This is a genomic window from Bradyrhizobium sp. 63_E2_N1_3 (assembly GCF_052076005.1).
GTDB classification, from domain to species: Bacteria; Pseudomonadota; Alphaproteobacteria; order Rhizobiales; family Xanthobacteraceae; genus Bradyrhizobium; species Bradyrhizobium barranii.
This window is the reverse complement of the sequence record NZ_CP197235.1, coordinates 4,188,310-4,244,366: the sequence shown is the minus strand read 5'-3', so window position 1 is coordinate 4,244,366 and position 56,057 is coordinate 4,188,310. Positions and strand designations below refer to the sequence as shown.

55 protein-coding genes and 3 tRNA genes (2 of these 58 only partly in view) are annotated in these 56,057 nt (G+C 64.6%); 21 read left to right on the top strand and 37 right to left on the bottom strand.

Going from position 1 to position 56,057, the window contains the following annotated elements:
- The 13 genes from nuoG to AB7531_RS20125 form a co-directional block, all read right to left on the bottom strand.
- Positions 1-1,466, bottom strand: partial view of an NADH-quinone oxidoreductase subunit NuoG gene (gene nuoG, locus AB7531_RS20185; RefSeq protein ID WP_063982980.1) — the 5' portion only. Its footprint begins 610 nt before the window's first position; the window shows 1,466 of its 2,076 coding nt (coding positions 1-1,466); its start codon is at positions 1,464-1,466; its stop codon lies beyond the left edge, outside the window.
- 5 nt (positions 1,467-1,471) lie between these two features.
- Positions 1,472-2,797 carry an NADH-quinone oxidoreductase subunit NuoF gene (gene nuoF / locus AB7531_RS20180; RefSeq protein WP_014494861.1) on the bottom strand — a complete coding sequence of 442 codons (1,326 nt, stop codon included), beginning with the start codon at positions 2,795-2,797 and terminating at the stop codon, positions 1,472-1,474.
- Positions 2,798-2,812: 15 nt separating this feature from the next.
- Positions 2,813-3,013, bottom strand: coding sequence for a hypothetical protein (locus tag AB7531_RS20175; RefSeq protein WP_028149053.1), 201 nt, complete (start codon positions 3,011-3,013; stop codon positions 2,813-2,815).
- Complete coding sequence (gene nuoE, locus AB7531_RS20170) at positions 3,013-3,624, bottom strand: NADH-quinone oxidoreductase subunit NuoE (RefSeq protein ID WP_028149052.1); 612 nt, start codon at positions 3,622-3,624, stop codon at positions 3,013-3,015. Before nuoE ends, AB7531_RS20175 begins: the two co-directional genes overlap by 1 nt.
- A gap of 10 nt (positions 3,625-3,634) precedes the next feature.
- Positions 3,635-4,597 (bottom strand): FkbM family methyltransferase, encoded by a 963-nt coding sequence (locus AB7531_RS20165; RefSeq protein WP_063982979.1) that lies wholly within the window; start codon positions 4,595-4,597, stop codon positions 3,635-3,637.
- Positions 4,597-5,793, bottom strand: coding sequence for an NADH-quinone oxidoreductase subunit D (locus AB7531_RS20160; protein WP_063982978.1), 1,197 nt, complete (start codon positions 5,791-5,793; stop codon positions 4,597-4,599). The genes AB7531_RS20165 and AB7531_RS20160 overlap by 1 nt, the downstream gene beginning before the upstream one ends.
- A 2-nt stretch (positions 5,794-5,795) precedes the next feature.
- Positions 5,796-6,407, bottom strand: a complete 612-nt coding sequence (locus AB7531_RS20155; RefSeq protein ID WP_166342015.1) for an NADH-quinone oxidoreductase subunit C — start codon at positions 6,405-6,407, stop codon at positions 5,796-5,798.
- 11 nt (positions 6,408-6,418) lie between these two features.
- Positions 6,419-7,006, bottom strand: a complete 588-nt coding sequence (locus tag AB7531_RS20150; RefSeq protein ID WP_063982976.1) for a NuoB/complex I 20 kDa subunit family protein — start codon at positions 7,004-7,006, stop codon at positions 6,419-6,421.
- On the bottom strand, positions 6,997-7,362 hold the full coding sequence (locus AB7531_RS20145) for an NADH-quinone oxidoreductase subunit A (protein WP_063982975.1): 366 nt from the start codon (positions 7,360-7,362) through the stop codon (positions 6,997-6,999). Before AB7531_RS20145 ends, AB7531_RS20150 begins: the two co-directional genes overlap by 10 nt.
- Positions 7,363-7,610: 248 nt before the next feature.
- The gene (locus tag AB7531_RS20140) at positions 7,611-7,841 is read right to left on the bottom strand and encodes a hypothetical protein (RefSeq protein WP_063982974.1); all 231 of its coding nucleotides are present in this window, start codon (positions 7,839-7,841) and stop codon (positions 7,611-7,613) included.
- Positions 7,841-8,977 (bottom strand): PepSY-associated TM helix domain-containing protein, encoded by a 1,137-nt coding sequence (locus AB7531_RS20135; RefSeq protein ID WP_063982973.1) that lies wholly within the window; start codon positions 8,975-8,977, stop codon positions 7,841-7,843. Before AB7531_RS20135 ends, AB7531_RS20140 begins: the two co-directional genes overlap by 1 nt.
- Before the next feature lie 22 nt (positions 8,978-8,999).
- Positions 9,000-11,249 (bottom strand): TonB-dependent siderophore receptor, encoded by a 2,250-nt coding sequence (locus AB7531_RS20130; protein ID WP_063982972.1) that lies wholly within the window; start codon positions 11,247-11,249, stop codon positions 9,000-9,002.
- 174 nt (positions 11,250-11,423) lie between these two features.
- Positions 11,424-11,939, bottom strand: a complete 516-nt coding sequence (locus tag AB7531_RS20125; protein ID WP_038943030.1) for a MarR family winged helix-turn-helix transcriptional regulator — start codon at positions 11,937-11,939, stop codon at positions 11,424-11,426.
- Positions 11,940-12,122: 183 nt separating this feature from the next.
- On the opposite strand from AB7531_RS20125, the gene AB7531_RS20120 reads away from it, so the two are divergent.
- The 6 genes from AB7531_RS20120 (at position 12,123) to pepT (ending at position 17,194) form a co-directional block, all read left to right on the top strand.
- Positions 12,123-13,313 carry an aromatic ring-hydroxylating dioxygenase subunit alpha gene (locus AB7531_RS20120; protein ID WP_063982971.1) on the top strand — a complete coding sequence of 397 codons (1,191 nt, stop codon included), beginning with the start codon at positions 12,123-12,125 and terminating at the stop codon, positions 13,311-13,313.
- A gap of 118 nt (positions 13,314-13,431) precedes the next feature.
- A complete protein-coding gene (locus tag AB7531_RS20115) occupies positions 13,432-14,727 on the top strand; it encodes a spinster family MFS transporter (RefSeq protein ID WP_063982970.1) in 1,296 nt (431 codons plus the stop codon).
- A gap of 142 nt (positions 14,728-14,869) precedes the next feature.
- Complete coding sequence (locus tag AB7531_RS20110; protein WP_063982969.1) at positions 14,870-15,073, top strand: hypothetical protein; 204 nt, start codon at positions 14,870-14,872, stop codon at positions 15,071-15,073.
- Between the two features lie 159 nt (positions 15,074-15,232).
- Positions 15,233-15,309, top strand: a tRNA-Asp gene (locus tag AB7531_RS20105).
- Positions 15,310-15,494: 185 nt separating this feature from the next.
- A complete protein-coding gene (locus AB7531_RS20100; protein ID WP_063982968.1) occupies positions 15,495-15,824 on the top strand; it encodes an HU family DNA-binding protein in 330 nt (109 codons plus the stop codon).
- Positions 15,825-15,943: 119 nt separating this feature from the next.
- Positions 15,944-17,194: a peptidase T gene (pepT, locus tag AB7531_RS20095; protein ID WP_063982967.1), complete on the top strand. Its 1,251-nt coding sequence runs from the start codon at positions 15,944-15,946 to the stop codon at positions 17,192-17,194.
- A gap of 175 nt (positions 17,195-17,369) precedes the next feature.
- Here the strand turns inward: pepT and AB7531_RS20090 are convergent, their stop codons facing one another.
- Positions 17,370-18,086 (bottom strand): cation transporter, encoded by a 717-nt coding sequence (locus tag AB7531_RS20090; RefSeq protein ID WP_071913348.1) that lies wholly within the window; start codon positions 18,084-18,086, stop codon positions 17,370-17,372.
- 187 nt (positions 18,087-18,273) lie between these two features.
- On the opposite strand from AB7531_RS20090, the gene AB7531_RS20085 reads away from it, so the two are divergent.
- From AB7531_RS20085 to AB7531_RS20065, 5 genes are read left to right on the top strand one after another with little or no spacing between them, the layout of a single operon-like run.
- Entirely contained in the window at positions 18,274-18,639 is a 366-nt protein-coding gene (locus AB7531_RS20085; RefSeq protein ID WP_063982966.1) for a hypothetical protein, read from the top strand.
- 55 nt (positions 18,640-18,694) lie between these two features.
- Complete coding sequence (gene ihpA, locus AB7531_RS20080; RefSeq protein WP_063982965.1) at positions 18,695-19,969, top strand: divalent metal ion exporter subunit IhpA; 1,275 nt, start codon at positions 18,695-18,697, stop codon at positions 19,967-19,969.
- The gene (gene ihpB / locus AB7531_RS20075) at positions 19,966-20,943 is read left to right on the top strand and encodes a divalent metal ion exporter adaptor subunit IhpB (RefSeq protein WP_063982964.1); all 978 of its coding nucleotides are present in this window, start codon (positions 19,966-19,968) and stop codon (positions 20,941-20,943) included. Before ihpA ends, ihpB begins: the two co-directional genes overlap by 4 nt.
- Positions 20,936-24,154, top strand: coding sequence for an efflux RND transporter permease subunit (locus tag AB7531_RS20070; RefSeq protein ID WP_063982963.1), 3,219 nt, complete (start codon positions 20,936-20,938; stop codon positions 24,152-24,154). Before ihpB ends, AB7531_RS20070 begins: the two co-directional genes overlap by 8 nt.
- Positions 24,155-24,156: 2 nt before the next feature.
- A complete protein-coding gene (locus tag AB7531_RS20065) occupies positions 24,157-25,131 on the top strand; it encodes a cation diffusion facilitator family transporter (RefSeq protein ID WP_166342025.1) in 975 nt (324 codons plus the stop codon).
- Between the two features lie 127 nt (positions 25,132-25,258).
- Here the strand turns inward: AB7531_RS20065 and AB7531_RS20060 are convergent, their stop codons facing one another.
- Positions 25,259-26,119 carry a class I SAM-dependent methyltransferase gene (locus AB7531_RS20060; protein ID WP_063982961.1) on the bottom strand — a complete coding sequence of 287 codons (861 nt, stop codon included), beginning with the start codon at positions 26,117-26,119 and terminating at the stop codon, positions 25,259-25,261.
- 180 nt (positions 26,120-26,299) lie between these two features.
- Positions 26,300-26,491, bottom strand: a complete 192-nt coding sequence (locus tag AB7531_RS20055; RefSeq protein WP_014494837.1) for a hypothetical protein — start codon at positions 26,489-26,491, stop codon at positions 26,300-26,302.
- 433 nt (positions 26,492-26,924) lie between these two features.
- Between AB7531_RS20055 and AB7531_RS20050 the strand changes: the two genes are divergently transcribed.
- A tRNA-Val gene (locus AB7531_RS20050) sits at positions 26,925-27,001 on the top strand.
- A gap of 92 nt (positions 27,002-27,093) precedes the next feature.
- Here AB7531_RS20050 and AB7531_RS20045 read toward each other — a convergent pair.
- The 6 genes from AB7531_RS20045 to AB7531_RS20020 form a co-directional block, all read right to left on the bottom strand.
- A complete protein-coding gene (locus tag AB7531_RS20045; RefSeq protein WP_063982960.1) occupies positions 27,094-27,492 on the bottom strand; it encodes a GFA family protein in 399 nt (132 codons plus the stop codon).
- A gap of 70 nt (positions 27,493-27,562) precedes the next feature.
- Positions 27,563-29,986, bottom strand: a complete 2,424-nt coding sequence (lon, locus tag AB7531_RS20040; protein WP_063982959.1) for an endopeptidase La — start codon at positions 29,984-29,986, stop codon at positions 27,563-27,565.
- Between the two features lie 324 nt (positions 29,987-30,310).
- Positions 30,311-31,582, bottom strand: coding sequence for an ATP-dependent Clp protease ATP-binding subunit ClpX (clpX, locus tag AB7531_RS20035; RefSeq protein ID WP_014494834.1), 1,272 nt, complete (start codon positions 31,580-31,582; stop codon positions 30,311-30,313).
- 461 nt (positions 31,583-32,043) lie between these two features.
- The gene (locus tag AB7531_RS20030; RefSeq protein WP_063982958.1) at positions 32,044-32,676 is read right to left on the bottom strand and encodes an ATP-dependent Clp protease proteolytic subunit; all 633 of its coding nucleotides are present in this window, start codon (positions 32,674-32,676) and stop codon (positions 32,044-32,046) included.
- Positions 32,677-33,076: 400 nt separating this feature from the next.
- Positions 33,077-34,438 carry a trigger factor gene (tig, locus tag AB7531_RS20025; RefSeq protein ID WP_063982957.1) on the bottom strand — a complete coding sequence of 454 codons (1,362 nt, stop codon included), beginning with the start codon at positions 34,436-34,438 and terminating at the stop codon, positions 33,077-33,079.
- 174 nt (positions 34,439-34,612) lie between these two features.
- Positions 34,613-34,697: transfer RNA gene (locus tag AB7531_RS20020), tRNA-Leu, on the bottom strand.
- Between the two features lie 154 nt (positions 34,698-34,851).
- Here AB7531_RS20020 and AB7531_RS20015 point away from each other — a divergent pair.
- Positions 34,852-36,180 carry a multicopper oxidase family protein gene (locus AB7531_RS20015; RefSeq protein ID WP_063982956.1) on the top strand — a complete coding sequence of 443 codons (1,329 nt, stop codon included), beginning with the start codon at positions 34,852-34,854 and terminating at the stop codon, positions 36,178-36,180.
- Positions 36,181-36,184: 4 nt separating this feature from the next.
- Here the strand turns inward: AB7531_RS20015 and AB7531_RS20010 are convergent, their stop codons facing one another.
- Together AB7531_RS20010 and AB7531_RS20005 are read right to left on the bottom strand one after the other, a co-directional pair.
- Entirely contained in the window at positions 36,185-36,622 is a 438-nt protein-coding gene (locus AB7531_RS20010) for a GNAT family N-acetyltransferase (protein ID WP_063982955.1), read from the bottom strand.
- A complete protein-coding gene (locus tag AB7531_RS20005; protein ID WP_063982954.1) occupies positions 36,622-38,121 on the bottom strand; it encodes a bifunctional ADP-dependent NAD(P)H-hydrate dehydratase/NAD(P)H-hydrate epimerase in 1,500 nt (499 codons plus the stop codon). Before AB7531_RS20005 ends, AB7531_RS20010 begins: the two co-directional genes overlap by 1 nt.
- Positions 38,122-38,504: 383 nt before the next feature.
- Between AB7531_RS20005 and AB7531_RS20000 the strand changes: the two genes are divergently transcribed.
- Complete coding sequence (locus tag AB7531_RS20000) at positions 38,505-38,843, top strand: P-II family nitrogen regulator (protein WP_007603495.1); 339 nt, start codon at positions 38,505-38,507, stop codon at positions 38,841-38,843.
- A gap of 152 nt (positions 38,844-38,995) precedes the next feature.
- Positions 38,996-40,405 (top strand): type I glutamate--ammonia ligase, encoded by a 1,410-nt coding sequence (glnA, locus tag AB7531_RS19995; protein ID WP_063982953.1) that lies wholly within the window; start codon positions 38,996-38,998, stop codon positions 40,403-40,405.
- A gap of 114 nt (positions 40,406-40,519) precedes the next feature.
- On the opposite strand, the gene AB7531_RS19990 is transcribed toward glnA, so the two are convergent.
- The 4 genes from AB7531_RS19990 to AB7531_RS19975 all read right to left on the bottom strand — a co-directional run bounded on the left by AB7531_RS19990 (position 40,520) and on the right by AB7531_RS19975 (position 44,334).
- Complete coding sequence (locus AB7531_RS19990; protein WP_063982952.1) at positions 40,520-41,656, bottom strand: asparaginase; 1,137 nt, start codon at positions 41,654-41,656, stop codon at positions 40,520-40,522.
- Positions 41,657-41,737: 81 nt separating this feature from the next.
- Positions 41,738-42,499: a slipin family protein gene (locus AB7531_RS19985; RefSeq protein ID WP_063982951.1), complete on the bottom strand. Its 762-nt coding sequence runs from the start codon at positions 42,497-42,499 to the stop codon at positions 41,738-41,740.
- A complete protein-coding gene (locus AB7531_RS19980; RefSeq protein WP_063982950.1) occupies positions 42,496-43,899 on the bottom strand; it encodes an NfeD family protein in 1,404 nt (467 codons plus the stop codon). The genes AB7531_RS19985 and AB7531_RS19980 overlap by 4 nt, the downstream gene beginning before the upstream one ends.
- 177 nt (positions 43,900-44,076) lie before the next feature.
- Entirely contained in the window at positions 44,077-44,334 is a 258-nt protein-coding gene (locus tag AB7531_RS19975; protein WP_014494824.1) for a tautomerase family protein, read from the bottom strand.
- A 151-nt stretch (positions 44,335-44,485) separates the two neighbouring features.
- On the opposite strand from AB7531_RS19975, the gene AB7531_RS19970 reads away from it, so the two are divergent.
- Entirely contained in the window at positions 44,486-45,463 is a 978-nt protein-coding gene (locus AB7531_RS19970) for a GlxA family transcriptional regulator (protein ID WP_063982949.1), read from the top strand.
- Between the two features lie 50 nt (positions 45,464-45,513).
- On the opposite strand, the gene AB7531_RS19965 is transcribed toward AB7531_RS19970, so the two are convergent.
- Together AB7531_RS19965 and AB7531_RS19960 are read right to left on the bottom strand one after the other, a co-directional pair.
- A complete protein-coding gene (locus AB7531_RS19965) occupies positions 45,514-46,287 on the bottom strand; it encodes a gamma-glutamyl-gamma-aminobutyrate hydrolase family protein (RefSeq protein ID WP_063982948.1) in 774 nt (257 codons plus the stop codon).
- 90 nt (positions 46,288-46,377) lie between these two features.
- Positions 46,378-47,094 carry a hypothetical protein gene (locus AB7531_RS19960; protein WP_063982947.1) on the bottom strand — a complete coding sequence of 239 codons (717 nt, stop codon included), beginning with the start codon at positions 47,092-47,094 and terminating at the stop codon, positions 46,378-46,380.
- A 137-nt stretch (positions 47,095-47,231) separates the two neighbouring features.
- Here AB7531_RS19960 and AB7531_RS19955 point away from each other — a divergent pair, with 137 nt between their 5' ends.
- Complete coding sequence (locus AB7531_RS19955; RefSeq protein ID WP_135215989.1) at positions 47,232-48,365, top strand: AI-2E family transporter; 1,134 nt, start codon at positions 47,232-47,234, stop codon at positions 48,363-48,365.
- Between the two features lie 76 nt (positions 48,366-48,441).
- Here the strand turns inward: AB7531_RS19955 and AB7531_RS19950 are convergent, their stop codons facing one another.
- The 6 genes from AB7531_RS19950 to AB7531_RS19925 form a co-directional block, all read right to left on the bottom strand.
- Positions 48,442-48,738 carry an antibiotic biosynthesis monooxygenase family protein gene (locus AB7531_RS19950; RefSeq protein WP_028155908.1) on the bottom strand — a complete coding sequence of 99 codons (297 nt, stop codon included), beginning with the start codon at positions 48,736-48,738 and terminating at the stop codon, positions 48,442-48,444.
- 99 nt (positions 48,739-48,837) lie between these two features.
- Positions 48,838-49,074: a hypothetical protein gene (locus tag AB7531_RS19945; protein ID WP_063982945.1), complete on the bottom strand. Its 237-nt coding sequence runs from the start codon at positions 49,072-49,074 to the stop codon at positions 48,838-48,840.
- Between the two features lie 70 nt (positions 49,075-49,144).
- On the bottom strand, positions 49,145-50,365 hold the full coding sequence (locus tag AB7531_RS19940; protein WP_231142094.1) for a GGDEF domain-containing protein: 1,221 nt from the start codon (positions 50,363-50,365) through the stop codon (positions 49,145-49,147).
- 230 nt (positions 50,366-50,595) lie between these two features.
- The gene (gene rpsI / locus AB7531_RS19935) at positions 50,596-51,075 is read right to left on the bottom strand and encodes a 30S ribosomal protein S9 (protein ID WP_007611021.1); all 480 of its coding nucleotides are present in this window, start codon (positions 51,073-51,075) and stop codon (positions 50,596-50,598) included.
- Position 51,076: 1 nt separating this feature from the next.
- A complete protein-coding gene (gene rplM / locus AB7531_RS19930) occupies positions 51,077-51,541 on the bottom strand; it encodes a 50S ribosomal protein L13 (RefSeq protein ID WP_008137961.1) in 465 nt (154 codons plus the stop codon).
- Between the two features lie 158 nt (positions 51,542-51,699).
- Entirely contained in the window at positions 51,700-52,128 is a 429-nt protein-coding gene (locus AB7531_RS19925) for a PaaI family thioesterase (protein WP_039147848.1), read from the bottom strand.
- An 86-nt stretch (positions 52,129-52,214) separates the two neighbouring features.
- Between AB7531_RS19925 and AB7531_RS19920 the strand changes: the two genes are divergently transcribed.
- From AB7531_RS19920 to AB7531_RS19905, 4 genes are all read left to right on the top strand, one after another.
- Positions 52,215-53,039, top strand: coding sequence for an enoyl-CoA hydratase (locus tag AB7531_RS19920; RefSeq protein WP_063982943.1), 825 nt, complete (start codon positions 52,215-52,217; stop codon positions 53,037-53,039).
- Positions 53,040-53,162: 123 nt separating this feature from the next.
- A complete protein-coding gene (locus AB7531_RS19915) occupies positions 53,163-53,747 on the top strand; it encodes a CoA-binding protein (RefSeq protein ID WP_063982942.1) in 585 nt (194 codons plus the stop codon).
- 127 nt (positions 53,748-53,874) lie between these two features.
- Positions 53,875-55,155: an O-acetylhomoserine aminocarboxypropyltransferase gene (locus tag AB7531_RS19910; protein WP_028149015.1), complete on the top strand. Its 1,281-nt coding sequence runs from the start codon at positions 53,875-53,877 to the stop codon at positions 55,153-55,155.
- 202 nt (positions 55,156-55,357) lie between these two features.
- Positions 55,358-55,702 carry a hypothetical protein gene (locus tag AB7531_RS19905; protein WP_063982941.1) on the top strand — a complete coding sequence of 115 codons (345 nt, stop codon included), beginning with the start codon at positions 55,358-55,360 and terminating at the stop codon, positions 55,700-55,702.
- 5 nt (positions 55,703-55,707) lie between these two features.
- On the opposite strand, the gene AB7531_RS19900 is transcribed toward AB7531_RS19905, so the two are convergent.
- Positions 55,708-56,057, bottom strand: the 3' portion of a protein-coding gene (locus AB7531_RS19900; protein WP_063982940.1) for a COX15/CtaA family protein. Its footprint extends 727 nt past the window's final position; 350 of the gene's 1,077 nt are visible here — the last part of the coding sequence; its start codon lies beyond the right edge, outside the window; it ends in the stop codon at positions 55,708-55,710.

Here is a 56,057-nt window from a genome sequence, read left to right as displayed (position 1 = left end):
TGCAGCACGCCAAAGCCGTTCCAGCCGTCCTTCACCGCGCCGACATCGAGCGCGAGTTTGCCGGCGGCGGCAAGAATGGCGGCGCCGTCGTGACGGGAGGTCGCGCCCGCGCCGACCAGGATGATCGGGTTCTTGGCGTTCTTCAGCACGTCCATGAAGGAGTGCTTGCCGGCCGCGAGCTCGCCAAGCGTGTCGGTGCCTGCACCCAGATGATCATAGTCGTAGGTCAGGTCGAGCTTGGCGCCGATCACGCCGACCTTGAAGCCGCCGGCGCGCCAGCGCTTGCGGATGCGGGCGTTGAACACGGCCGCTTCCTTGCGCGGATTGGCGCCGATGATGAGCAGCGCATCGGCCTGCTCGACGCCGACCAGCGTCGGATTGAAGATGTAGGAGCCGCGGCCGAGCGCGGGATCGAAGGCGTCGCCGCCCTGCACCGCCAGATTGCCCGAGCCGTACTTGGCCAGCAGGTCCTTCAGCGCGAACATCTCTTCGACGCCGGCGAGGTCACCGGCGATCGCGCCGATGCGCTTGCCGTCGGTGCGCGCCGCCTTCGCGGCGATCGCGGCAAAGGCTTCCGGCCAGCTCGCCGCCCGCAGCTTGCCGGCTTCGCGGATATAGGGCCGGTCGAGACGCTGCGTGCGCAGGCCGTCGACGACGTGGCGGGTTTTGTCGGAGATCCACTCCTCGTTCACGGCCTCGTTGATGCGCGGCAGCACGCGCATCACCTCACGGCCACGGGTGTCGACGCGGATCGCCGAGCCGATGCCGTCCATCACGTCGATCGACTGGGTCTTGCCGAGCTCCCACGGGCGCGCCGCAAAAGCATAGGGCTTCGAGGTCAGCGCGCCGACCGGGCAGATATCGACGAGATTGCCCTGCAATTCGGACGTCAGCGCGTGCTCGAGATAGGTCGTGATCTCCATGTCCTCGCCGCGGCCGGTGGCGCCCATCTCGGGCGCGCCGGCGACTTCCGCCGAGAAGCGGACGCAGCGCGTGCACTGGATGCAGCGGTTCATCGAGGTCTTGACCAGCGCGCCGAGGTACTTGTCCTCGACGGCGCGCTTGTTCTCGGCGAAGCGGCTGGTGTCGACACCATAGCCCATCGCCTGGTCCTGAAGGTCGCACTCGCCACCCTGGTCGCAGATCGGGCAATCCAGCGGATGGTTGATGAGAAGGAATTCCATCACGCCTTCGCGCGCCTTCTTCACCATCGGTGAACGCGTGGAGATTTCCGGCGGCTCGCCCTTGGGGCCCGGACGGCAATCGCGCACGCCCCAGGCGCAGCTTGCGACCGGCTTCGGGCCGCCCTTCACTTCGACGAGGCACATCCGGCAATTGCCGGCGATCGACAGCCGCTCGTGATAGCAGAAGCGCGGAATCTCGGCGCCCGCAGCTTCGCACGCCTGGAGCAGCGTGTACTCGGCGGGGACATCGATCTCTTTGCCGTCGATGATGAGCTTGGTCATGTCTCTTACTCCGCCGCGACCATGTTCACGGGATCGCGGACGCCGATATCGTCGATGTCAGCCTTGTGCGAATACTGGTCGATGCGCGCTTCGATCTCGTGACGGAAATGCGCGATCAGGCCCTGGATCGGCCAGGCGGCTGCGTCGCCGAGCGCGCAGATGGTGTGGCCTTCGACCTGCTTGGTGACTTCGAGCAGCATGTCGATTTCGCGCTTGTGGGCGCGACCGTCGGCCATGCGGGTCAAGACGCGCCACATCCAGCCGGTGCCTTCGCGGCATGGCGTGCACTGGCCACAGCTCTCATGCTTGTAGAAATAGGAGATGCGGGCGATGGAGCGGATCAAATCGGTCGACTTGTCCATCACGATCACGGCCGCGGTGCCGAGACCCGAGCGCAGCTTGCTCAGGGAGTCGAAATCCATCGGCGTGTCGATGATCTGCTCGGCCGGCACCATGCGCACCGACGAGCCGCCGGGGATCACGGCCTTGAGGTTGTCCCAGCCGCCGCGGATGCCGCCGCAATGCTTCTCGATCAGCTCACGGAACGGAATGCCCATGGCCTCTTCGACGTTGCAGGGCCGCTCGACATGGCCGGAGATGCAGAACAGCTTGGTGCCGACATTGTTCGGACGGCCGATGCCGGCGAACCAGGCCGCACCGCGGCGCAGGATGTCGGGCGCAACCGCGATCGACTCGACGTTGTTGACGGTGGTCGGGCAGCCGAACAGGCCGACATTGGCCGGGAACGGCGGCTTCAAGCGCGGCTGGCCCTTCTTGCCTTCGAGGCTTTCGAGCAGCGCGGTCTCCTCGCCGCAGATGTAGGCGCCGGCGCCGTGCGCGACGTAGATGTCGAACGGCCAGCCGTTGACATTGTCCTTGCCGACGAGCTTCGCCTCATAGGCCTGGTCGATCGCGGCCTGGAGATGCTCGCGCTCGCGGATGAACTCGCCGCGGACATAGATGTAGCAGGCATGCGCGTTCATCGCGCAGCTCGCGATCAGGCAGCCTTCGATCAGAAGATGCGGATCGTGCCGCATGATCTCGCGATCCTTGCAGGTGCCGGGCTCGGATTCGTCGGCGTTGACGACGAGATAGCTCGGCCGGCCGTCGGTCGATTCCTTCGGCATGAACGACCATTTCAGGCCGGTCGGGAAGCCGGCGCCACCGCGCCCGCGCAGGCCCGACGCCTTCATCTCGTTGATGATCCAGTCACGGCCCTTGTCGATGATATTCTTCGTACCATCCCAGGCGCCGCGGCGCCGCGCGCCCTCGAGCCCCCAGTCGTGGAGGCCATAGAGGTTCTTGAAGATGCGGTCCTTGTCCTCGAGCATTTCAGTGCTTTCCGATCAACGATTGGACTGCTTGTAGGCAAGTCCGGCGGCGCAGACGGCGAAGGTCAGCGCCCAGAGTAGGCTGCTCTCCTGCGTCGCGTTCATCACGAAGCGCTGCAGCAGGAACATGAAGGCGGCCGCGACCGCGGCATGCATGGCGACGAAGCCCCATTTGTTCACGGCCTCGTTCCCTCCAATTGCGGGGAGATCGCGCATCAGGTGATCTCCTTCAGCGTGGTCGGCCCACCCGTCGGCGCCGAGAACTGGCGGCCGTTCTGCGGACCGGGCTTCGGCGGATTGCCCGAGGCGAAGCCGTCGAGCACCTTGCCAAAGGTTTCCTTGGTCAAATCCTCATAGGTGTCCTTGCCGATCAGCACCATCGGCGCATTCACGCAGGCACCGAGACATTCCACCTCTTCCCAGCTGAAATTGCCGTCCTTGGACAGATGGAACGGCTCGTGGTGGATGCGGTGCTCGCAGACGTGGATGAGATCCTCGGCGCCGCGCAGGCGGCACGGCGTGGTGCCGCAGACCTGGACGTGGGCCTTCTTGCCGACGGGGGCGAGCTGGAACATCGTGTAGAAGGTCGCGACCTCAAGCACGCGGATATAGGGCATGTCGAGCAAGTCGGCGACGGCGCGGATCGCGGCTTCCGACACCCAGCCGTCGTGCTGTTCCTGGACGCGCCAGAGGATCGCGATGACAGCGGAGGCTTGCCGGCCGGCCGGATATTTCGCGATCTGCTGCTTGGCGAATGCGAGGTTCTCCTCCGTGAACGCAAAGCTCGCGGGCTGGACTTCCTTCGGTGCTAATCGGCGAACGGACATCTCTTATCTCTCACTGCATACGGCGCGCGGTTTTCGCATTCAGGGCATCGATCCTGTCCTGCCAGAATGCGCTTGCGGTGCCGAAAACGTTGTAGCCGACGTGGGTCGAGACCTTGATGCGGTCGAGGATCGACAGCTCGGTCACGGTCTCCATCCGGTTGCTGCGCGGATCGAACACGATCAGCTTCAGCGGCGTCTGTTCGAGGATAAAGCGCGACACCGCATGAGAGCGGTCGCTGCCGTGCTCCTCGCACATGATAACGCTGTCGGTCTCAAGCAGCCGGGCGCCGCCCTTGATCGCCTCGATCTCGACGCCCTCGACGTCGAGCTTGATCAGGTACTTGCCGTGGGCCGCCACCTTGCCGTCATCGATGAGATTGTCGAGCGCGAGAACCGGCACGTCCTCACCGCCCGCCGACGGTGCGCCAGCGATGCTGAAGGCCTCATGCTTGGTGCCTGACAGCCGCGCGGTACCGCGCGCCGCGCCGATCGCGCATTTCAGGGTCTCGAAGCGGTTGCCGTTGACGCGAGCGTTGTTGGCAAGCTTCGTATAGTTCTGCCCCGACGGCTCGATCGCGATCGCCTTGTGCGATCCGAACGGCTTGCTCGAGACCAGCACCGACCAGTAGCCGTAATTGGCGCCGCAATCGAGCAGCGTGTAGTCGACGTCGATGGAGTCGGCGAACAGGACCTCCAGCTCGTCCTCGTAATTGTAGGAGCGGTTGAGCAGCTTGCTCCAGTAGCCGTCGCCGTAGGGGAATTCGAACACGGCGTCGGGATTGAGCCTGATCGCGATATTGCGCTCGGGCAGCGTTTTCCGCAGCAGGTTGGCGCAGGCGATGTAGCCCATGTGCGAGAAGTGCGAGGAGATCTTCGATCCCGTCACCAGCGCCAAGGCAGCCGTCCGCTCCCACAGGTTGGCCCCTTCAAGGGCCCCCGAGGCACGGTCAAACTGGATTGGCGCCTGCGCCATCACCGATCGACCTCTCCGAACACGATGTCGAGCGAGCCGAGGATCGCCGAGACGTCGGCGAGCAGATGGCCGCGGCAGATGTGGTCCATCGCCTGCAGATGCGCAAAGCCCGGCGCGCGGATCTTGCACTTGTAGGGCTTGTTGGTGCCGTCGGAGATCAGATAGACGCCGAACTCGCCCTTCGGCGCCTCGACCGCGGCATAGACTTCGCCGGCCGGCACGTGGACGCCTTCGGTGTAGAGCTTGAAGTGGTGGATCAGCGCTTCCATCGAGCGCTTCATCTCGCCGCGGCGCGGCGGCGCGACCTTGTTGTCTTCGACGACGACAGGCCCCTTCCCGTCGGCTGCGTTCAGCTTCTGGATGCACTGCTTCATGATGCGCACGGACTGGCGCATCTCTTCCATGCGGATCAGGTAGCGATCGTAGCAGTCGCCGTTCTTGCCGATCGGGATGTCGAAATCCATCTCGGCGTAGCATTCATAGGGCTGCGACTTGCGCAGGTCCCAGGCCGCGCCCGAGCCGCGCACCATGACGCCCGAAAAACCCCACTCCCAGGCTTCCTTGAGCGGCACCACGCCGATGTCGACGTTGCGCTGCTTGAAGATGCGGTTGGCGGTGAGGAGACGATCGAGATCGTCCACGACCTTCAGAAACGGATCGCACCAGGCCTCGATGTCGTCGACCAGCTTCTGCGGCAGGTCCTGATGCACGCCGCCGACGCGGAAGAAGGCTGCGTGCATACGGCTGCCCGAGGCGCGCTCGTAGAACACCATCAGCTTCTCGCGCTCTTCGAAGCCCCACAGCGGCGGGGTCAGCGCGCCGACGTCCATCGCCTGCGTGGTGACGTTGAGGAGGTGCGAGAGGATGCGGCCGATCTCGCAATAGAGCACGCGGATCAGCTGGCCGCGGCGCGGCACCTCGATGCCGAGCAGCTTCTCAGCCGCCATGCAGAAGGCGTGCTCCTGGTTCATCGGCGCGACGTAGTCGAGCCGGTCGAAATACGGGATCGCCTGCAGATAGGTCTTCTGCTCGATCAGCTTCTCGGTGCCGCGGTGAAGCAGGCCGATATGGGGGTCGACGCGGGCGACGATTTCGCCGTCAAGCTCCAGGACCAGACGCAGCACGCCGTGCGCAGCCGGATGCTGGGGCCCGAAGTTGATGGTGAAATTGCGAAGCTGTTCGGGTTGCTCGTTCATGATCAGACCTTCGGTCCCGCCTTCTCGTCACCGGGAAGCGGATAGTCCGCCCCTTCCCACGGCGAGAGGAAATCGAACTTGCGGAATTCCTGGTTGAGCCGGACGGGCTCGTACACCACCCGCTTCTCCTGGTCGTCGTAGCGAACCTCGACGAAACCGGTGGTCGGGAAATCCTTGCGCAGCGGATGGCCCTCGAAACCGTAATCGGTCAGCAGGCGGCGCATGTCGGGGTGACCGACGAAGAACACGCCATAGAGGTCGTAGGCCTCGCGCTCGAACCAGTCGGCGCCGGGGAACACGTCGATCAGCGACGGCACCTGCGTGGTCTCGTCGGCTTGGGCCTTGAGGCGGATCCGCGCGTTCAGGGTCGGAGACAGGAAGTGATAGATCACGTCGAAGCGTTTTTCGCGCGACGGATAGTCTGCGGCCGTGATGTCGGTGAAGTTGATGAACCGGCATTTCGGATCGTCGCGGAGGTACTTGACCACCTCGACGATCTTGCTGACCTCGACATCCACCGTGAGCTGGTTGAAGGCAACCGAATGACCGATGGCGGCGCCCGGAAGTGCGCTAACGATCGTCTGCCCCAGGGCGTCGAGCTTGGCGTCGTCCATGACGTAAAACCTTAGCGTTCGATGGTGCCGGTGCGGCGGATCTTCTTCTGCAGCAGCAGCACGCCGTAGAGCAGCGCTTCCGCCGTGGGCGGGCAGCCCGGCACGTAGATGTCGATCGGCACGATCCGGTCGCAGCCGCGCACGACCGAATAGGAATAGTGGTAGTAGCCGCCGCCATTGGCGCAGGAGCCCATCGAGATGACGTAGCGTGGCTCGGGCATCTGGTCGTAGACCTTGCGCAGCGCAGGCGCCATCTTGTTGGTCAGCGTGCCGGCGACGATCATCACGTCGGACTGGCGCGGCGAGGCGCGCGGGGCGAAGCCGAAGCGCTCGACGTCGTAGCGCGGCATCGAGACCTGCATCATCTCGACCGCGCAGCAGGCGAGACCGAAGGTCATCCACATCAGCGAGCCGGTACGGGCCCAGGTGATGAGGTCGTCGGTCGCGGCCACGAAGAAGCCCTTGTCGGACAGCTCGGAGTTAACCTCGAGGAAAAACGGATCGTTGGCGCCAACCGGCCTGCCGGTCGACGGATCAAGGATGCCATTGGGGGCCGGCGCGACGACCGGACCTGTGGACGATGCAGGGTTCAATCCCATTCCAGTGCTCCTTTCTTCCATTCATAGGCGAACCCAACCGTGAGCACGCCGAGGAACACCAACATGGACCAGAAGCCGGTCGCGCCAAGCTTGCCGAACGCCACCGCCCAGGGAAACAGGAACGCCACCTCGAGGTCGAAGATGATGAAGAGGATGGCGACCAGATAGAAGCGGACGTCGAACTTCATGCGAGCGTCGTCGAAGGCGTTGAAACCGCACTCATACGCCGACAGCTTTTCCGGGTCCGGCTGCTGGAACGCCACGATGAAGGGCGCGATCAGCAGCACGAGGCCGATGAGGCCCGCTACCCCTATAAAGACGACGAGTGGAAGATAGTTCTGCAGAATGCCGCTCATTGACGAGCCCTTTTTCCCGCAGCCTCGGGACAGCCACGGATTCGTCCAGTTTGGAATTGTTCTGAGCCTTAGCGCAGTGCACCAATGGGCGCAAGACACGCTCTTTTTAGGCCCTTTACCGCCCCCAGAACGATAGAAATCCCGGAATCGCCCCGCGGCTGGTATGGAGCAGATCGCCAATCCCAGCAAGGGCGGCCACAGTTTTGCAGGGCAGCCGTTCGAGGATTGCGGCACACGGGCCGAGGCAGCTATTTGCCGCGTGTCGTCCGCGATAATTGCCCGGTTTTTTGGGTGCGGCAGCGCACCCAGACCCAGGCAATGACCAGCACCGGGGCTCCCACCGTCACCCAGGCGACATACTGGCCGACCGTTCCCCAGAGCAGCGCAGCCAGCAGGCCGGTGATGGTCGCAGCCGCGAGCAGGATGGGTGCAGCAAAGACACGTATCCACAGGCCCGAGCGGTCAGAGGAGCCATGCATCACGACGGGACCGGGGTTCGTCTGGCGAATGCGTCGGTCCGGGCGGGCGCGCGCTTGCGCCGCCGTGCCAGCCAGAGATAGAGGCCACTGCCGATCACAACGATCGTGAGAATGTCGAGCACGGCCCAGATCACCTTGAGCGGCAACCCGCCATAATCGCCGAAATGCAGCGGCTGCGAGATCAGGAGCGCCTGGAGATAGACCGGCAGCGCCCGGCTGTCGGCGACCTCCCCTGTTTCGCCGTCGAGCAGGACCGGCTTGAGCAGCCGCGCCGTCAGCGCCGTGTCGCCGCGCATGAAGGCAGCGAAGTGGTGCGACGACGTGAACGGCGTTCCCGGAAACGCGATGAAGGCAACCTCCATCCCGGGCGCCGTCTGCCTCGCGCGCGCCACGACGTCGTCGAGCGAAGCCAGATGCGACGGCGGCGGCTTGCCGGCATAGGGCGCGACCATGCTGGCAAGCTCGGTGGCCTTCCACTGGTTGAGCATCAGCTCTGCCCAGGTGTTGACGACGCCGGTGAGGCCAACCACCAGCGCCCAGGCCACCGTCACCACGCCGATCAGATTGTGCCAGTCGAGCCAGCGCACGCGGCGCGAGGCGTGGCCGCGAATGGTGGCAAAGCGCAGTCGGCGGGTGAACGGCCAGTACAGCACCACGCCGGAGATGATGGCGATTGCGAACAGCAGGCCCATCCCGCCGAGGAACAGTTTTCCGGGCTGGCCGGCAAACATGTCGGTATGCAGCTTGAGCATGATCAGCATCGGCCCGACGCCGACCGGTCCGAGCAGCTTGGTCGACACCGCATCGAACGCGCGCACGGTCGTGTTGTCAGGCAGCCCGTCGACGGCGCTGTTGGTGAACGCGGTCACGATGCCGGGCTCGTCCTTGTCCCAGGCGATATATTGCAGCACCCGGCCGGGATCGGTGGCGAGCGCGGCGTCGGCGACGGCTTGGGTCGTCGCACGCGCCGCGCCCGCATGAGCTTCGGGCTGGGGGGCGTAGCCCAGGAGCTCATCGATCTCGTGATGGAAGATCAGCGGCAGGCCGGTCAGGCAGAGCAGCAGCAGGAAGACGGTCGAGATCAGGCTGGTCCAGGTGTGGACCACTGACCAGAGCCTGACCGTGCGCGCCTTCACGAGGCCCTCCCCTCGCCGGTGCCTACCACTTGTAGGAGACGCTGGCGGTGACGCGCCGGCGGTCGCCGTAGAAGCATGACGTCGGGAACGAGCAGCTCGCGACATAGATCTTGTCGGTTACGTTGATCACGTTGAGCGCCGTCCGCCAGTTCTGCCATTCGTAGTGGAGCGCGAGATCGCCGAGCACCACCGCGGGAACCTCGAGGGTGTTGGCGGGGTCGGCCCAGGAGGAGCCGACATAGCGCACGCCGCCGCCGAAACCAAATCCGGCAAGCGGACCGTCCTTGAAGGTGTAGTCGGCCCAGCCCGAGACCAGCAGCTCCGGCGTGTTGGTCGGCGTCTTGCCCACCAGGGACGGATCGAGGTCCCTGCTGTTGAAGAGATGATAGGCGGTGAAGGCGCCGATCAGCTTCAGCTCCTTCGTGGCGTTGGCGACCGCTTCGAGCTCGATGCCGCGCGAGGTCACCTCGCCGGTCTGGTTCTGCAGGAACACCGTGCCCGCAGTGGTCGACACGTTTTGACGCTTGAGGTCGAAGACCGAGGCCGTGAAATAGCCGTCGAAGCCCTTCGGAGCGACCTTCACGCCGATCTCGGCTTGTTGCCCGGTCTCCGGCAGGAACAGCTGGTTGGCGGCGTTGAGACCGATCACCGGATTGTAGCTGGTGGCGTAGGAGACGTAGGGCGCAATGCCGTTGTCGAAATTGTAGATCAGCCCGGCGCGACCGCTGAACTTGCTGTCATCGCGGCTGGCGATCGTCGCGCCGGTGTCGCGGGCGGCTTGCGTCGTCTCGACCCAGTCGTTGCGGCCGCTCAGCACCAGCGTGAAGTTGCCGAGCTTCATCTGGTCCTGCAGATAGGTGCCGGCCTGCTTCTGCGTGATCAGGAAGTTGCGGAACGGCGCGCCCGTCAGGGGGACGTTGACGCCATAGGCGGGATTGAAGACGTTGATCGACGGAACGGTGCCGAAATTGAATATCTGGTAGTCGTCGATCTGGTAGCCCTTCAGATCGACCCCGAACAGCATCGTGTGCCGGACAGGTCCGGTGTTGAAGCGGTACTCCAGCTGGTTGTCGAGATTGGCCTGGTTGGCGGTGTCCTTCGCATACCAATTGTAGCGGCCGAGAGTGGCGGTGTTGATGTTGTCCCAGCCGTTGCCGATGTAGCCACGATAGGTAAGGTCGATATGCGCAAAGCGCGCATTCTGCCGGAACGTCAGATCATCGGTGAGATTGCGCTCAAACAGGTAGCCCAGCATCTCCTGCTCGCGCGTGAACTTGTCGACGCTGGGATCGCCGAGGAAGAAGCTGGTCGGTATCTTGCCGAACGGCGCGTTGGTCACCGTGCCCTGGTAAGGCAGGAAGTTGATGCCGCGAGTGTCGGTCTTCGACGCCGAAGCAAGCACCGTGAAGCTGGTGTCGGCATCCGGCTTCCAGGTGAAGGACGGCGCGATGAAGTAGTTGTTGTCGGGCGTGAAGTTGACCTGGGTCGGGCCGTTCTGCACCTGGCCGACGACGCGGTAGAACAGCTTGCCGTTTTCGGGCTGCGTCGCGACCGGGCCGCCGACATCGAAGCCGACATAGGCGTTGCCGAAATTGTTGACCCCGGTCTCGACGTAGCGGATCGGCTCCGTCGGCGGCATCTTGCTGATGACGTTGACGATGCCGCTCGGGCTCGATCCGCCGTAAAGCACTGCCGACGGACCGCGCAGCACCTCCACGCGCTCCATGTTGAACGGCGGAAGCCTCCAGCTCGCATACGCCGTGTAGAACAGCTGCATGCCGTCGAGGAACAGTCCGATGTCGTCGGACTTGAAGCCACGGATCAGCCACCAATCGTTGCGCGTGTCCGCGCCGAAGGTGCCGGCGCGCACGCCCGCGGTGTAGCGCAGGACCTCGTCGAGCTTGTTAGGCTTCTGGTCGCGGATCTGCTCGGCGCCGATCACCGACACCGACTGCGGCGTCTCCATGATCGGCGTGTTGGTCTTGGTACCCGACGAACTGCGGTTGGCGACGTAGCCATTCACCGGACCGCGCGGCGTCTCGACGAAGCCGACATTGCGCTGCTGAAGCGGTCTGCGGCTGACGGCGGTCTCTGCCGACGGCCGCGCCACGCGGCGGGCGGCCGCAGCAGGTGCGCGGCGTCGTGCTTCCGGCGCGGTGACGGTGACCGACGGCAGGTTTTGCGCACCGCCTTGCGCCGAGGATTGTGCGAGTGAATCCTGCGGCACCAATACGAAAGCGGACGCGGTCGCCAAGACGGCCGACCGCAGCATACGAAGACTGTTCAACGCGCACCCCAAGTGTCTATTTGCTTACGTCATGCCATCGTTCCCCCAACGGCATGCGTTTGCGGTGACGCTTAGGTGAGCACGCGCGAATTCCCTAATTGAAAAGGTCTTAGAAGAACTCTTAGAAGCGATCCAATATTTCCGGAGATTGCTGCGAGATCAGCGTGAAACTTTCTCGGCCTCGAGCATCTTCTCGGCTGTCGCCGTGAGACGGTCGATCTGCGCCAGCAGCGTCTCGAACTCGTCCTTGCTCAACTGTTCCAGCAATTGCCGATTGCGCTCCTGCGCGCCTTCGACGATTGCATCATGCGCGGCGAGCCCTGCCGCGGTCAGCGCGACCAGCACCTCGCGGCTGTCCTTCGGGTTCGCCGACTTCGCGATCAGCTTGCGCGAGACGAGTTCCGCGAGCGCGCGGCTGATCTGGCCCTTGTCCTGGCCGACGGCTTCGGCGAGCCGCGCCACGCTCATCGGCGGACGGCGACCGAGCGAGGCGACCAGACCGAACTCGACCGAGGACAATCCGGCGAGGCGCTTGTAGCGCAGGATCGCGCCGCGCTTGAGCAAATTGGCGAGCACCATCAGCCGTGACGACAGCATCACGGTGATCGGCGCCGGCGAGTGGCTTTCGTCCGCATCGGGCGATGCGTGCCCGTCCCTGCTCGATGTCTGGCTCATGATCCACCTCTGCCAAGAAAGCCGGGGCGTGCCAAGCGATGGTAGCGCAACCTCCCCAACCTGTTTCCAAATGCGATTAAGAGGCATTCTGGAGTATCGTTGACATTGTCATCGAATTATTTTTCACTGGGTCAACGCATCAAAACGACCCGGCCACCCAAGGCCAGCGGCGGGAGGAACAGCATGACGATGACCCAGCGGGATCGCGATCTCGGCACCGCCTATGCGATGAAGCCGGCGCACACGCGCACCGAGCTCACCTCGGTCGCTCGCGGCACGCCGATGGGCGAGTTGCTGCGCCGCTACTGGCATCCGGTCGGGCTGGTCAGCGATGCCACCGACACGCCGAAGAAGGTGCGCGCGCTCGGCGAGGATCTGGTGCTGTTCCGCGACAAGCACGGCCGCGCCGGCCTGTTGCACGCGCGCTGCTGCCATCGCGGCACCACGCTCTACTATGGCAAGGTCGAGGAAGACGGCATCCGCTGCTGCTATCACGGCTGGAAGTTCGACGCCGAAGGCCACTGCCTCGAGCAGCCCTGCGAGCCCGACGGCGGCCAGTTCAAGGACAAGGTGCGCCAGCCCTGGTACCCGGTCGAGGAGCGCTACGGGCTGATCTTCGCCTATATGGGACCGGCCGAGAAACGCCCGGTGCTGCCGGCTTACGAATGCCTGGAAAACATGGACGACGGCGAGTTCGTCGAGGCCGACGACTCCTCGATCGGCGGCGGCGGCCCCGCGATCATCCCCTGCAACTGGCTGCAGCATTTCGAGAACGTGGTCGATCCCTATCACGTGCCGGTGCTGCACGGCTCGTTCTCGGGGCCGCAATTCACCAACATGATGGCCTCGATGCCGGAGGTGAAGTTCGACAAGACGCCGCGCGGCATCGCCGTGCGCTCGATCCGCAAGCAGGACGACGGCAAGGTGTTTTACCGCGTCACCGAAGCCGCCCTTCCCACCTTGCGCGTCGTGCCCAATCCGCGCGTGGCGCAATTCGCCCGCGTCGAGTCGATCGGCTGGACGTTGCCGATCGACGACACCTCGTTCCGCATCTATGTCGCCGGCCGCGTCAAGACTTCCGGCGACATCGGCCGCATGCGCTCGAAGTTCAACGGCAAATTCTGGTGGGACATGACGGAAGCCGAGCACCAGCAATTCCCCGGCGACTACGAGGCCCAGGTCGGCCAGGGCCGGCAGACCATCCACTCCGAGGAGCATTTCGGCCAGAGCGACCGCGGCATCCTGATGATCCGGCGCATGCTGAGCGAGCAACTGGAGGCGATGGAGGCAGACCGCGATCCGATCGGCGTGTCGTTCGATACAAGTGCTGCGCCGGTCGAGTTCGAAGCGGGGAATTACATCCGCGAAGGCTGAGTTTTTTTGGCGCGTTTTCTTCACGCGAACCGGTATCGACTTCGCTCGAAAACGCTCTCGACCAGCCCCACGAAGGGCTGGACCGGCAACGATAACAAAGACAGATTGGGGGGATGCGATGGTCGATGTGACGTCACAGATGTCGGTGCAGACGACTGCGGCGGCAAAGCCCCCGGCGCGGCGCTATTACGTGCTGGGCCTGCTCACCATCATCTATGCGCTGAACTTCCTCGACCGCACGATCTTCAACGTCCTGATCGAGCCGATCAAGAAGGAGTTTCAGCTCAGCGACACCATGATGGGCCTGCTCGCGGGCTTCGGCTTCGCACTGTTCTATTCCCTGCTCGGCATTCCCATCGCGCGCGTCGCCGACCGGCTCAACCGGCGCAACATCGTCGCGGTGGCCCTTGCGTTCTGGAGTGCGATGACGGCGTTGTGCGGGGCGGCCTCGAGCGTGACCTCGCTGGCGCTGGCGCGCATCGGCGTCGGCATCGGCGAATCCGCGGGCTCGCCCGCCTCGCAATCGATCGTCGCCGATCTCTTCACCAAGAACGAGCGGCCGCGCGCGCTCGGCATCTACGCCATCGGCACCTATCTCGGCGTCTTCCTCGGCTATTTCATCGGCGGCTACGTCAACCAGCACTATGGCTGGCGGATGGCGTTCTATGTCGCCGGCCTGCCCGGCATCCTGCTCGCTTTGATTCTGTGGCTGACGATCTCCGAGCCGAAGCGCGGCGCGATGCAGGAGAGTTTCGTGCCCGAGCCGCTCGGGCCGACACTGCGCTTCCTGGCCTCGCAGCAGAGCTTCATCATCGTGCTGATCGGCTTCTGCCTCACCACCTACACGAACTACGCAACGGCGGCCTGGATCCCGCCGTTCCTGGCCCGCGTGCACCATCTGTCGAGCGCCGAGATCGGCACCTATGCCGGCACCTTCAAGGGGCTCGCCGGCATGGCCGGCACCCTGCTCGGCGGCTTCGTGGTGGCGCAAATCAGCCGCCGCGACGACCGCTGGAAACTGTGGGCGCCGGCGATCACCTCAGGGCTGGCCGGCCCGGTGTTCGCGCTGTGCATGCTGACGCAGGATTTCTCGATGATGGTCGCCATGCTGGCGCTGACCTCGTTCCTAGTCGGCTTCCATCTCGGGCCGATCTTCGCGATCGCGCAGACGGTGGCCAAGCCAAGCATGCGGGCGCTCGCCTCCGCCCTGATCGCGCTCACCGCCACCTGCTTCGGCCAGGGCGTCGGCCCGCTTGCCGTCGGCATGGTCAACGACGCCCTGAAGGGCACTTATGGCGCGGACGCGGTGCGCTATTCCCTGCTCTCGGCGGCGATCACGACCACACTGGGCGCCCTGCTGTTCGTCTGGGCAGCCCGTTCGATCCGGGACGATATCGGCCGGGCGGCCGCCTGAGACCTGTTCCGGCCGCCAGCCCGGCGAAACCAAGCGGGCGTATTAATGAAACCATTTTGCGGAACCCGCGAAACCATCCGGAAACAGATGGTCCTTAAGACATGAGCCCATAGACGGCGGCTAAGCCCGTCGGGAGGCTTATATGAACCACTCAATTCACTCGGCTGATCGTGGCACCCACCTGAAGATCGTGGTGGTGGCGCTGGTTGCTGGTATTCTGGTCGCCGGCTTCGGGATCGCAGCCCGCACCAACGTCGATTACAGCCAGACCGCCCAATCGGCCCACGTGATCAAGGCCGGCAAGGCGGTGGCCGTGACCAGCGCAGGCACGTCGGAGATTCGCTGACACGCCCTGTTTCGGGCTGACAGAGGCCGCCGCCTGGCGGCCTTTTTCGTTTTCCAGAGCAATGCTTAGCCGATGCGTCCTGACAAAGCGCAACGTCCTTGACTTCACCAAGCCCCGCCTTTAAGTCCCCCCTCGTTCCGCGCGCTTTCAGCGAACCACGCGGGAGTAGCTCAGTTGGTTAGAGCGCCGGCCTGTCACGCCGGAGGTCGCGGGTTCGAGCCCCGTCTCTCGCGCCATTTTGGCAATCCCTTCATAGTCTTAGCCCGAACTTCTCGAAGCCTTTCGCGGCATTGCCGGCGTCTGCCGGGAACTCGTGGCATAGTCAGCCCGCGCCCGAATCGTCTACGCCTTCCAGGACTTGGAGGGATCCCCACGCTTTACCGGCTTTTCCGGGGCTTCCCTGTCATTGAGGAGGCCAGACATGGCTAAGAAGGATTCGGCCAAGAAGGATTCGGCGAAGAAGGCAGCCGCTCCCGCCACCATCACGCTCAAGCACCTCGCCGCTGACGTCGCGGAGAGCCAGGACCTCTCGAAAAAGCACGCCGAGGCCGTCCTGACCGACATGGTCGATCTGATCGCCAAACACCTCAAGAAGGGCGACCGCGTCCGCATCGTCGGGCTCGGCATCCTCCAGGTCCGCAAGCGCGCCGCCCGCACCGGCCGCAACCCCACCACCGGCGAGGCGATCCACATCAAGGCCAGCAAGAAGGTCGCCTTCCGCCCGGTCAAGGAGCTCAAGGAAGCGATCTAGCAGCTACGTTTCGTTAAGCCTGATCCGCTTTCGTTCGGCCGCATCACGGCCCGCTTTTCTGATATACCGCCTGCTTCCCCCAAGCCTTGCTTCCCCAAGACCCGGCGGTTTGACCAGAAATGTCCTCCCTCTCCTTTTCGCACACCGTGACCGAACGCTTCCTGCGCTACGTCACCATCGACACCCAGTCCGATCCGGAATCCCCGGCCTCGCCCTCGACCGAGAAGCAGAAAGATCTCGGCCGCGTGCTCGCCGCCGAGCTGAAGGCCATGGGCGTCGCCGACGCGCATCTCGACGACTTCGGCTACGTCTACGGAACGATCCCGGCCAATACGACCAAGAAGGTGCCGGTGATCTGCTTCTGCTCGCACATGGACACCTCGCCCGACGTGACCGGCAAGGACGTCAAACCGCAGCTGGTGAAGGACTATCGCGGCGGCGATATCACGCTGCCGGGCGATACCAGCCAGGTGATCCGCTTCACTGAACATCCCGCGCTGAAGAACCAGATCGGCAACGACATCATCACCACCGACGGCACCACGCTCTTGGGCGCCGACAACAAGGCCGGCGTCGCCGAGATCATGGATGCCGCGCATTTCTTCATCAACAACCCCGATGTGAAGCACGGCACCATCAAGATCCTGTTCACGCCGGACGAGGAGATCGGCCGCGGCGTCGACAATGTCGACCTGAAGAAGCTCGGCGCCGATTTCGGCTACACCATGGACGGCGAGAGCGCCGGCAGCGTCGAGGACGAGACCTTCTCGGCCGACGGCGCCACCATCACCATCAACGGCGTCAGCGCCCATCCCGGCTACGCCAAGGGCAAGATGGAGCACGCGATCAAGATCGCAGCCGCCATCGTCGAGCGGCTGCCGAAGGAAGGCTGCTCGCCCGAGACGACGTCAGGCAAGCAGGGCTTTCTGCATCCGATCGGCATCGACGGCGCGCTTGAGCAGGCGACGCTGTCCTTCATCGTGCGCGACTTCACCGAGGAGGGGCTGAAGGAGAAGGAAGTCCTGCTCGAGAACATCGTCAAGGACGTGATGAAGGACTATCCGCGCTCGACCTACAAGTTCGACGTGCGGGAGCAGTACCGCAACATGAAGCAGGTGATCGACCGTCACCCGCACATCCTCGAATACGCCATCGAGGCGATCCGCCGCGCCGGCCTGCGCCCGATGCGCACCGCGATCCGCGGCGGCACCGACGGCTCGCGCCTGTCCTTCATGGGCCTGCCCTGCCCCAACATCTTCGCCGGCGAGCACGCGTTTCATTCGCGGCTCGAATGGGTCAGCCGGCAGGACATGGAAAAGGCGGTGCAGACGATCGTGCATCTCGCGATGATCTGGGAGGAGAAGGCGTAGGAACGCCGCACCTCCCGGCAGCAGGGCAAAATAATTCCGAGCCCTGCGGAACGATCCAGTACGGGGCGCGTTAGCGTCTCAAGTCCCAAGGATGAGAATGTGAGCACATAAGGCCTCAGCCGGTCAGCCCCGGGCTGGGGCCTTTCCGCGTTTGGATCGCGCGCAAAGGCCCCCCTCAGGCAGTCACGGCAGCTTGCCCGCCGCGATACTCTGCCCATGCTTGCCGCAAGATTTGCAGCGACGAGGTCAGGAAGATTCCAGCCATTACCGCAGCGACAGCCAGATCGGGCCATGCCGTCGCGGTTCCAAATACACCGATGGCAGCGACCATCACGATGACGTTGCCGATCGCGTCGTTGCGCGAGCAGAGCCAAACCGAGCGCACGTTGGCATCGCCGTCCTTGTAGCGCGCGAGCAGGAGAACCGAAGTCAGGTTCGCTGCCAGGGCGGCCAGGCTCATCGCTCCCATCAGCTCCGCACGCGGGAGCCCCAGGACCAGGGTCTGATAGAGCGTTGACCCGAACACCCAGGCGGCCATGGCACTGAGCGACAACCCCTTGAACAACGCGGCGGTGGCACGCGTCTTGATGCTCGCGCCGATCACCGAAAGGCTCAGGCCGTAGGTGACCGTGTCGGCGAGGAAGTCGAGAGCGTCGGCCTTGAGCGCCTGGGAGCCGGCCAAATGGCCCGCCGCCATTTCGCTCACGAACATCGCCGCGTTGATGGCGATGACGGTCCACAGCACGCGCTTGTATCGCGGATCGAGCCCGTCGAAGACCGGAACGCCCGCCGAGCAGCAGTCGGCGCAACCTGACGCGGCGACTTCCTCCACACGGGCTTTGGCGGCTTCCCCGCAGCACGCATCGTGCGAGCAGCAAGACTCTTCGGGCATTCCGAGCTCCCTCTCGTCGTTTCTATCTTACCATGGGACCGCAACGATGGCGATGAACGGACGTCGCTGCTTGCAATCGCATGGACACATGCGGGTGCGACGTTCAGCTCCCCACACCTAACATTATTGCGGGTCGACACTGTTCCGGTCGCCATGCTACGAACCCGGACGTAACCAGAGTGACTTCGTGACTGCGATCCGCCGCCCGATCAGATTGTTTCGCCTGCGCAACTGGCGCGGGCTGTTGGCTGCGTGTCTCGCAATCAGCTATCTGCTGTCGGGCGCGCTCCATGGCGCGCACGACATCGATGTCACCAGCCCCTCCGGCGGCTCGGAGATCGCCTCGATTGTCGAAGACGGTTCTGCGGGCCATGGCGATCACAAGGCCTTCGGCGGCCATCACTGCCACGGCTGCTTCTCGGTCGCCGTCGCGCAGCCGCTGCAGCCTGGATCCGCCGCCGACATCGTTGCCGCACCGATCCCGCAGCGTGAGCCTGCGCTGCTCGGCATTGCGCCCGACACCGACTCTCCGCCCCCCAAACACCTGACCTGAACTGATCAGCCGGGCGCCTGCGCGCCCACGATACGATTGTTCACAGGTCACCTTCATGTCTTGCAGACGGACTGCCGCGCGCCTGGCGTGCGCGATGGCGATTTTCGTCAGCCCCTGGCTGACGCAGCACACGCACGCCCAGACGCTGACGATGCGGAGCGCGCTGTCGCGCGCGCTGGCCGCGAGCCCGCGGCTCACCGCGGCAGAGCGCGACGTCGGCATCGCCACGGGGCAGCGCATCCAGGCCGGCGCGCTGCTCAATCCGGAGCTGTCCTATGAGCAGGACAATTCGTTCGGGTCGGGCATCTATCGCGGCACGAGATCGGCCGAGACCACGCTCCAGATCAGCCAGGCCTTCGAGCTGTTCGGCAAGCGTGATGCGCGGATCGCCGCAGGCGCCGCCGGCATCGAGGTGGCCGCGATCCAGCGCAAGGCGGTCAGGCTGGAGGTGCTGTCGGAGACTGCGATCGCCTTCCTCAGCGTGCTCGGCGCGCAGCGGCGCATCCAGATCCTCGACGAGCAGATCGCCGCGATCGACCGGCTGACGCCGCTGCTGCGCCGCCGCGTCGAGGCCGGCGCCTCCTCGCCGGCCGAGACCGGCCGCGCCGAGGTGGCGTCCGCCCTGGTGAAGGCCGACCGCGAACGCTTCAAGGCAACGCTGGCGAGCGCCCGGCGCGAGCTTGCGGTGCTGATGGGGGATCCCGCGGCAAAATTCGGCGAGGTCTCCGGCCGGCTCGACACCACGGGAAAGACGCCGACGTTCCAGTCGGTCGTCGCCGCCATCGATGCCAATCCGCAGCTGGTGCGCTGGACCGCGGTCTATGCCCAGCGCAACGCCGAGCTGTTGATGGCGCGCTTAAGGCCCTATCCCGACGCGCGGATCGCGGCGGGATGGCGCCATTTCAACGAGACCAATGACGACGCGGTGCGCCTCACCGTCTCGGTGCCGATTCCCGTGTTCGACCAGAACCAGGGCAACATCCTCTCGGCGCAGGAAAGCCTCGCCAAGACCAGGGCGGAGCGCGAGGCCAACCGCAACACGCTGATCGTTGTCGCCGGCCGCGCCTACGACTCGCTCCAGGGCTCGCTGCGCGAGCTCGCGGTGCTGCGCGAGACCGCGATTCCGAAAGCCACGGAAGCCTCCGAAGCGATCGCGCAGGGCTACGGCCAGGGCCGCTTCTCGCTGCTCGAAGTGCTCGACGCCCAGGCGAGCGTCACCCAGGCGCGGCTGCGCGAGCAGGAGGCGCTGCAGAACTTCCATGCCGGCGTTGCGACCATCGAAGGCCTCGTCGGCAATCCCTTTGCGCTGGCCCGGGAGAGCGCGCGATGAAAACATCCTCCACCATCGTCATTGCCATCCTTGCCGCAGCACTCGGCGCTTACGGCTATTCCCTGCTCGCCCCTGCCGGGGTCACGCACACCGAGCATGCCGAGCATTCCGAACAGAAGAAGCCGAACGACCATGTCGAGCAGGACGAGCACGGCGCCGACCGCATCCGCATCTCCGACGTCAAGCTGGCGGCCGCCGGTGTCACGCTGGCGGAGGCCGGGAGTGCGACGCTGACCGATACGCTGTCCTTCAACGGCATCTTGCGCGCCAACCAGGAAGCCGTCGTGCAGGTGACGCCGCGCTTTCCGGGGGTCGCCAAATCGATCCAGAAGCGCATCGGCGACAGGGTCGGCAAGGACGATCTGCTCGCCGCGATCGAGAGCAACCAGAGCCTCACCGTCTACGAGCTGAAGGCGCCGATCGCCGGCACCATCATCGAGCGGCAGATCTCGCTCGGCGAATACGCCTCCGAGCAGAAGCCGGCCTTCGTGGTGGCCGACCTCTCGACGATCTGGGTCGACCTGTCGATCTACCGGCAGGACCTCCGGCGCGTCCGCCTCAACGACGAGGTGCTGATCGATCCCGACGACGGCCGCGGCGAGATCAAGGGCACGATCTCCTACATGGCGCCGATCGGCAGCAGCGAGACCCAGACCGCGCTCGCCCGCGTGGTGCTGCCAAATCCGGACGGACGCCTGCGTCCCGGTCTGTTCGTCACGGCGCGGCTGATCCTCGCCGCGCGCAACGTCGCGGTCGCCGTGCGCCGAAGTGCGATCCAGACGCTGGAGAACAGGACCATTGTGTTCGTCCGCGAGGACGGCGACAAGATCGAGGCGCGTCCCGTGGAGCTCGGGGATTCCGATCCGCGCCATGTCGAGATCAAGGCGGGTCTTTCGGCCGGCGAGCATTACGTCGCGGAGAATAGTTTTGTCGTGAAGGCGGAGATGGGCAAGGGCGAGGCGGAACATGATTGAGCGCCTCATCGCCGTCTCGCTTCAACAGCGCTGGCTGGTCCTTGTGCTCGCGCTCGGCGCCGTCGCTTTCGGAGCGTGGAATTTCCAGCGCCTGCCGATCGATGCTGTCCCTGACATCACCAACGTCCAGGTCCAGATCAACACCCGCGCGCCCGGCTACTCGCCGCTCGAAACCGAGCAGCGCATCACCTTCCCCGTCGAGACCGCGATGGGCGGCCTGCCGAAGCTCGATTACACCCGCTCGCTGTCGCGCTACGGCCTGAGCCAGGTGACGGTCGTGTTCAAGGACGGCACCGACATCTATTTTGCCCGCCAGCTCGTGGGCGAGCGCATCCAGCAGGTGAAGGATCAGCTTCCGGCGGGCGTCGAGGTCGCGATGGGCCCGGTCTCGACCGGCCTGGGCGAAATCTTCATGTACACCGTCGAGGCAAAGGCGGGCGCGAAGACGCAAGGCGGTCACGACTATTCGCTGACCGATCTGCGCACCGTGCAGGACTGGATCATCCGGCCGCAGCTTCGCAACGTGCCCGGGGTGATCGAGGTCAACACCATCGGCGGGTTCGAGCGGCAGTTCCACGTGCTGCCGGACCCCGGCAAGCTGATGGCCTACCGGCTCGGCTTTCGCGACGTCATGACGGCGCTCGCCGCCAACAACGCCAATGTCGGCGCCGGCTATATCGAACGCAACGGCGAGCAGTATCTCGTGCGCTCCCCGGGCCAGGTCGGCAACATCAGCGAGATCCAGGACATCGTGATCGGCTCGCGGGGCGGCAATCCCGTCAGGATCAGGGATGTCGCCACCGTCAAGGAAGGCCGAGACCTCCGCACGGGAGCGGCGACGCGCGACGGCGAGGAAACCGTGCTCGGCACCGCCATGCTGCTGATCGGCGAGAACAGCCGCAGCGTGGCGCGCCGCGTCGCAGCCCGTCTCGACGAGATCGCCAAATCGCTGCCCGACGGCGTCGTGACCCGGACCGTCTACGACCGCACCCATCTGGTCGAGGCCACCATCCGCACGGTCGAAAACAACCTCCTGGAAGGTGCGGCCCTGGTCGTGGCCGTGCTGTTCCTGATCCTCGGAAACATCCGCGCCGCGCTCGTGGTGGCCTGCGTCATTCCGCTCTCCATGGCCATGACGATCACCGGCATGGTCGAAACAAAAGTCAGCGCGAACCTGATGAGCCTGGGGGCGATCGATTTCGGCATCATCGTCGACGGCGCCGTAATCATCGTCGAGAACTGCCTGCGCATGCTCGCTGAGGCGCAGCGCCAGAAGGGCGGGCTGCTCTCCACCCCCGAACGGCTGCGCGCGATCCTGCGCGGGTCGCGCGAGGTCATCAAGCCGAGCTTGTTCGGAACGCTGATCATTGCCGTTGTCTACCTGCCCGTGCTGACGCTGACCGGCGTCGAGGGCAAGATGTTCACGCCGATGGCGCTGACCGTGCTGATGGCACTCGGCGCCGCGGTGCTGTTCTCCATCACCTTCGTGCCGGCGGCGGTTGCCATCTTCGTCACCGGCAAGGTGTCCGAACACGAAAACCTGTTCATGCGGGTGGCGAAGCGCATTTATCTCCCCCTGCTCCGCCTCGCGATCGACAATCGGGTCGCGGTCACCGTCATGGCCGCCGTCATCGTGATCGCAAGCGGCATTGCCGCCGCGCGCATGGGCGGCGAGTTCATCCCGAGCCTGGACGAAGGCGACGTCGCGCTGGCCTCGATCCGGATTCCCGGCACCAGCCTCACGCAGTCGCTGGATCTGCAAAAGGCGCTGGAAAAGCGCATCAAGGAGATTCCCGAGGTGAAGGAATTCTTCACCCGCATCGGCACCGCCGAGATCGCGACCGACCCGATGTCGCCGGCGCAAACAGACGGCTACATCATGCTGAAGCCGCGCGCGGAATGGCCCGACCCGGGCAAGCCGAAATCGGAGGTGATCGAGGCCATCGACCACGCCGCCGACGACATTCCCGGCAGTGCCTATGAAATCTCCCAGCCGATCCAGTTCCGTGTCAACGAGCTGATCTCCGGCGTGCGCAGCGACGTCGGTATCAAGGTCTTCGGCGACGACCTCGACATCCTCCAGGGCGCCGCAAAGCAGGTCGAGGCCGCAATCCGCGGCATCCGCGGCGCCAGCGACGTCAAGATCGAGCAGGTCTCGGGCCTGCCGATCCTCACCGTCCGGCTCGACCGCCAGGCGCTCGCCCGCTACGGGCTCAGCATCGGCGAGGTACAGGGCATCGTCGAGATCGCGGTCGGTGGCAAATCGGCAGGCAAGCTGTTCGAGGGCGACCGCCGTTTCGACATCGTCGTGCGCCTGCCGGAACATCTGCGCGGCAATCTCGACGCGATCCGGGCCATCCCGATCCCGCTGCCGCCGAGCGAGGAAGCAGCAGGCGGCACCGCCGTTCGAACAGCGCTGACCGCCTCTCCCCTTGCCCAGATGCGCTATGTCCCGCTGTCGTCGGTCGCAACCGTCGATGCGACGCCCGGTCCCAACCAGATCAGCCGTGAGAACGGCAAGCGGCGCATCGTCGTCACCGCCAATGTCCGCGCGCGCGATCTCGGTTCCTTCGTGAGCGAGGCGGAAGCCGCCGTCGCCGAGAAGGTCAAGCTGCCGCCCGGCTACTGGATCGGCTGGGGCGGACAGTTCGAGCAGCTGGTCTCCGCCACTAAGCGGCTGATGATCGTGGTACCGGTGGCGCTCCTGCTGGTGTTCCTGCTGCTGTTCATGGGCATGGGATCGGCGGCGGATGCGGCTCTGGTGTTCTCCGGCGTGCCGCTGGCGTTGACGGGCGGCGTCGCGGCGCTTCTGCTGCGCGAAATCCCGCTGTCGATCAGCGCCGGTGTCGGCTTCATCGCATTGTCGGGCGTGGCCGTTCTCAACGGCCTCGTCATCATCGCCTTCATCGAGCGGCTGCGCAGCGAGGGGCGCCCCGTTGCCGACGCGGTGCGCGAGGGTGCGCTGACGCGGCTGCGCCCGGTGCTGATGACCGCGCTGGTCGCCTCCCTCGGCTTCGTGCCGATGGCGCTCGCCACCGGCGCCGGCGCCGAGGTGCAGCGTCCGCTGGCGACCGTGGTGATCGGCGGCATCATCTCCTCGACCGTGCTGACGCTGCTGGTGCTGCCGGCGCTCTATGCGCTGTTCCGGCGTGACGCGGACACCGAAACGCCTACAATGGCGCCTGATTTGGCGGCGTCCGGGGAGCGCTAGATTTGGGCAGCCACGACCATCACGGTCATCACCACCATGATCATGCCGGCCACGGGCATGATCACAGGCATAACCACGGTTCTGGCCACGCGCATGTCCATGCGCCCGCCAATTTCGGCACGGCATTCGCGATCGGCATTTCGCTCAACACCGCGCTGGTCGTGGCCGAGGCGATCTACGGCTATATCGGCAACTCCACCGCGCTCCTCGCTGATGCCGGCCATAATCTCAGCGACGTGCTCGGCCTGGTCGTGGCCTGGTGCGCATCGATCGCGGCACGGCGCGCGCCGAGCGGCCGCTTCACCTATGGCTTTCGCGCCTCCACCATCCTGGCGGCACTTGCGAATGCGGTGTTCCTGCTGGTCGCGACCGGCGCGATCGGCTGGGAGGCGATCTTGCGGCTGCGCGAGCCGGAGCCGGTCGCAGGCGTCACCGTGATGGTGGTCGCCGGTATCGGCATCCTCATCAACGGTTTTACCGCCATGCTGTTCGCGCGCGGACGCAAGGACGACATCAACATCGAGGGCGCCTATCTGCACATGGCGGCCGACGCAGCGGTCTCGCTTGGCGTCGTGATCTCGGCGGCGCTGATCATCTGGACCGGCTGGCTCTGGCTCGATCCCGTCACCAGCCTCGTCATCTGCGCCACCATCCTCTGGAGCACCACCAGCCTGCTGCGCGGCTCCATCGACATGTCGATGGCTGCGGCGCCCAGGGGCACCGACATCGCCGCGATCAGGATCTTTCTGCTGGAGCGGCCCGGCGTCTCGGGAATCCACGACCTCCACGTCTGGCCGATCTCGACCACCGAGACGGCACTGACCTGCCATCTCGTCATGCCCACCGGAGCCGGCGATGCATTCCTGATGGAGACGGCGCAGATGCTGAGGGCGTCCTTCCGCATCGGCCACACCACGCTCCAGATCGAGACGCATCCGGATAACGGGTGCGCACTGGCGCCGGATGATGTGGTGTAATGGGCACAACGCCTCCCCATCGTCATTGCGAGCGAAGCGAAGCAATCCAGACTGTCTCCGACGAGGCAGTCTGGATTGCTTCGTCGCATCGCTCCTCGCAATGACGACGTGGAGAGAGAGCGGCGCCTTACGCCGCCTTCGCCGTCACGATCCAGATCGCGCCCCGCAGCGCTACGCTTTGTCCCTTCATGAACGGCGCCAGCATCTCGCGGATCGAGGCTTTTGCGGCCTCGTACGTCTCCGGCGGATGGCCCTGGAGCGCGCGGCTGGCCGGGCCGATCTGGAGCGCGCCGTCCACGGCGGCATCGAGCCCGCCGCCGATGGCGACATCCATCGCGAGATTGTGCGGCTCCATCGCCACGTCCACGAAGCCCGCGCCCTTGAGGATGCGCATCACGCGCTCTTCCGAGGCGAAGGCGAACGGGCCCGGCTCCTCCGGCCCGACCGGCGGCATCTTCGGGACATGTTTGTAGACCGCCATCAGCGGCGCCATCATCCACGGGTTTTCCTTCGGCTCGCGCCAGCAGGCGAAGGCGAGCCGTCCGGTCGGCTTCAGCGCGCGGCGGAGGTTGGTGAAGGACGCAATGGGATCGGCGAAGAACATCACGCCGAAGCGCGATGCCAGCAGGTCAAAGCTCGCCGGCTCGAACGGATGCACCGTCGCATCCGCCAGCACGAAATCGAGCGGCAGGCCTTTTGGCGCAAACGCGCGCGCCTGCGACAGCATGGGATCGGAGACGTCGAGGCCGAGCGCGAAGCCATCAGGCGCGACAGCCTTCGCGAACGCGAACGTCGTCGCGCCGGAGCCGCAGCCGACATCGAGCACGCGCTCGCCCGGCTTCGGCCTAGCACGATCGATCAGCACGTCGGCGATGGGTCCGAGCAGGCTCTCCTGGGCAGCGTGCCGATCGGCCCAGCGCTGCCCGCTCGGACCGTTCCAATAAGCGATCTGGTCGGCATTCTCTGCGTGTCCGCTTGGCTGTTCCATGGATCCCCTCCGGCAGCTTGGTCGAAAGACCCCGATGCCGAAAAGCAAGGACGCCGTCAACTGAGGCGGCCTGTTCGGTCCACCTGTCAGCGAGACGTTCTTGCGTTCACGCCGCACGACACGGCGTCAGAGGTTGACGGACCGCCGAGGTCTTCAACTGCCGACCTGCGCTACGCCGGATCATTCGGCCGCGAGCGAAACTCCGGTTCGCTTGGCGAGGACGCGGCGAAAGTCGGCTGCCAGCTCGTCGTAATAGTTGGCAAGCTCCTCGTAGAAGGCCCGACCGGCCTCATCAGGAGCTTCTTGAGCCGCTTTCATGCAGTGGGCGGCTTTCGACTCGTACCTTTCCAGCTTGATGCGAAGATCACTCATCACGCCGATACTCCACGCTGCCACAGGGAGCCGTAACGTTGGTTCGGATGGCGATCAAAAAGATGACCGAAAAAGGGCAATTTTGGACCCTTGGAGGGCGGCTCGTGGGCGTCCGATGCCAGGCGCAACGAGGCAGGACAGCCGCCAGCGGCCAAATCGGCGCGCCGTCAGCCGGGACTACCAAATTGGAATGATCGAGCCGCGGCGGCTCATGCGTCGCGCTTCGCGCAAACACGCCCGGCAACAATGTCGGTAGATGAGGTCCAGCAGAGCACACATTGGCGACCCCTCCATCGTGAATTGCGGTGGACATTGGCCGACTCGCGGGCGGACGCCTGTGACAATCATCACAAAGGCGATCTTGCTCGAGCCCTGTTTGCGATGCGTTCGGGCCTTGCTCGAACACCCGCGGGAGGGCTAAAGAGGCGCCTTGGGGCGGTTAGCTCAGCTGGTTAGAGCATCTCGTTTACACCGAGAGGGTCCGCGGTTCGAATCCGTGACCGCCCACCAGCCTGCGCTCGCGCAGCGACGCAGGCTGCCACGCCGAATGCCAACGGGCGAAGGCGGGCTTTTTGCGGCGAGCTTCGGCTTGGCAATCCAGCCTAATCCTGCGGTCGGCCCGGCAGCAACGGCACCGTGTCGATCCACACCGCCGCCGACTGGCACCAGATCTGCCTGACGGGCCGCAATTTGTCGCGCTGGCGGATTGAGCCCCAGCGGATGCCCCAATCGTCAGCCTGGTCGCCCTCGCCGCTGGTGAACAGCGGGGAACCGCAGTCGGCGCAGAAGTGCTGGAAGCGCATCCGGCCGTTGTCGCCGCGCTTGCCGTAGACTTTTGGCGTGCCGCTGGTCAGCCTGACGTCGGCCTTGGTGCAGATCGCGGTCACCCGGAACGGCGATCCCGTCAGGCAGTCGCGGCAATGGCAGACCGACACCGTCTCGGGGTCAATCTCGGCCTCAAAGGTGATCTGCCCGCAATGGCACTGCCCGTCGATCTGCATCGCCCTGATCCCCTGCCCCCAAAACAAAAACGGCGCCCGAAGGCGCCGTTTTATCATCTTTCGCTGAACCTCAGTGAGCGGTCAGTCCGCCGGCGGCCTCGTCCCCGTCCGGCTTCACCGTCACCTTGGTGTCCTCTTCCCAGACGATCGGCACCGGCTTCTTCACCAGCGCCTTGGCGACGACGTCGTCCAGTCGCGACACCGGGATGATCTCCATGCCGCCCTTGATCGCATCGGAAATCTCCGTGAGATCCTTGGCGTTGTCCTCGGGGATCAGCACCATCTTGATGCCGCCGCGGGCAGCAGCCAGCAGCTTCTCCTTCAGGCCGCCGATCGGCAGCACACGGCCGCGCAGCGTGATCTCGCCGGTCATCGCGACATCGTGGCGGACCGGAATGCCGGTCATGACCGAGATGATCGCGGTGGCCATTGCCACGCCCGCCGACGGACCGTCCTTCGGCGTCGCGCCTTCCGGCACGTGCACGTGGATGTCGCGCCGGTCGAACAGCGGCGGCTCGATGCCGTAGACGATCGCACGCGAGCGCACGTAGGACGCCGCCGCCGAGATCGATTCCTTCATCACGTCGCGCAGATTGCCCGTGACCGTCATCTTGCCCTTGCCGGGCATCATGACGCCTTCGATGGTCAAGAGCTCACCGCCGACATCGGTCCATGCAAGGCCCGTGACGATGCCAACCTGCGGCTCGCTCTCGATCTCGCCGTAGCGGTACTTCGGCACGCCCAGAAGCTCTTCCAGAGTCTTCTCGGTGACCTTGACCGACTTCTTCTTGGAGATCATCAGCTCCTTCACCGCCTTGCGGGCGAGTGTGGAGAGCTCACGCTCCAGATTACGCACGCCCGCTTCGCGGGTGTAGCGGCGGATCAACAGCAGCAGCGCGTCGTCGTCGATCGAGAACTCCTTGGAGTCCAGGCCGTGCTTGGACACCGCGTTCGGGATCAGATGCTTGCGCGCGATCTCGACCTTCTCGTTCTCGGTGTAGCCCGCGATCCGGATGATCTCCATGCGGTCCATCAGCGGCCCCGGAATATTGAGCGTATTCGCGGTCGTGATGAACATCACATTGGACAGATCGTAGTCGACCTCGAGGTAGTGGTCGTTGAAGGTCCCATTCTGCTCGGGGTCGAGGACCTCGAGCAGCGCCGAAGACGGATCGCCGCGGAAATCGGCGCCCATCTTGTCGATCTCGTCCAGCAGGAACAGCGGATTGGACGACTTCGCCTTCCGCATCGACTGGATGATCTTGCCGGGCATCGAACCGATATAGGTGCGGCGATGACCGCGGATCTCGGCCTCGTCGCGCACGCCGCCGAGCGAGACGCGCACGAACTCACGTCCGGTCGCCTTCGCGATCGACTTGCCGAGCGAGGTCTTGCCGACGCCGGGCGGTCCGACGAGGCACAGGATCGGGCCCGTCAGCTTGTTGGCGCGCGACTGCACCGCGAGATACTCGACGATACGGTCCTTGACCTTCTCCAGCCCGTAGTGATCGGCATCCAGAACCGCCTGCGCCGATTCCAGATCCTTCTTCACCTTGGACTTCTTGTTCCACGGGATCGACAGCAGCCAATCCAGATAGTTGCGCACGACGGTCGCTTCCGCGGACATCGGCGACATCTGGCGCAGCTTCTTCAACTCATGCTGCGCCTTCTCGCGCGCTTCCTTGGAGAGCTTGGTCTTGGAGATCTTCTCTTCGAGATCGGCGAGTTCGTCGCGACCGTCGTCGTCGCCGAGCTCCTTCTGGATCGCCTTCATCTGCTCGTTGAGATAATACTCGCGCTGGGTCTTCTCCATCTGGCGCTTGACGCGCGAGCGGATGCGCTTCTCGACCTGCAGCACCGAGATCTCGCTCTCCATCAGGCCCAGCACCTTCTCGAGGCGCGTGGTGACCGACAGCGTCTCCAGGATTTGCTGGCGATCCGCAATCTTGACGGCGAGATGCGAGGCAACGGTGTCGGCGAGCTTGGCGAAATCGGTGATCGCCTGCACGACCCCGACGACCTCGGCCGAGATCTTCTTGTTGAGCTTCACATAGCTTTCGAAATCGGACACGACCGAGCGCGACAGTGCCTCCGCCTCGACCGACTTCGCATCGGTGTCGGCGAGCGCAATCGCGGTCGCTTCGTAGTACTCGCTGCGATCGGTGTATTTCTGCACGCGCGCACGCTCGAGCCCTTCGACCAGCACCTTCACGGTGCCGTCGGGAAGCTTCAAGAGCTGAAGCACGCTGGCGAGCGTACCGGTCTCGTAAATGGCATCGGGCGCCGGATCATCGTCGGACGCGTTCTTCTGCGTCGCGAGCATGATCAGCGCGTCGTTCTTCATCACCTCTTCGAGCGCGCGGATCGACTTCTCGCGACCGACGAAGAGCGGAACGATCATGTGCGGGAAGACGACGATGTCGCGCAGCGGCAGCACGGGATAGGCGTGCGTTTCGCCATGGACGATGGTTGGCCGGGGTTTTGGATTAGTCATGGCCTTTTCCTTTTGCTTTGCCCCCTTGCACGCAGCCCGCCATGCTCATGCGCAACCGCCACAAGGTGCCGAGGTGATCCAGAAAACCGGCCTACCATTCGAAGGTTGGACCGGGCTTGCCGGATCGGAACTGAGGCGAATCTTGAAGAGAATTCTCGCTCGCCGCCGACATTAGGTGGCTATCGACCGGGGGGGTGTCAAGTCATTGAAAGACGCGCGCCATCAGGCGCTTACGCACGCGTATAAGCGACGCAACATCGGCTGCGGAGAACCATTCCGCAGCCGCTACTATCAAAGACGATTGGAGCGTTCCAGCGCCGAAAATCAGGCGCTGGCGTTCTCGACGGCGCGATCGGACCGATCGGCGTAGATGTAGAGCGGACGGGCCGTACCTTCCACGACTTCGCGCGAAATCACGACTTCTTCCACACCTTCCAGGCCCGGCAGGTCGAACATGGTCTCGAGCAGGATCGCCTCGAGGATCGAACGCAGACCACGCGCGCCGGTCTTGCGCTCGATCGCCTTGCGGGCGACCGCGCCAAGCGCCTCGTCGGCGAAGGTCAGCTCGATGTTCTCCATCTCGAACAGCCGCTGGTACTGTTTCACCAGCGCGTTCTTCGGCTCGGTGAGGATCTTCTTCAGCGAGGTCTCGTCCAGATCCTCGAGCGTCGCCACGACCGGCAGACGGCCGACGAATTCGGGGATGAGACCGTACTTCAGGAGGTCCTCAGGCTCGACGTGGCGGAAGATCTCGCCGGTACGGCGATCCTCCGGCGCGAGCACCTGGGCGGCGAAGCCGATCGAGGTCGACCGCCCGCGCGCCGAGATGATCTTCTCGAGGCCGGCGAACGCACCGCCGCAGATGAACAGGATGTTGGTGGTATCCACCTGCAGGAACTCCTGCTGCGGATGCTTGCGGCCGCCCTGCGGCGGGACCGAAGCCACCGTGCCCTCCATGATCTTCAGCAGCGCCTGCTGCACGCCCTCACCCGACACGTCGCGCGTGATCGAGGGATTGTCAGACTTGCGGCTAATCTTGTCGATTTCGTCGATGTAGACGATGCCGCGCTGGGCGCGCTCGACATTGTAGTCGGCGGCCTGGAGCAGCTTCAGGATGATGTTCTCGACGTCCTCACCGACATAGCCGGCTTCGGTCAGCGTCGTTGCGTCGGCCATCGTGAACGGCACGTCCAGGATGCGGGCGAGCGTCTGCGCGAGCAGCGTCTTGCCCGAACCGGTCGGACCGATCAGCAGGATGTTCGACTTCGCGAGCTCGACGTCGTTGTGCTTGGTCTGGTGGTTGAGGCGCTTGTAGTGATTGTGCACCGCGACCGACAGGACCTTCTTCGCATGGCTCTGGCCGATGACGTAATCGTCCAGGACCTTGCAGATTTCCTTCGGCGTCGGAATGCCGTCGCGCGACTTCACGAGCGAGGATTTGTTCTCCTCGCGGATGATGTCCATGCAGAGCTCAACGCACTCGTCGCAGATGAAGACCGTGGGACCCGCGATCAGTTTGCGGACTTCGTGCTGGCTCTTGCCGCAGAACGAGCAATACAGCGTGTTCTTGGAGTCGCTCGTGCCGACCTTACTCATTCATGTCTCCGTCCGCGGTTCGATCCCGCTCCGCTCGATCGCTCCATTCCGGCACGCATGCCGTATGAAGTTCAAATAGAGCAAATTCCGTACCAAAAAAGACCCTACGCGTTACATCCCGTGCGAATCACGGTCACTCGACTCTCCGCGATCATAGCCGATCAATCGTAGCCAACCATGCTGTCACCCGACTATCAAGAATTCGCTAATCGAGGGGGCGCTGGCTACCCGTGACAATACCGTGATTTCACGTCTTGGCACGGACGAAGTGATCGAAATCGCCCCGGAGTTGCTGGATTGCCACGAAAAACAAGCACGAAAGCGGAACTTTCTGCCTGTCGCGGGGCGCAAGACTGTTTTTTGCGCCGCCGCGTAGTGCGCCGTTAACGTGAACGTCGCCCTGACGATCTCGAGAAATCCCGATAGGTATTCCAGGGATCGATGTTGCAGCCCCGTTCGCGTTACTGCGGTTTCGCCGCCGGCTCTTCGGCGCGCTTGTCGATGACCCTGTCGACCAGGCCGAACTCCTTGGCGTCGTTCGCGGTCAGGAACTTATCGCGCTCCAGCGCGTCCTCGATCGTCTTGTAGGTCTGACCGGTGTGCTTCACGTAGATCTCGTTGAGCCGCTTCTTCAGGTTCAGGATTTCCTGCGCGTGCAGCATGATGTCGGTGGCCTGGCCCTGGAAGCCGCCGGAGGGCTGATGCACCATGATGCGCGCGTTCGGCAGCGAGAAGCGCATGTCCTTCTCGCCGGCGCAGAGCAGCAGCGAGCCCATCGAGGCGGCCTGGCCCGTGCACAGCGTCGAGACCGGCGGGCGGATGAACTGCATGGTGTCGTAGATCGCGAGGCCCGACGTCACCACGCCGCCCGGCGAGTTGATGTACATCGAGATTTCCTTCTTCGGATTTTCCGCTTCAAGGAACAGGAGCTGCGCGACCACCAGCGTCGACATGCCGTCCTCGACCGGCCCGGTCAGGAAAATGATGCGCTCCTTCAACAGGCGCGAGAAGATGTCGTAGGCGCGCTCGCCACGGTTGGTCTGCTCGACCACCATGGGCACGAGGTTCATGTAGGTTTCAACCGGATCGCGCATGAGTCACCTAGGGTTTTAGGAGGCGGACATTGCCAGTCTTGGCTGCCAGTTTAGCTGGATCTGCCGGAAGGCCGATGGACGCCAGTGATGCAGGAAGTGGGTAGAGGTAGAACGCTTGGTATAAGACTTGGGTACAGGGCGTACCGACAGATATAGCCCAATTCGCGCCAGACAAGTGCGGAGCGAATTAAGGCTTAGTCCACCGGGCACTTGAAGCTGATTCTCGCAAACAGGCCCAGCCAGCCAGATGGCTAGCCGAGCCCCTTTGATGATCATCCTTAATGGAAGGCTTTCCTAGAGCCCCGTTCCGATTGAATCGGAACGGGGCTCTAGATTCTAGTTTGACGCGTTTTCTTTACGCGAACCGGTATCCACTTCGCTCGAAAACGCTCTAGAGCCTTCAGGCTGCGGTCTTTTCCGCGTCCTCGTCCTTGTACAGGTCCTCGCGCGAGACCTTCTTCTCGGTCACGTTGGCGAGCTCGAGGATGAAGTCGACGACCTTGTCCTCGTAGATCGGTGCACGAAGCTGGGCCAACGCCTGGGCGTTGCTGCGGTAATAGTCCCAGACTTCCTTCTCGCGGCCCGGCATCGAGCGAGCGCGCTCGATCACGGCGCGGCCGACCTCGTCGTCGGTCACGGTGATCTTGTTCTTCTCGCCGATCTCGGACAGCACGAGGCCGAGCCGAACGCGGCGGTCGGCGATCTTGCGGTACTCGTCCTTGGCCTTGTCTTCGGTGGTATCCTCGTCCGCGAAGGTCTTGCCGGCCGAATCCATCTCGGCCTTGACCGAGTTCCACATCAGATTGAACTCCTCGTCGACGAGCGACGGCGGCGCTTCGAAGCGATGCGCCTCGTCGAGGCGGTCGAGCAGCGCACGCTTGACGCGCTGGCGCGTCGCGCCGGCGAACTCGGCAGCCAGACGCTCGCGCGCGGCTTCCTTCAGCTTGTCCAGCGATTCGAGGCCCAGCGTCTTGGCGAACTCGTCATCGATCGCGACGTCCTGCGGCGCCTCGATCGAGGTCGCGGTGGTCTCGAACTCGGCCGGCTGGCCGGCGAGCTTGTCGTTCATGTAGTTCTTGGGGAACGACACTTTCAGCGTGCGCGTCTCGCCCGCGCCGATGCCGGTGAGCTGCTCCTCGAAGCCGGGGATGAAGGTATTGGAACCGATCGCTACCTGGATGCCCTCGCCGGTGCCGCCCTCGAAGACTTCGCCGTTGATGGTGCCCTTGAAGTTGATGGTGACGCGGTCGCCCGACTCGGCCTTGGCGCCCTCGGCCTTGGCCGCATAGCCGCGGTTGCTGTCGGCGATGCGCTTGATGGCTTCGTCGACATCGGTGTCGGACACGTCAGCGACGGGCTTCTCGACCTGGAAGCTCTTGAAGTCGGCGAGCGCGATCGCGGGCACCACTTCGATCGCGACCGTGTAGGTCAGATCGGTCTTGCCGTTGAGCAGTTCCTCGACCTCGGCCTGCTCGCTCGGCATGGTGATCTTCGGCTCGGTCGCAAGCTTGAAGCCACGGTCGGAGAACAGCTGCGTGTTGGTGTCGCGGATGGTCTGGTCGATGGTCTCGGCCATCACCGAGCGGCCATAGACCTTCTTCAGGTGAGCGACCGGCACCTTGCCGGGGCGGAAGCCGTTGATGCGGACCTTGTCCTTGAGATCGACGAGTTTGGCACCAGCCTTGGCGTCGAGATCAGACGCGGGAACGCTGATCTTGAACTCGTGCTTCAAACCTTCCGAGAGGGTTTCTGTGACCTGCATGGCGTCCAATCTTCTTCTCGCTCGGCCCCGGCACGCATGCGTCGGGACGCTGTCATTAATCGAACCGGCGCGAGGCAAGACGCCTCAACGCCGGTGGTTCATCGGACCACTTCCGCCGGAAACACTCCGTGAGGAAGCAGCCCTTCGGTAATCCGTGCAAACGCTGAAAGCGCTTGGTGCGGGCGGAGGGACTCGAACCCCCACAACTTTCGTCACTGGAACCTAAATCCAGCGCGTCTACCAGTTCCGCCACGCCCGCGTGAATTTGCATCAAGACCGGCCGCGATGCCGCGGGCGGCCGGGCTTATAGCATGTGCCTGACTGTTCGCAGCAAAAAAATGGCCCGATAGAGACAGGCTTTAAGTAGGCGCGACGGCTGGACTTATCCAGCGCTTCATGGTCCGCATCGAGCCATGAAAACGCGGATCTCTGACCCGACCCGGCGTGAGGTTTTGGCCGGACTTGGAGCTGGACTTGCAGCCGGACTTGGAGCCCCCGCAGCCGGGTTGATCGCCGGCGGCGCAAGCCCCGCTGTCACCGCCCAGCTTGCCCTGCAGGCAAGGCCGGCAACCCTGGCGCTCAGGCCGGGTCAGCCGGCGACACCGATCTGGGAGCTGGCCGCCGTAAGCCATATCGGCAACGTCCGTCTCAAGCGAGGCGACCGCTGCGAGGTGGTCTTTCGGAACGACCTGCCTGTCCCGCTTGCGCCAGTCTGGTACGGCCTGAATGGCCCGGCCGCGGCCGACCCGTTGCGAGGGCGTACGCCGACCGCGCCGGATGTGACCGAAACCTCAATTGTTTCAATACCAAATGCAGGAACTCTGGCAGCCGACTTCCGCCTCTTCGAAGACGGTCTGAAGCTGCCCGCGCGCCCGCTTCCGATCATCGCCGGCGAGACAAATCGCGTCGCCGTCGACCGCGACGAGGTCTTGTTGATCGAGGAATGGCGGCTACGGCCCGATGGGACCGCGCTTCCGCCCGGCCGCGCCCCCGGGGACACGACACCGCTCTTTACCCTCAATGGCCGGACTTCATTCGAACTCTCAGCCGCAGCCGGCGAGCGGCTGCGGCTGCGCTTTATCAACGGCTCGCAACGTTCTGTTCTGGCGATCAAATTGGAAGGCCACGAGGTCCAGGTGATGGCCCTGGACGGACAGCCGGCCGAGCCATTCCCGGCGCGCAACGGCGCCCTGGTGCTCGCCCCCGGCGCACGCGCCGACGCCTTCGTGGATGCGGCCACATCGGCCCCATTCCTGTTGCATGACGGCAAGGAGGCGCGCCAGCTCGGGAGCCTCACGATATCAGGCAGGCTCGAGCGGCGCGCGCCGCTGTTGCCGCCACAGCCGCTCCCCCCGAACGACCTCCCCGAGAAGCTCGACCTCAAAGGCGCCCTGCGGTTCGATGTCGCGCTCGGCGCGCCCGAGGCCGGCTGGGCACGGCCTGCAAGCTTCTCCGTCTCCTCCAATCCCGCCTTCCGCGCCAGGACCGGCCGCACTGTCGTGCTGGCCCTCAAGAACCCCGGACCGGTCACGACCGTGTTTCACCTGCACGGCCACCATTTCCGCCTGCTCGACAAGCTCGACGACGGCTGGAAACCCTATTGGCTCGACACGCTCGCAATCGAGCCCGGCCAGACCCAGCGGATCGCATTCGCGGCGACCTCACCCGGACGCTGGCTGATTGAAGCCGTCGTGACCGACTGGGCCGCGCCGCGGCTGGTGCGCTGGTACGCGGTGGAGTGACCGGCTACCGCCCCGTCCAGAGGTAGCGAGCATCAGGCTCCCGCTCCTCGTTCCGCGCCCCGTCGGTCTGCTCAACCAGTGCGAACCCGCGCGCCTCATAGAAGCGCCGCGCCGGCGCGTTGCGCTCGAAGGTCCAGAGCTCCAGCTGGTCGCTGGCCCGCTTGGCGACATCGAGGAGTTCTGTGCCGACGCCGCGCCCCTGGGCGGCGGGAAGCACATAGAGCTGCTCGACCCAACCTTCGCGGAAGGCGATGATCCCGCTCAGGACGCCATCATCGAACCGTCCCCACACACGGCACGTCGTGAAAACGCGCTCGCGGTAGAACCAGCTGTCCTCGTCAGGTGTGTGCAGCCCAACGAGCCACGGCATCGCCCGGTCAAACGCAATCCGATGGACCTGCGCGGCCTCGCCCATGTCGGTGAGTGCGAGCAGCCTGAGCACTAATACTCCACCCCGAGCGCATTATAGATCCGCCGGTGCACGGCCGGCAGCGTCTCGGTCAGGTCCTCCGCGATCAGGCCGGGCCCCGCCTCGCTTCCCGCCTCGCCATGCATCCAGACGCCGATGCTGGCGGCTTCGAACGCCGGCACGCCCTGCGCCAGAAGTCCTGCGATGATGCCGGCGAGCACGTCGCCGGCGCCGGCGGTGGCGAGCCAGGGCGGCGCGTTGGCGGCGATGGTGGCGCGCCCGTCGGGCGCGGCGATGGTGGTATCCGGCCCCTTCAGCAGCACGACCGCACCACAGCGCTCGGCGGCGGCGCGGACTCGCTCCAGCTTCGAGCGGCCCGGATGTTTGTTGCTGAGGTCGGAGAACAGGCGCGGAAATTCACCCTCGTGCGGCGTCAGCACGACCGCACTGTCCTCAGAGGACTTGATCGATTCAAACAGCCGCTCGGGGTTTGCGGCAAAGCTCGTCAGCGCATCCGCGTCCAGCACCAGATGCCGCTGCGCGTGAAGCGCCGTGTGGACCAGATCGCAGGTGCGATCGCCGACGCCCGCGCCGGGTCCGATCAGGCAGGTGTTGTAGCGTTTGTCGCCGAGCAACGCGCCGAATTCGACCGCTGTGTCGCAGGCGCGAACCATCACCGCGGTGAGCGCGCTGGCATTGATCGCGAGCGCATCGCGCGGGGTCGCCAGCGTCACGAGGCCCGCTCCGGCCCGCAAAGCCCCACGGGCGGCGAGCCGCGCTGCGCCGGTCGCGGCGGCATCGCCCGAGACCGCCAGCACGTGGCCCCGTGCGTATTTATGGCCGTCGATGCGCGGCACCGGAAAGGCGGTGCCCCAGAAATCCGGATCGTTCTCGAAGGTCCGCGGCGCGATCTCGTCCAGCACCTGTGCGTCGATGCCGATGTCGGCGACGCGCACGTGGCCGCAATGCATACGGCCGGGCAGCAGCAAATGCGCCGGCTTCTTGCGGAAGAAGGTGACGGTCTCGGTGGCGTTCACCGCCGCGCCCATCACAGCTGCGCTGGTGCCGTTGATGCCGCTCGGCAGGTCGACCGCGAGCACCGGGGCGCCGTTGGCGTTGATCGCTTCGATCATCGCATGCGCCTCGCCGTCGACCGGGCGACTGAGGCCCGCGCCGAACAGCGCATCGATGATCAGCGCGGGCTTGCCGATCGCCTGCGGATTGAACGGCAGCACCGGGTGCTTCCAGCCGCGCGCCGCGGAGGCCGCGTCACCCTGGAGCTGGTCGCGCTCGCACATCAGGATCACCGAGACGTCGCGCCCTTGCGCGGCGAGCTCGGCGGCTGCGACAAAACCGTCGCCGCCATTGTTGCCGGGACCGGCCACGATCAGGATCGGCCCCTCCTCCACCAGCGCATTGGCGGCCTCCGCGACCGCCTGCCCCGCGCTGAGCATCAGCTTGAAGCCGGGCGTGCCTGCCGCAATACTGAGCTGGTCGGCGCGCTGCATTTCAGCGTTGGTCAGAACTTCCATGCCACTTCCCTGGTCCAAACGCCTTTTCAACAGGCACGTTCCGTACAGACCCACCTGGCAGAACAACGATTTGCACAGATATTGAACCGATTGCCTATTTCGTAGTCTGCGGTATTTTGAGCCAGTCGGCTCCACCTATCAGAGATGCGCGTTAAAAGGCTGATAACGCTCCAATAATCAGGGCATTTGCAACTTGGCATAGACCCTGCTTTCGAGGAAGCCGCTTCGGTTCGTCGTGCTCACTGGCAATCTATCAGGGTGTGGCCGGCCGTTGTTGCCGGGCTGGTCAGGCATCCCGGCATAGCGAAGACAAGATCGTGCGTTAAGAAAAGCGCATCCTGACGAAGACGTTGCTATTTGATCGAAAGGCCGGGAGGCGCGCAGTGAAGAAAATCGAAGCCATCATCAAGCCATTCAAGCTCGACGAGGTGAAGGAAGCGCTTCAGGAAGTCGGCCTGCAAGGCATCACCGTGACCGAGGCCAAGGGCTTTGGCCGGCAGAAGGGCCACGCCGAGCTTTACCGCGGCGCAGAATACATCGTCGATTTCCTCCCCAAGGTGAAGATCGAGATCGTGATCGGCGACGACCTGGTCGAGCGCGCCATCGACGCGATCCGCCGCGCCGCGCAGACCGGGCGCATCGGCGACGGCAAGATTTTCGTCTCCAATATCGAAGAGGCGATCCGCATCCGGACCGGCGAATCCGGGCTGGACGCTATCTGAGCCGGGTGCTATCCCGCATTTTGCGACACTCCGACAAGAAAAAGGCTGCTTCGGCGGCCTGATTTTGTTTGTGCGCTCGCGCGCGAACTCGCCAAAAGCGAGAACAATCTTGCTCACCTGGAAACCGACCCGCAGAGCCAAAAGGGGTATGCATGAAGACCGCCAAAGACGTCCTGAAATCGATCAAGGACAACGACGTCAAATACGTCGACCTGCGCTTCACCGATCCGCGCGGCAAGTGGCAGCACGTGACGTTCGACATCAGCATGATCGATGAGGACATTTTCGCCGAAGGGACGATGTTCGACGGCTCCTCGATCGCCGGCTGGAAGGCGATCAACGAGTCCGACATGTGCCTGATGCCGGATCCGGTGACCGCGACGATCGACCCGTTCTTCGCCGAGACCACCATGGTCATCACCTGCGACGTGCTCGAGCCGACCACCGGCGAGCCCTACAACCGCGACCCCCGCGGCATCGCCAAGAAGGCCGAGGCCATGGTGAAGTCGATGGGCGTGGGCGACAGCGTGTTCGTCGGCCCCGAAGCCGAGTTCTTCGTGTTCGACGACGTGCGCTTCTCCGCCAACCCCTACAACACCGGCTTCCGTCTCGACTCCTCGGAGCTGCCGACCAACTCCGACACCGAATATGAAGGCGGCAATCTCGGCCACCGCGTCCGCACCAAGGGCGGCTACTTCCCGGTGCCGCCGCAGGACTCCGTGCAGGACATGCGCTCCGAAATGCTCGGCGCCATGGCCAAGATGGGCGTCAAGGTCGAGAAGCATCACCACGAAGTCGCGTCCGCCCAGCACGAGCTCGGCATGAAGTTCGACACGCTGACGCTGATGGCCGACCACATGCAGATCTACAAGTACTGCATCCACCAGGTCGCGCACATCTACGGCAAGACCGCCACCTTCATGCCGAAGCCGGTCTATGGCGACAACGGCTCGGGCATGCACGTGCACCAGTCGATCTGGAAGGACGGCAAGCCGGTGTTCGCCGGCAACAAGTACGCCGACCTGTCGGAGACCTGCCTTCACTACATCGGCGGCATCATCAAGCACGCCAAGGCGATCAACGCCTTCACCAACCCGTCGACCAACTCCTACAAGCGCCTGGTCCCGGGCTATGAGGCCCCCGTGCTGCTCGCCTACTCCGCGCGCAACCGCTCGGCCTCCTGCCGCATCCCCTACACCGCTTCGCCGAAGGCCAAGCGTGTCGAGGTGCGCTTCCCCGATCCGCTCGCCAATCCCTATCTCGGCTTCGCCGCGATGCTGATGGCCGGCCTCGACGGCATCAAGAACAAGATCGATCCGGGTCCGGCGATGGACAAGGACCTCTACGACCTGCCGAAGGAAGAGCTGAAGCAGATCCCGACGGTGTGCGGCTCGCTCCGCGAGGCGCTCGAAAACCTCGACAAGGACCGCGGCTTCCTCAAGAACGGCGGCGTGTTCGACGACGACTTCATCGACAGCTACATCGAGCTGAAGATGACCGAGGTCGAGCGCTTCGAAATGACCCCGCACCCGGTCGAGTTCGACATGTACTATTCGGGCTAAGCGGCCCAAACTCTCTGCGACAAGCAAAAGGCGCTCCGCGAGGAGCGCCTTTTCGTTTTGGGGAGTCGCAGGGTGGATTACGCTAACCCACCCTGCAGGACACGACGCGCCCAATCACCACGTTGCAGTGAAGGCGCGCTGGAGCTCGGCCGGAGCCGTAACCCCGCCCGCGATCAGCAATTGAGTGAGAACACGGGCCTTCTGCGGATTGAGGTCCTCGGACACGACGAACCCGTTCTTGTCGTCGTCAACCTCGACATTCCGGGTGACGAAGCCGGATCGGACCCGCGTCGAGCGGACGACGATGACGCCCTTCTTCGCCGCCGCTTCGAGCGCATCGAGGGCCTGCTTCGACGTGTTGCCGTCGCCGACGCCGGCCAGCACGATGCCCTTGGCGCCGTGGGAAATGGCGTCCTCGATCGGAACGGCGTCCATGTTGGCGTGCGAGTAGACGATCTCGACGCGCGGCAATTGCTCGCCTGCCGGGAGCGGATAGGTCGTGCGCTTGAAGCCGGCGGCCTGGGTCATGAAACGGATGCCGCCGGCGGTGTCGACATAGCCGATCGGGCCGTCATTGGGAGAGCTGAACGTCTCGATGCTCGTGGTGTTGGTCTTGGTGATCGAGCGGGCGCTTTGGATCTTGTCGTTCAGCACGGCCATCACGCCGCGGCCGCGAGAGCGCGGATCCGCTGCCACCTGCACCGCTTCGTACAGATTGCCGGGGCCGTCCGCACTCACCGCCGTGGCCGGACGCATCGAACCGACGATCACCACCGGCTTGTCGCTGCGCACGACATTGTCGAGAAAGAACGCGGTCTCCTCGAGCGTATCCGTGCCGTGGGTGATGAGGATTCCATCGGCTTCATTCTTGTCGAAGGCGTCCTGGATGCGGCGGGCCAGGGCAAACCAGACCTTGTCGTTCATGTCCTGGGATCCGATCGACGAAATCTGCTCGGCGTTCAGCTTCGCGAGCTTGTCCAGGCCCGGCACCGACTGCATCAACTGCTCCCCGGTAATCTGGCCGGACTTGTACGCGCCGGTCGCGCGCGCGTCGGCCTGGCCTGCGATGGTGCCTCCCGTCGCAAGCACGAGAATGCGCGGCAGGCTCGCCGCCGTCGCGTCCTTGCCCGGCTCTGCGGCCTGCGCCGCATCGATCCCCCACGACCAAAGTGCGAGGGCGACCAGCGGGACGGTGAGCATCAATGTCCGATTTCGGCGGCGGCTTGCTGGTCTGGCGGCATGCTTCGTCATCGAATTTTCCTCCCGTTTAAGTTGGGAGCAATATTCGACACCTCCATTTGGGCCGAAGATGGGTCATCCTGCCGTTGATGGCTACGGGTTGTCGCGCCGCGGCACAAAATGGTCGAGCAGGCCCGTCGGCAGCGGAAAGACGATGGTCGACGACCGTTCGCCCGCGATGTCGTGCAGGGCCGCGAAATAACGTAGTTGCATCGCCTGAGGCTCCTGCGCGAGAATCCGGCCGGCCTCGACGAGCTTTTCGGCAGCCTGCTGCTCGCCCATCGCATTGATCACCTTGGCCCGCCGCAACCGCTCCGCCTCGGCCTGTTTGGCAATCGCACGCACCATGGTTTCATTGAGATCGACGTCCTTGATCTCGATGCCGGTGACCTTGATGCCCCAGACGTCGGTCTGCTTGTCGAGGATCTCCTGGATGTCCGCGTTCAACCTGTCGCGCTCGGCCAGCATCTCGTCGAGCTCGTGCTTGCCGAGCACCGAGCGCAAGGTGGTCTGGGCGAGCTGGCTGGTGGCGGCCATGTAATCGCCGACCTTGATGATGGCCCGTTCGGGGTCGACGATGCGGAAGTACAGAACGGCGTTGACCTTGACGGAGACGTTGTCCCGCGAAATCACGTCCTGCGGCGGCACGACCTGCACCATCACCCGCAGATCCACCTTCACCAGTTGCTGCACGATCGGAATGAGGATGATGAGGCCCGGGCCCTTCACGCCGGTAAAGCGGCCGAGCGTAAAGATGACGCCACGCTCGTATTCGCGCAGGATTCGAATAGCCTGGGACAGGAACATGATGACAAGCAACGCGAGCGCCGCATAGGTCAGATATTCCAGCATCATGATGTACCTCCCTCGCCTGTTGGTGCGCGCCGTATCAGCAGCGTCAGGTCGACGATGTTGGCGACTTCGACCGTCTCTCCGGGCTTGAACGTTTCGGCGCCGCGCGCCTGCCAGCGCTCACCATGGGCGAAGACATGACCTTCGTTCCCATTCCAGTCGAGAACCTCGGCGGGCAAGCCTCGCATGGCCTGCGCGCCGACCAGTGCAGGAGCCCTGCCGACGCGCCGAAGCGAACCGAGCACGACGAGCGCAAAGCCGGCGAACACTGCTGCGGTGATGCCGATCACCCACCACGACAGGTGGTAGCCCGGCGCCTCGCCCCTGAAAAGCATCAGCGCTCCCAGCACGAACGCGATGATCCCTCCGAGCCCGATCACCACGGTCGGGTTGAAGGCTTCGATGGTGAGAAGCACGAGTCCAACCAACATCAGGGCGAGGCCGGCATAATTGATCGGCAGCAGATTGAGCGCATAGAGGCCGATCAGCAGGCAGATCGCGCCGACGACTCCGGGGGCGACGGCTCCAGGAGACATGAACTCGAAGATCAAGCCGTAGATGCCGACCATCAGGAGAATGAACGCCACGTTCGGATCGGTGATCACCGCCAGGAAGCGGGATATCGGTCCGGGATCGATGGCTTCGACGACGGCATCCTTTGTCACCAGGCGTTGCGTCTTGCCGCCTGCGACCTCGACCACGCGACCATCGATCTGCCTCAGCAATTCAGCCTGATCGCGCGCGACGAGATCGATGGCATGAGCCTCTAGCGCGGCGTTCGCAGAGAGCGTGGCAGCCTCACGGACCGCCTTCTCCGCCCAGTCCACATTGCGGTTGCGCAGCTCCGCAAGACTGCGGATGAAGGCAACCGCATCATTGGTCGCCTTGGCCGTCATGGCATCCTTGGGCTGATCCTTGGACTCGCTCTGCTGGTCACCGTCCTTCTTGTCCTTGCCGCCCTTGTCCGCCGGTCCGCTCGGAAGACCCGGCAGCGGCCCGCCGATCTGCACCGGCGTCGCGGCGCCAATATTGGTGCCCGGCGCCATCGCCGCGATGTGGGTCGCATAAAGGATATAGGTCCCCGCGCTCGCCGCGTGGGCGCCGGATGGCGCGACGTAACCGACGACAGGGATCGGCGAAGCTAGCACATCCGCGATGATCTCGCGCATGCTGGAATTGAGGCCGCCGGGCGTGTTCAGTCTCAGAAGCACGACCTCGGCACGCCGTTCGCTTGCCTTGGCCAAAGCCTCCTTGACGTAGCTGGCCGACGCAGGGCCGATGGCTCCGTCGATCGAAACGACCAATGCAAGACGGCCGTTCTCCTCCGCTGAGCTGGGAAGGAGGCAGCAGATCAAAGCCACGACGCCAATCGCCGCAACGAGGGCCGCCTTCATGGTCTGCACGGCAGGGCTCCCTTGCAGAGCATATGGTGCGCGTCTTGCGAACCTCAATGCGGCCGCATGCGGGCCATGGTCGTGATTGTGATTGTGCGATGCAATGGAAATCGCCCCGCAGATCGATTGAGCACAGGGCGGTGGCGAACCATGCCTTTGGCTGGTCCGCCCGCGCACGCTGTGCTGCTACGGCCGTGGGACCCGCACGCCATCCGCGCCGATCGTGCCGAACATGCCGGCGATGATCTCAGGCGTCGGCTGCATGCCGCCCAGCGACCAGTGCGCCGGCTCCTGCTCCTCGATCCTGACCCAGACGTTGCGGCGGAAGTCCGGATTGCCCTGCCCTTCGACCTCGACCAGGAGATCGGTGACGCGTTCGAGCAAGGTCTTCTTTTGCCCGGCATCCAGGATGCCGCGGACGGTGGAAATGGTGACGTAAGGCATGTCTCTCTCCAATGATGTCGTGTGACGACGGCACGAGACTGGACCTGACGGCGCCGGCAAGGCAGTGGCGGATGAGACAGAGATCGGGCAATTTCCGCCACGCAGCCCCGCGCCGATCGGCTAGGATCGCCGCGCCTGTCCTGGAGGTCTCATGAAGCTCGCAATTCTGGCGCTGGAAGGCTGTATGCATTCGGCGATCGCCGGGGTCGCCGACATCCTGTCGCTCGCCAATCACGTGATGCAGCAGAGCGGTGCGAAAACGCGCTTCGCCTGGGAGGTGCTTTCGCTCGACGGCAAGCCGGTGCGCGCCGGCGGCGGCCAGATGGTCGCCGTCGATGGCGCGGTCGGCAAACGCGGTCGCTTCGACGCGATCATCGTCCCCGGCAACCTCGTCGATCACGTCACGGCGGAACGCCTGCAACCGCAATATGCCCGCGCCGGCGCCTGGCTTCGGCAGCAGCATGCGAGCGGCCGGCTGATCGGCGCGTTCTGCAGCGGCGTGTTCCTGCTTGCAGGCAGCGGCCTGCTCGACCACCGCCGCGCCACCATCACCTGGTGGCTGCAAGGCGAGCTGCGGCAGCGCCATCCCACCATCGACCTCGCCGCCGACGCCGTCATCACGGTCGCGGACCGCATCGTCTGCGCGGCCGGACCGATGTCGTGGGTCGACCTCCTGCTCAGGCTGATCGAGATGGTCGACGGCAAGGCGATTGCGAAGCTCTGTGCGGACTACGTCGTCATCGACACCGCGCAACGCACCCAGTCGATCTTCATGCCCGTCGGCTATTTGCTGTCGCAGGACCCGCTGCTGACCCGGGCCGACCTGCTGGTTCGCCGCACCGGCAAGAGCCCGATGACGGTCAAGCGCCTCGCCGATGCGCTCGGCCTCAGCGAGCGCACGCTGAACCGGAAGTTTCAGGAACTCACGCGCGAGCCGCCGCAAGCCTTCATCATGCGCCGCCGCGTCGAGCACGCGCGCACGCTGCTGGAGACGACGGCGCAGCCGATCAAGACCATCGCACGCACGGCCGGCTACGAGGACGAGAGCAGCTTTCGCAAGGCGTTCCGCAAATTGACCTTGATGTCGCCGCAGGCCTATCGCGCGCGACGGATGGAGCGGACTGCGTAAGCCGCGAAACCAAGGCGCCGTTCAGTCGAGGGCTGCGAGCGAGCTTCTTGCTACGCCGCCGCGCGCTGGCGCTCGACCATGGCTTCGCCAAAAGCCTCGAACAGCTTGCGATTGATCGGATTGCGCTGCGGATCGTATTCGGCGTGCCATTGCACGCCGAGCGCAAAGGTCGGGGCTTCCGCGATGCGGATCGCCTCGATGGTGCCGTCCTCGGCGATGCCCTCGATCAGCACGCGCTTGCCGGGATCGAGAATGCCCTGGCCATGCAGCGAATTGACCCTGATCTTCTCGCAGCCGAGCAGCCGCGCGAAGGCGCCTCCGGGCGTGAGGTCGACGTCGTGGCGGTCGGCGAACACCACGGTCGGATCGGGATGAATCTCGCCGTTCTCGAGCCGGGGCATGCGGTGGTTCATGCGGCCGGGGATCTCGCGGATCTCGGGATGCAGCGAGCCGCCGAAGGCGACGTTCATCTCCTGCAGGCCCCGGCAGATGCCGAACAGCGGAATGCCGCGGGACACGCAAGCGACCGAGAGCGCCAGCGCCACCTCGTCGCGGTGGATGTCGTAGGGCTCGTGCCGCTCGCACGGATCGACATTGAAACGGGTCGGATGGACGTTGGCGCGGGCGCCGGTGAGCACGATCCCGTCGACCACGTCGAGCAGCGCGCCGATATCGGTGATGTCGGGCGCTCCCGCAAACATCATCGGCAGGCCGCCGGAAACCTCGGCCACAGCGCGCAAATTGCGCTCGCCGACCATCTGGACCTGAAATCGATTTTCGACGCGATGGGCGTTCCCGATCACGCCGACGACCGGCTTTCTCATCTCCCGTTCCGACCTCCCGCGTAAGAAGATTCTCCAAACATGCCCTTGGGATGGAACAAATTCAACAGAAGGGTACGCGGGACGGCAATGCTATTTTCGCGCAAATGCCTCCCGGGCCTCGGTTGTCCCCACGACGGGCAGGCCGGCGGCCTTCAGCGCGGTTGCCGCCGGATCGTCCGGCGTGGCCAGCCAGGGCAATTTCGCCTCGATTCCGCGCGTCACGGGCTCCCCCAGCACCCCGCCGAAATCGATCGGCCAAAACCCGTTGGGCACCACCTCGACGGTGAGGGCACGGACGGCGTAGCCATCGCCCAGAACCGCATCCGCATGGTCGCCGGCGACAAGGCGCGCGGTCTGGGGATCTCGGGGATCGCCAAAGCTCACGAGCACGGGGATCAACTCCCCCTGCACCGGGACAATGCCGGCCTGCCGGCTGATGTCGTTGAACGAGACGCGGTTGCCGCGCGCGGCGCCATAGGCACGGAGCGCGACATAGTTGATGTCGTCGAGGTCGAGCTTGCCGCCCTGCTGATGCGCCAGCAATGCCACCAGGTTCTTGCCTTTGCCGCCGTCTTGGCCGAGATCGACGAACACGGCCTCCCCGCGCATCGTGGTGCGGCCGCCGCGGTTATAGTTGCGGTCAGGCACGACGGCGAGAACACCGGACCCCGTCTTGATCCCGTCAGGCGTCGTCACCTCAACCGTGAGGCGGTATTTGTGGCTGGGCCGGTTGATCCGGATCTGGTCACCGATCACGATCACGGCCAGAAGCCCGAGCAGACCGGCCCACTTGCTGATGAAACTCAAGCGCCCCCCACCTGTTTTCTCCTCATCGCTCTGCACCGTTCGCGCGACAGCGTCAAACCAGCGCGTTGACGCGGTCTTGATCGAAAGCGCGTTTGCCGAAAGAGTGCCCCGCCCGCAGCCGCCGAAAAGGACATGATGTGACCATCCTCGCAGACCAACGCCCCACGACCCGCACCGATCTGGCTTGGGCAATTTCGGTCGGCGGCATCGGTGTCGTGCTGTTCACGGCGATGCTGGTCTTCACCTGGTATTTTGCGACCACGCTGCTGCTGATCTTCACCGGCATGCTGCTCGGCGTCGGCCTCAACGCGCTGACCAACGCGCTCGGCCGCCGCGTGCACCTGCCGCATCCGGTCCGGCTCGCGATCGTCTGCGTCGTGCTTGCGGTGCTGCTCGCGGGCGTCGCCTATCTCGGCGGCGCCACCATCGCCGAGCAGGCCTCGCTGCTGAGCAAGACCATCAAGTCGCAGATCGGCAACGTGAAGACCTTCCTGGACAACCACGGGATCGACACCAGCTTCTTCGATCTCGGCAGCGCTGCGTCTGACGCTTCGGCCAATCCACCATCGGACTCGACACCCTCGCCAGCAGCACCCCCGCGCGGTTCCTTGCCCGGCGCCGGCGCGCTGGCCTCCAGCGGTGGCGCGATCGTGAGCCAGACCTTCAAGCTCCTGCTCGGCACCATCCACGGCGTGGGAAACATCTTCATCGTGCTGTTCCTGGGGCTGTCCTTCGCCGCCCAGCCCGGCGTCTACCACGACGGCCTGTTGTTCCTGGCGCCGGCGAGGCATCGCACCCGCGTCACCCTGATCATCGACGGCATCAGCGAGACGCTGGAACGCTGGCTGATCGCGCAGATCGTCGTGATGATCGCGGTTGGCATCGTGACCTGGATCGGGCTAGCCATCATCGGCATCCCCGGCTCGTTCATCCTGGGGATTCAGGCGGGCCTGCTCGCCTTCATTCCGACCGTCGGCGCCATCATTGCCGGCGTCGTCGTGGTGCTCGCGAGCCTCGCCTCGGGCTGGATTCCGGCGCTGTCGGCCTTCCTCCTCTTCATGGGCGTGCACGCGATGGAGAGCTATGTGCTGACGCCGATCCTGCAGCGGCAGGCGCTCGACATCCCGCCGGCCACGCTGTTCGCGTTCCAGATCCTGCTCGGCGTCGTGTTCGGCATCTGGGGCCTGGCGCTGGCGCTCCCACTGGTCGCCATCGCCAAGGTCATGATCGACCATTTCAAGACGTACGAGGCGCCGCCCCTGGCAGCATGATCCGGAAAAGTGCGCAGCGGTTCTCCGAAAAGATCATGCTCAGGCAACGAGGCGGCGTAAGGCGTCGTGCAGTCGCTCAGGTCGTCAGCACGGTCTCGGTGTGCTCGACCTCCGGGGGCGAAGCAAAATACTGACCGACGAGGCCGCGCCATTCGGTGAAATTCTCCGAGCCGCGGAAATCGACGGTGTGGTTCTCCAGCGTCGCCCACTTCACCATCAGCCGGTAGCGCTGCGGCTTCTCGATCGACTTGTGCAGCTCGAAGCCGTGAAAGCCCTTCGAACCGCCGAAGGCGGCCTTGGCCTTGGCGACGGCCGCCTCAAAATCCTTCTCGCTGCCCGGCTTGACGTCGATTTGCGCAATCTCGGTGATCATCGGTTTCCACCCTGTTTGTTTGATGGGTGTGTCTACCGTAGACCGCAACGAAGAAAAAGGCACCGAATCGGCGCCCTGACCGGTCAAAAATGCGTGCTCTCAGGCGAACAGCAGAGCGGTGCCCGCCACGATGAGCGCGCAACCGATGAACAGCGCGAGCGGCCAGTAGCTACGGCTTTGCGTGTAGCGCCCCTGGGCGCGGCGCTCGGTGATGAGCGCGCGCTCGTATTCATCCGCGGTGGAGAACACGCAAGCGAAGCCGCCGCGTGCCGAGGCCGCAGCGGCTTCGAGCGACATCAGGGCAGCCTGCGGGTTCTGTCGACGGATCGCTTCCATGACCGCAATGGTAGGGATCGAATGGTAAACAGCGGATTACCGAAGGCGCCTCTTGAGGCGCCTCTTGGCTTCAGGCGGTGGCCGGACGCGCCTGCGGCGCACCAACCCGCGCCGCGCTCTGGCGGCGCCAGTTCTCCAGCGACAGCGGCAGCTCCTCCGCCGCCTCGACCCGGTTACGACCGCCGCGCTTGGCCTGATAGAGCGCGGTGTCGGCCGAGGCCAGCAGCACCTCGAGCTCGGTGCCGGCCGGACCGCCGGCGACGCCGATGCTGACAGTGGTGTCGACCGGGCCCTCATCGACGACGACGCCGGAGGTCTCGAACGCCTCGCGCACGCGCTCGGCAACCAGGACACCCTCCTCCAGCGAACACGGCAGCAGCGCCGCGAACTCCTCGCCGCCGATGCGGCCCGACATATCGGTCATGCGCAGGTTGCTGACGACGACGGTCGAGAACAGCTTCAGCATCTCGTCGCCGGCAGGATGGCCGAAGCGGTCGTTGATCGACTTGAAGTGATCGATGTCGAAGATCATCACGGTCACGGGACGGCCGGCCTTGGCCTCGCGCTCGATCACGCGCCCGCAGGCTTCCGAGAAGCCGCGGCGGTTGAGCATGCCGGTCAGGGGATCGGTGGACGCGGCGGTCCGGTGCGCCGTCACCGTGCGCTCCGACACCAGCATGAAGATCACGAACACGGTGCCGACGGCATAGAGGATGAGCTCGACCGCAAACACGGTGACCCAGATGCTGCCGGAGAAGCCGGCATCGTTCGGACGCAGGAAGCTGCCGAGCACGATCGGCAGCATCAGCACGCAGCCGTGCAGCACCGGCACCACGAAGGCCGGCCAGCGCCGTTGCAGGCTCTTGCGCCGCTCGACCCAGAGCTCGCTCGCCGTCAGTGCCGCATAGACCGAGACGATGCCGGCGCCGACGATCATGCGCAGCATGGACGCGGCGGGATCAAGCAGCGTCACGGCGGCGGCCCAGGCCAGCGCGCCGACAAGGAGACCCGGCCAATTCGGCTTGCGGCCGTGGAAGACGCGCGCCGCATTCCACACCATGCCGCAGGCGACGAAGCCGACTGCGTTCAGCGCAAGGTAAAGATGCGGGCCGAGCTTGTCGCCGGCCGCGGTCCATAGCGCGACGGACGCTGCGCCGAGGAGATACGCGGTGCCCCACCATTTCAGCGCGGGGCTGTTCTCCTGCTTGCCGAAAAACACCATCATGGCGCCGAGCAGTGCGGCAACCATGGTGGCGACCAAATAGAGCGTGATGCTATCGAGCGACATCATGTCGGCCCCCTTCTAGACATAGCAAGTTACGCGATCGGCCCAGCCGACTTGCGCGCCCTTCCAGATGCGACGCTATGTCCCGCGAGTTCCATTCAGGTTTTCATGCGGGGCCAAGTTTTCGGGAAACACGTCATCAATTTGCATACAAACGAACAACAAAAAGGGCGCTGAAATCAGCGCCCTTTTGCATCTCATTGAAGCCGCTTTCGCGGCGAATGTGACCGAAGCGATTAACGCTTCGAGAACTGGAAGGACCGGCGGGCCTTGGCCTTGCCGTACTTCTTGCGCTCGACCACGCGGGAGTCGCGGGTGAGGAAGCCGCCCTTCTTGAGCACGGTACGCAGCTCCGGCTCGAAATAGGTGAGCGCCTTGGAGATGCCGTGACGGACGGCACCGGCCTGGCCGGACAGACCACCGCCGGCAACCGTGCAGATCACGTCGTACTGGCCGGAACGCGCGGCCACCGAGAACGGCTGCTCGATCATCATGCGCAGCACGGGACGGGCGAAATAGACCTCGACCTCGCGCGAATTGACCGTGACCTTGCCGGCGCCCGGTTTGATCCAGACACGGGCGACCGCGTCCTTGCGCTTGCCGGTGGCGTACGCGCGGTTGAACTTGTCGACCTTCTTCTCGTGCTTGGGCGCGTCGGGCGCCGCCGCCGTCTTGAGCTGCGAGAGCTGGTCGAGCGACTGGATGGATTCGGCCATGTTATGCGGCCCTCGTGTTCTTGCGGTTCAACTTGGCGATGTCGATCTTCTCGGGCGTCTGGGCCTCGTGCGGATGATCGGCGCCGCCATAGACGCGGAGGTTGCCCATCTGGACGCGACCGAGCGGACCACGCGGGATCATGCGCTCGACGGCCTTCTCGAGCACGCGCTCGGGATGCTTGCCTTCAAGGATCTGGCGCGCGGTGCGCTCCTTGACGTGGCCGACATAACCGGTGTGCTTGTAATAGGTCTTCTGCTCGCGCTTGCGACCGGTGAGGACCGCATGCTGCGCGTTGATGATGATGACGTTGTCGCCGCAATCAACGTGCGGGGTGTAGGTCGGGAGGTGCTTGCCGCGCAGGCGCATGGCGACGATGGTGGCGAGACGGCCGACGACCAGACCCTTGGCGTCGATCAGTACCCACTTCTTCGTCACCTCAGCCGGCTTTGCCGAAAAGGTTTTCATATCGGAGTTTCCGTGGACGGGAGATATCGGCGCGAACACCGCGCCGGACTGGGCGGTTTTCTAGAGAAGAGACGCACAACGGTCAATGCCCCAGAGCGGGAATTACAATAGCAAAATCAATATCTTAAAATTATGGTGCTATATTACCTGCGAAAAGCTCAAACATTTGGAATGGAATAGGTCGAGGTGACATGAGCGATCGGATCGGGCGACGTGCCGGACAGCAGCTTCACCTCGCCGACCGCCAGGCGTTTGCCGAGCTTGAGCAGCCGCGCCTCCGCCAGCACATCCTGGCCGGGCTGGCCCTTGCGCAGGAAGTTGATGTTGAGATTGGTGGTGACCGCAAGCCCGATCGGCCCGATCGCGGACAGCAGCACCACGTACATCGCGAAATCGGCCAGTGCCATCAGCGTCGGGCCGGACACGGTTCCACCCGGCCGCAGCATCCTTTCGCTGTAGCGCTGGCGCAAAAGGCAGGTCTGGCCGTCGGCGCTCTCGATCGTGATGTCATCGCCGCTGAAGGCCTGGGGAAACTCGTCACGGAGAAACTGCTCGACCTCCGCCACGCTCATTTTCGCTAACGCCATGCTTCGCCTCACCCTCGCTTCACGTCCCCTGTTACATTAAGTTATCTGCGTCATCCAATTGCAAGAATCCAACCGGAAACGCTTCGATGTCCGCCCAGGCCGCCCGCGCCCCCTCCCCGCAACCGTCGAGCCTGCTGCGCGAGACCATAGGGCCCATCGCGGTCCTGACGCTGAACCGCCCGGCCGCCCGCAACAGTCTGTCGCAGGCGATGATCGCAAGCCTGCATGCCGAGCTCAATGAGATCCGCGACGACAAGGCGGTCCGCGGCGTCGTGATCGCAGCCAACGGCCCCGCCTTCTCCGCCGGCCACGACATGAAGGAGCTGACGGCGCGCCGCACTGACCCGGATCGCGGCCGCGCCTTCTTTGCCGAGATGATGACCGCCTGCAGCGCGATGATGCAGGCGGTTGTGCATTTGCCGAAGCCCGTGGTCGCGGCCGTCCAGGGCATTGCGACCGCGGCCGGCTGCCAGCTCGTGGCAAGCTGCGATCTCGCGATCGCCTCGGAAGCGGCGAGCTTCGCCACGCCGGGCGTCGATATCGGCCTGTTCTGCTCCACGCCGATGGTGGCGCTGTCGCGGAACGTGCCGCGCAAGCAGGCGATGGAAATGCTGCTGACCGGCGAGCCGATCCCGGCCACGCGCGCCCGCGAGATCGGGCTCATCAACCGCGTGGTCGCGGCCGGCACCGAGCGCGAGGCCGCAATTGCCCTCGCCGAACAGGTCGCGCTGAAGTCGGCCTACACCGTCAAGCTCGGCAAGGAGGCGTTCTACCGCCAGGCCGAGATGAGCCTTGCGGACGCCTATCGCTATGCGGCAGAGGTGATGACCGAGAACATGATGGCGCGCGACGCCGAGGAAGGCATCGGCGCCTTCATCGAGAAGCGCACGCCAACATGGCGGGATGAATAGTCAACTCCTCATCCTGAGGAGCCGCGGAACGCGGCGTCTCGAAGGATGGAGGCCCGACTGTGGCCTCGTGGTTCGAGACGCGCGGGCCGCGCTCCTCACCTTGAGGGTCAGAGAAAGAAAAAGATGAACCACGACGCCTATCCCGACAATTACATCCGCGGCATCCTCAACAGCGTGAAGTCGATCGCGATGGTCGGCGCCTCGCCCGTCAATGTGCGGCCGAGCTATTTTGCGTTCAAATATCTGGCGCAGCGCGGCTATGACATGATCCCGGTCAATCCCGGCCATGTCGGCAAGGATCTGCTCGGAAAGCCGTTTGTCGCCTCGCTCTCCGACATCGCCCGCCCCGTCGACATGATCGACATCTTTCGCAACTCCAGCCACATCATGCCGGTGGTCGAAGAAGCGCTCACGCTCGATCCGCTGCCGAAGGTGATCTGGATGCAGCTCGGCGCGCGTGACGACGCGGCAGCGGCGAAAGCGGAATCGGTCGGTATCAAGGTCGTAATGAACCGCTGCCCGAAGATCGAATATGGCCGCTTGTCGTCGGAGATCTCCTGGATGGGCGTCAATTCACGCACGCTGAGCTCCAAACGGCCGCCGGCTCCGACGCAAGGCATGCGGCTATCCCTCAATCGGATGAGTGTCAGCGGCGGTGACACCGCGGCTTCCGATCGCGCAGCAAAGAACAAGACCGAGCAGAGCTGACGCAATAGACTTCCGTTGCGCGAACGTGACAATCGTAGCGCCGTGATGTGAAGCGGCGCCTTGACGGCGGGCGCGTCGCCGATCAGCATGCCGCGCGATTTCAGATCACAAGAACAGGACGCCCTCAATGAGCGATCGCCTTCCGGGATTTTCGACCCTCGCCGTGCATGCCGGTGCACAGCCCGATCCCACCACCGGTGCGCGCGCGACCCCGATTTATCAAACCACCTCTTTCGTCTTCAACGACGCCGACCACGCCGCCTCGCTGTTCGGCCTGCAGGCATTCGGCAACATCTATACCCGCATCGGCAATCCCACCAACGCGGTGCTGGAAGAGCGTGTTGCCGCACTCGAAGGCGGCACCGCCGCGCTTGCGGTCGCCTCGGGCCACGCCGCACAGGTCGTGGTGCTGCAGCAATTGCTCCAGCCCGGCGACGAATTCATCGCCGCGCGCAAGCTCTATGGCGGCTCGATCAACCAGTTCTCGCATGCGTTCAAGAGCTTCGGCTGGAACGTGGTGTGGGCCGATTCCGATGACATCGCAAGCTTCGAGCGCGCGGTGACGCCGCGCACGAAGGCCATCTTCATCGAGTCCATTGCCAATCCCGGCGGCAGCATCACCGACATCGAGGCGATCTCGACGGTGGCGCGCAAGGCGGGCGTGCCGCTGATCGTCGACAACACGCTGGCCTCGCCCTACCTGATCCGCCCGATCGATCACGGCGCCGACATCGTCGTGCACTCGCTGACGAAATTTTTGGGCGGCCACGGCAATTCGCTCGGCGGCATCATCGTCGATGCCGGCACGTTCGACTGGTCCACGGGCGGCAAATATCCGATGCTGTCGGAGCCGCGGCCCGAATATCACGGCATCCGCCTCCAGGAGACCTTTGGCAATTTCGCTTTCGCGATCGCCTGCCGCGTGCTGGGCCTGCGCGATCTCGGACCCGCGCTGTCGCCGTTCAACGCCTTCATGATCCTGACCGGCATCGAGACGCTGCCGCTGCGCATGCAGAAGCACTGCGACAACGCCAAGGCCGTCGCCGAATTCCTCGCCGGCCATCCGGCGGTGGCCTCGGTGAGCTATGCGGGCTTGGCAAGCGACAAGTACAATCAGCTCGCGCGGAAATACGCGCCGAAGGGCGCAGGCGCCGTGTTCACCTTCAGCCTGAAGGGCGGCTATGACGCCGGCGTCAGCTTGGTGTCGAAGCTGCAGCTGTTCTCGCACCTGGCCAATGTCGGCGACACCCGCTCGCTGGTCATCCACCCCGCCTCGACGACGCACAGCCAGCTCGACGACGCCGCCAAGGTGAAGTCCGGCGCCGGCCCCGACGTGGTGCGGCTCTCGATCGGCATCGAAGACAAGGAAGATCTGATCGCAGATCTGGAGCAGGCGCTGGGGGCGTAATTGCCATCGTCATTCCGGGATGGTCCGAAGGACCAGACCCGGAATCTCGAGATTCTCAGGTGCGCAATTGCGCACCTGAGTTCGGTCCTGCCGGACCGCCCCGGAATGACGGCGGCCGTTTTGGCCGCAGTCAGTTAACAGTCATTAACCATATCTGCCGCATACATCGTCCTTGGATCGCCCCTTTGATTCGGAGCCGACGATGCTGCGCTGGATGGTACCTGCCCTTGCCGCCATGCTGACGGTCTCAGCTGCCGTTGCCGCCGATCTGCCGGCCACAGCGAGACGGCGCGCTGCCGTGCCGCCGCAGGACCCGCCACAGGTCTATGTCGAGACCGATCCGGATGCGCTGATCTCGCCGGCCTATGGCATCGGCAGCTACATCCGCAACCTGCCCGGCACGCCGCTCCTGCCCGGCTCCAGCACCTTGCCGGGCTATTATGGCCGGCCCTGGAGCTACGATTATCAGGGCCCGTACTACGGCGGACCGCAGGTCGGCTATTTCTGGCGCCTGCCCTACGCCTGCGGCGTCTACGGCTATTGCTGACCTGATCAGCCGGCCTGACCGACCGGAACCGCGCGCGGCTGCGCCTGCGCAGATTGTCGCGAGGCCAGCCGCTCCACCTGCATCACCGCAAGCGTGAGCACCACGATCGCGACCGCCTGATGCGAGAGCGCGAGATCGATCGGCACCTGGTTGAGCAGCGTGAGGATCCCGAGCACAGCCTGCAGGCTGACCGCGGCGAACAGCCAGAGCGCACCGCCGGCCGCCGTGCGCGAGCGTACCGCATCGAACGCGTGCAGCGCCGCCAGCACGAACAGCGCATAGGCCGTCATACGGTGCTCGAACTGCACCGTCAGCACGTTGTCGAACATATTGCGCCACCACGGCGTCTCGAACC

Excerpts from the sequence above, each read along its gene's own strand:
- AB7531_RS20015 (WP_063982956.1), top strand. The coding sequence starts at position 34,852 with ATGAAAACGCGGATCTCTGACCCGACCCGGCGTGAGGTTTTGGCCGGA.
- AB7531_RS20175 (WP_028149053.1), bottom strand. The coding sequence starts at position 3,013 with ATGCGCGATCTCCCCGCAATTGGAGGGAACGAGGCCGTGAACAAATGG.
- AB7531_RS19965 (WP_063982948.1), bottom strand. The coding sequence starts at position 46,287 with ATGAGAAAGCCGGTCGTCGGCGTGATCGGGAACGCCCATCGCGTCGAA.
- AB7531_RS20115 (WP_063982970.1), top strand. The coding sequence starts at position 13,432 with ATGGTCGATGTGACGTCACAGATGTCGGTGCAGACGACTGCGGCGGCA.
- AB7531_RS19925 (WP_039147848.1), bottom strand. The coding sequence starts at position 52,128 with ATGGCGTTAGCGAAAATGAGCGTGGCGGAGGTCGAGCAGTTTCTCCGT.
- AB7531_RS20055 (WP_014494837.1), bottom strand. The coding sequence starts at position 26,491 with ATGAGTGATCTTCGCATCAAGCTGGAAAGGTACGAGTCGAAAGCCGCC.
- AB7531_RS19945 (WP_063982945.1), bottom strand. The coding sequence starts at position 49,074 with ATGGAAGCGATCCGTCGACAGAACCCGCAGGCTGCCCTGATGTCGCTC.
- AB7531_RS20130 (WP_063982972.1), bottom strand. The coding sequence starts at position 11,249 with ATGCTGCGGTCGGCCGTCTTGGCGACCGCGTCCGCTTTCGTATTGGTG.
- AB7531_RS19985 (WP_063982951.1), bottom strand. The coding sequence starts at position 42,499 with ATGATGCTGGAATATCTGACCTATGCGGCGCTCGCGTTGCTTGTCATC.
- AB7531_RS20145 (WP_063982975.1), bottom strand. The coding sequence starts at position 7,362 with ATGAGCGGCATTCTGCAGAACTATCTTCCACTCGTCGTCTTTATAGGG.
- AB7531_RS20155 (WP_166342015.1), bottom strand. The coding sequence starts at position 6,407 with ATGGACGACGCCAAGCTCGACGCCCTGGGGCAGACGATCGTTAGCGCA.
- lon (WP_063982959.1), bottom strand. The coding sequence starts at position 29,986 with ATGACTAATCCAAAACCCCGGCCAACCATCGTCCATGGCGAAACGCAC.
- AB7531_RS19905 (WP_063982941.1), top strand. The coding sequence starts at position 55,358 with ATGCTGCGCTGGATGGTACCTGCCCTTGCCGCCATGCTGACGGTCTCA.
- AB7531_RS20120 (WP_063982971.1), top strand. The coding sequence starts at position 12,123 with ATGACGATGACCCAGCGGGATCGCGATCTCGGCACCGCCTATGCGATG.
- AB7531_RS20045 (WP_063982960.1), bottom strand. The coding sequence starts at position 27,492 with ATGCAGATCGACGGGCAGTGCCATTGCGGGCAGATCACCTTTGAGGCC.
- AB7531_RS20110 (WP_063982969.1), top strand. The coding sequence starts at position 14,870 with ATGAACCACTCAATTCACTCGGCTGATCGTGGCACCCACCTGAAGATC.
- AB7531_RS20070 (WP_063982963.1), top strand. The coding sequence starts at position 20,936 with ATGATTGAGCGCCTCATCGCCGTCTCGCTTCAACAGCGCTGGCTGGTC.
- AB7531_RS20125 (WP_038943030.1), bottom strand. The coding sequence starts at position 11,939 with ATGAGCCAGACATCGAGCAGGGACGGGCACGCATCGCCCGATGCGGAC.
- AB7531_RS19920 (WP_063982943.1), top strand. The coding sequence starts at position 52,215 with ATGTCCGCCCAGGCCGCCCGCGCCCCCTCCCCGCAACCGTCGAGCCTG.
- ihpA (WP_063982965.1), top strand. The coding sequence starts at position 18,695 with ATGTCTTGCAGACGGACTGCCGCGCGCCTGGCGTGCGCGATGGCGATT.
- AB7531_RS20140 (WP_063982974.1), bottom strand. The coding sequence starts at position 7,841 with ATGCATGGCTCCTCTGACCGCTCGGGCCTGTGGATACGTGTCTTTGCT.
- AB7531_RS19990 (WP_063982952.1), bottom strand. The coding sequence starts at position 41,656 with ATGACGAAGCATGCCGCCAGACCAGCAAGCCGCCGCCGAAATCGGACA.
- rpsI (WP_007611021.1), bottom strand. The coding sequence starts at position 51,075 with ATGGCCGAATCCATCCAGTCGCTCGACCAGCTCTCGCAGCTCAAGACG.
- pepT (WP_063982967.1), top strand. The coding sequence starts at position 15,944 with ATGTCCTCCCTCTCCTTTTCGCACACCGTGACCGAACGCTTCCTGCGC.
- AB7531_RS19940 (WP_231142094.1), bottom strand. The coding sequence starts at position 50,365 with ATGATGTCGCTCGATAGCATCACGCTCTATTTGGTCGCCACCATGGTT.
- AB7531_RS20160 (WP_063982978.1), bottom strand. The coding sequence starts at position 5,793 with ATGAACGAGCAACCCGAACAGCTTCGCAATTTCACCATCAACTTCGGG.
- nuoE (WP_028149052.1), bottom strand. The coding sequence starts at position 3,624 with ATGTCCGTTCGCCGATTAGCACCGAAGGAAGTCCAGCCCGCGAGCTTT.
- AB7531_RS20030 (WP_063982958.1), bottom strand. The coding sequence starts at position 32,676 with ATGCGCGATCCGGTTGAAACCTACATGAACCTCGTGCCCATGGTGGTC.
- AB7531_RS19950 (WP_028155908.1), bottom strand. The coding sequence starts at position 48,738 with ATGATCACCGAGATTGCGCAAATCGACGTCAAGCCGGGCAGCGAGAAG.
- ihpB (WP_063982964.1), top strand. The coding sequence starts at position 19,966 with ATGAAAACATCCTCCACCATCGTCATTGCCATCCTTGCCGCAGCACTC.
- AB7531_RS20005 (WP_063982954.1), bottom strand. The coding sequence starts at position 38,121 with ATGGAAGTTCTGACCAACGCTGAAATGCAGCGCGCCGACCAGCTCAGT.
- AB7531_RS19970 (WP_063982949.1), top strand. The coding sequence starts at position 44,486 with ATGAAGCTCGCAATTCTGGCGCTGGAAGGCTGTATGCATTCGGCGATC.
- AB7531_RS20100 (WP_063982968.1), top strand. The coding sequence starts at position 15,495 with ATGGCTAAGAAGGATTCGGCCAAGAAGGATTCGGCGAAGAAGGCAGCC.
- clpX (WP_014494834.1), bottom strand. The coding sequence starts at position 31,582 with ATGAGTAAGGTCGGCACGAGCGACTCCAAGAACACGCTGTATTGCTCG.
- nuoF (WP_014494861.1), bottom strand. The coding sequence starts at position 2,797 with ATGCTCGAGGACAAGGACCGCATCTTCAAGAACCTCTATGGCCTCCAC.
- AB7531_RS20150 (WP_063982976.1), bottom strand. The coding sequence starts at position 7,006 with ATGGGATTGAACCCTGCATCGTCCACAGGTCCGGTCGTCGCGCCGGCC.
- AB7531_RS19910 (WP_028149015.1), top strand. The coding sequence starts at position 53,875 with ATGAGCGATCGCCTTCCGGGATTTTCGACCCTCGCCGTGCATGCCGGT.
- AB7531_RS20165 (WP_063982979.1), bottom strand. The coding sequence starts at position 4,597 with ATGGCGCAGGCGCCAATCCAGTTTGACCGTGCCTCGGGGGCCCTTGAA.
- rplM (WP_008137961.1), bottom strand. The coding sequence starts at position 51,541 with ATGAAAACCTTTTCGGCAAAGCCGGCTGAGGTGACGAAGAAGTGGGTA.
- AB7531_RS19975 (WP_014494824.1), bottom strand. The coding sequence starts at position 44,334 with ATGCCTTACGTCACCATTTCCACCGTCCGCGGCATCCTGGATGCCGGG.
- AB7531_RS19915 (WP_063982942.1), top strand. The coding sequence starts at position 53,163 with ATGAACCACGACGCCTATCCCGACAATTACATCCGCGGCATCCTCAAC.
- AB7531_RS20090 (WP_071913348.1), bottom strand. The coding sequence starts at position 18,086 with ATGCCCGAAGAGTCTTGCTGCTCGCACGATGCGTGCTGCGGGGAAGCC.
- tig (WP_063982957.1), bottom strand. The coding sequence starts at position 34,438 with ATGCAGGTCACAGAAACCCTCTCGGAAGGTTTGAAGCACGAGTTCAAG.
- AB7531_RS20060 (WP_063982961.1), bottom strand. The coding sequence starts at position 26,119 with ATGGAACAGCCAAGCGGACACGCAGAGAATGCCGACCAGATCGCTTAT.
- glnA (WP_063982953.1), top strand. The coding sequence starts at position 38,996 with ATGAAGACCGCCAAAGACGTCCTGAAATCGATCAAGGACAACGACGTC.